The organism is Streptomyces sp. NPDC060198 (genome assembly GCF_042728415.1).
In the GTDB taxonomy this organism is placed as follows: Bacteria; Actinomycetota; Actinomycetes; order Streptomycetales; family Streptomycetaceae; genus Streptomyces.
The window spans coordinates 1-40,961 of record NZ_JBHWZJ010000023.1; the positions used below are offsets into that span (position 1 = coordinate 1).

Here is a 40,961-nt window from a genome sequence, read left to right on the forward strand (position 1 = left end):
CTCTGTTCTAATGGATCGCTTGTCCGAAGGGTGTGCGAGGCCGTGCGATCCGCGTGGCCGCCCGATCCGCGAGACCCTCCGATCGGCGTGCACGACTCGATGCGAACCGGTGGGTGAATTCATTGCGGATGGGGAAAGCGGCGCCCGGCCCGGGAGGCGACGAGCGGAGCCGTACCGGAGACAGCTGGTCCGTCCCGGCTCAGCAGACGCGCGGCACGGACCCCGGGCACCCCGGGCACTCCGGGGACGACGATCCGCAGCCGCGAACACCGGCCTCCGAAGCGCCGACACCCGAGGCACCGCCCTCCGAGGCACCGGCCTCCGAAGCGCCGGCACCCGAGGCACCGCCCTCCGAGGCACCGGCCTCCGAAACGCCGACACCCGAGGAACGGCCCGGTCGCGTCCCGCTGCGCCCGTACCTGATCATCGGCGCGGTCCTCTGCGCCCTGTACTTCCTCTACGCCTACCTCCAGTACGCCCGCTTCGACTCGCCCTCCTGGGACCTCGGCATCTTCGAGCAGGAGGTCCGGGCGTACGCCGGGTTCCACGCGCCAGTCGTCGACATCAAGGGCCCCGGCTACCTGATCCTCGGTGACCACTTCTCCCCGGCGGTGGCGCTGCTCGTCCCGCTCTACTGGATCTGGCCGTCCGCCGTCGCCCTGCTGTTCGCGCAGGCCGCCCTGTTCGCGCTCTCCGCCGTCATCGTGGGACGTACCGTCCAGCAGGTCCTCGGCGGGCGCTACGGGCCCTGGGTCACGGTCGCGTACGGCCTCTCCTGGGGGCTCCAGGAGGCGGTGAAGTCCGACTTCCACGAGATCGCCCTCGCGGTCCCGCTGATCGCCCTGGTCTGCCGGGCGCTGCTCACCGAGCGCTGGTCGGCCGCCGTCCTCTGGGCCCTGCCGCTGGTCCTGGTCAAGGAGGATCTCGGTATCACGGTGGCCGCCGTCGGGTTGGTCCTCTTCGTCCTGGGGCAGCGCTTCCAGGGCACCCTGCTCGCGGTCGCCGGAACCTGCTTCTTCGTGCTCACCGTCTTCGTCCTCATACCGGCGGCCAGCAGTGCGGGCGGTTACGACTACTGGAAGAAGATCGACACCGACGGCCAACAGCACGTCTCCACCCTCGACGTGGTGCTCGGGGCGTTCGACTCGTCCGTCAAGATCGAGATGCTGGTCTTCCTCTTCGGCATCACCGCCTTCATGGGCTTGCGTTCACCACTGGCACTGCTCGTCCTGCCCACGCTCGGCTGGCGGCTGCTCTCCCAGGACCCGAACCACTGGGGCATGGTCTGGCACTACAGCGCCGTCCTCATGCCGGTGGTCTTCCTCGCCATGGCGGACGGCGTCCGCCGCAGCCGTACGTCCCCGAGGCCCTGGCTCGTCTCCTTCGGGAACGCCGTCGTCCCGGTGACCGTGGGCATCGCCTTCGCGATGACCCAGCACCTGCCGCTGCGCGAACTGCTGCGTCCGGAGACCTACCGCGCCGACGCGGGGACGCACGCGGCGCGCGAGGCGATGGCCGCGATCCCGGTGGGCACGCGCGTCGAGACCGACATCGCGCTGATGGCGCACCTCACCGCCGACCGGACGGTCTACTGGATCGGCGGCGCGCCCGGGACGGCCCCCGACATCGTCGCCTTCGACCTGGACGCCGGCTGGGCCCGGTCGATCCAGGACCCGGCCGTGTACGCGACGCAGCTGCACCCGGAGGCGGCGTACCGGCTCAAGCTCCGCACCGGCAGCATCGTCGTGGTGGAACGGATCCCGGCGGGCTGACCTCGGTCCGGACGCGCACGAAGGCCGTGCCCCGCGGACGGCGGAGTCACGGCCTTCGTGCGTCGGCGGTCGCGCCGGGGTGTCAGTACTGCTGAGGCTGCTTGTGACGGTTGAACCAGGCGCTGCCGTCGCTGTTGGCCGCGAAGACGACGACGAGGATGGCGAGCACCGTGTAGACGAGGCCGACCACGATGAACGGGTAGATGCCGAGGATCGCCGTCAGCACGCCGAAGACGATGGTCGTGACGCGCAGGCCGCTGCCGCCCTTGCCGAACTTCGCGCCGAGGACGATGGCGAGCACCGCCCACACCACCGCGAAGACGGTGATCGCCCACAGCACGCCGCCCGAGTAGTCGGCGAGCTGCTGGAACTGGACGTCCTCCTGGAGGGAGGCGTCGTTCTTCGCGGCGCTGACGGCCCCCGCGCTGATCGCGAAGAGGATGGCGCCGATGATGCTGAGGCCGCCCATCACGAAGAGCATCACGCGGGCCGCCTTCACCCCACCCGGCATCTCGGTCGGGCCGGCCGGGAACCCGCCCTGGCCGTACGGCGCCTGGGGGTAGCCGTAGCCCTGCTGGGGCGCGCCCTGCGGGGCCTGCGGGTAGCCGTATCCGGGCTGCTGACCGCCGGGCTGCTGCTGGCCGTAAGGGTTGTTGGGGTCGCCGAAGCTCATGGCGAGATTCCTCCGTTGTGACGATGCGGGGACGGTACGGCCCGCGCGGAGGATTTGCTGCGCAAACGAACGGTTCGTCCCCCCGGCACGGTCCGCATTGCTGCGCGCCTTATCGTCGTCCTGCTGGCCGGTTCCTGTCCACCCGATTGGCGTAGTAGTTGTGCAAGTGCAACCTGGTGCGTCCGCTCACCGGACCCGAATTGGTACCCAGGTGGGTTCATCCGCGAGGATGGGGGCATGACTGCCCAGATTCTCGATGGCAAGGCCACCGCAGCCGCGATCAAGTCCGAACTGACCGTCCGCGTGGCGGCCCTCAAGGAGCGGGGCATCACGCCCGGCCTCGGAACCCTGCTCGTCGGGGACGACCCGGGCAGCCGGTGGTACGTCAACGGCAAGCACCGTGACTGCGCGCAGGTCGGCATCGGCTCGATCCAGCGCGAACTCCCCGACACCGCCACCCAGGAGGAGATCGAGGACGTCGTCCGCGAACTCAACTCCAACCCCGAGTGCACCGGTTACATCGTGCAGCTCCCGCTCCCCAAGGGCATCGACACCAACCGCGTGCTGGAGCTCATGGACCCGGCCAAGGACGCCGACGGGCTGCACCCCATGAACCTCGGCCGCCTCGTCCTGGGCGAGGCCGGTCCGCTGCCCTGCACCCCGCAGGGCGTCGTCCAGCTGCTCCGCCACCACGGCGTGGAGATCGGCGGGAAGCACGTCGTGGTCGTCGGCCGCGGTGTCACGATCGGCCGCCCGATCCCGCTGCTGCTGACCCGCAAGTCCGAGAACGCCACGGTCACCCAGTGCCACACCGGCACCCGCGACCTCTCCGCCCACCTCAAGGAGGCCGACATCATCGTCGCCGCCGCCGGGGTGGCCCACATCGTCAAGCCCGAGGACGTGAAGCCGGGCGCCGCCGTGCTGGACGTCGGCGTGAGCCGTGACGAGAACGGCAAGATCGTCGGAGACGTGCACCCGGGCGTGGCCGAGGTCGCCGCCTGGATCTCGCCGAACCCGGGCGGTGTCGGCCCGATGACCCGCGCGCAGCTGCTGGTGAACGTCGTCGAGGCCGCCGAGCGTGCCGCCGCCGAGGCCGACGCCCCGGCAGCCGGCTGACCCCGGCGCGTACGACCCCCGCCCTCGTGAGTCCGGTCGCCCGACCGTTCGCGACTCCGTTCCCGCAGACCGGAAGGAACCCGATGGCTGCTGCCATGAGCCCGGCAGACCCTGCCCGCCGCGAAACGCGGGACCCGGGCGACGCGGACCACGCCGGGACAGCGGGGGAAGCCGGGGGATCCGCCGCCGAGCCCGATGAGGCCGTGGCGCCGCAGGACGCGTCCTCGGCGACGCCCCGGCGGTCCTGGCGGTTCACGCTGACCCGCGACACCGCCCGCCCCGAGGGCGGCGGCCGGGCGGCGTCGGGCGACGCCCCCGCACCCGCCCGCCAGTGGCCGCTGCTCGCGGTGCTCGTGACGGCGGCCCTGGGACTGCTGATCGTGGCCACCGACCCGTTCGCCGAGGCCTTCCGGATCGGCTCCCTGCTGATCGGGGTGGCCCTGCTGGCCGGGGCCGTGCTGCGCTGGGCGGTCCCGTCCGTCGGCATGCTGGCGGTACGGTCCCGGTTCACCGACCTGGTCACGTACGGGGTGATGGGCGCGCTGATCGTGCTGCTCGCGCTGATGGCGCAGCCGAAGCCGTGGCTGGACGTCCCGTTCCTGGAGGACGCGGTCCACTTCACGATCCGCTGAGGGCCGGACCCCGGACGGACGGACGGTCGTTCGCGCGGAGCCCCTGGTGCGTGGCCCGCGGGGTGTCCGTCCCTTCCCCCGACAGGGACGGACACCTGGGGCGGGCGGGGCAGTGCTGCCCCGGCGGGCGGCGACGCGAGCGCCGTCCGCGACCCGCTCCAAGAGTCATGGACACGATCAGGCGGGGCAAGGAACGGTCGCTCCCTGTGGCACGGAAGTGACCATTCCGGCACTGTGTGACCGCTGTGCGACCGCCTCGTGACCACCCTGCACGGGTGGCCGCGCCCGCTCTCTTCCCGGCCGGACGTGCCGATCCCCGGGTGTCGGTACGGAGGTTCTGTGGGCCGTGACACAGGGGGGCGGGCGGTCCGCGTGGCCCGGGTCGGATAGCCTGACCGACGGATATCTCTTCACATCAAGATTCAGGAGATGTCCAGCTCCAGGGGCCATGAGCCCCCACCGCCAGCTGTCTAACGGAGATCGCCATGACCCGCACTCCCGTGAATGTCACCGTGACCGGCGCGGCCGGCCAGATCGGCTACGCGCTGCTCTTCCGCATCGCCTCCGGTCACCTGCTCGGCCCGGACGTGCCGGTCAACCTGCGTCTCCTGGAGATCCCGCAGGGTCTCAAGGCCGCCGAGGGCACCGCGATGGAGCTCGACGACTGCGCCTTCCCGCTGCTGCGCGGCATCGAGATCACGGACGACGCCAACGCCGCGTTCAACGGCGCCAACGTCGCGCTGCTCGTCGGCGCCCGCCCGCGCACCAAGGGCATGGAGCGTGGCGACCTGCTCTCCGCCAACGGTGGCATCTTCAAGCCCCAGGGCAAGGCCATCAACGACAACGCCGCGGACGACATCAAGGTCCTCGTCGTCGGCAACCCGGCCAACACCAACGCGCTCATCGCGCAGGCCGCCGCACCGGACGTCCCGGCCGAGCGCTTCACCGCGATGACCCGCCTCGACCACAACCGCGCGATCTCGCAGCTGGCCGCCAAGACCGGTGCCGCCGTCTCCGACATCAAGAAGCTGACGATCTGGGGCAACCACTCGGCCACCCAGTACCCGGACATCTTCCACGCGGAGATCGCCGGCAAGAACGCCGCCGAGGTCGTCAACGACGAGGTGTGGCTGGCCGACACCTTCATCCCGACCGTCGCCAAGCGCGGCGCGGCGATCATCGAGGCCCGTGGCGCGTCTTCCGCCGCCTCGGCCGCCAACGCCGCCATCGACCACGTGTACACCTGGGTCAACGGCACCGCCGAGGGCAACTGGACCTCGATGGGCATCCCGTCGGACGGCTCCTACGGCGTCCCCGAGGGCATCATCTCGTCCTTCCCGGTCACCACGGCGAACGGTTCGTACGAGATCGTCCAGGGCCTGGACATCAACGAGTTCTCCCGCGCGCGCATCGACGCGTCGGTCGCGGAGCTCGTCGAGGAGCGCGACGCGGTCCGCGAGCTCGGCCTGATCTGAGCCTGAGGGGCCACCCGGCTCCCACCGGCTTCCGGAACGCCCGTACGGCATCGGCCGTGCGGGCGCTCCGTGCGTCGCGGGCCGCTCCCCGTGCGTCCCGGTCCCGCCGTGGCCCGTTTCCGTCGTGTTCCGGCTCCGCGGTGGGTCTGTGGGAAAGGGCTGCGGCAAAGGGCTGCGGGGAGGGGCTGCGACGCGCGGACGTGAAGGTTGCGTGCACGGCCCTCTCGTGACGCACAATCACCTCGCACCGCCACTCCACCGCCCGCTACATTGGCGTCCTTTCCCATCTGCAACACCCGTGCCAATGACACGGGTTGCTCATCGAAGGGGTGCCGGTGTCCGTGACCTCCGTGCCGTCGCAGGAGCCCCCCGGCGGGGACGAGCCGCGCGCGAGGCCGCCGGTGCATCCGTCGGGCAGCGAAGCCTGCCGACTGCTCTGCGCCGGGGTCCACCACGACGAGGGCTTCCGCGACGCGGTGATCGACCATCTCTACGTCCAGGAGAACCGCATCGTCGCCCCGTCCGCGGGTTTCGACGCGACCCGCGTCCTGGCGCACGCCCTGTGGGCGCAGAGGACCCGGCTCCGGTGGGCGGCGGGCGTCCTGGCGTGCTGGGTGCTGGCGGTCTACGTCACCCGTGGCGTCTTCCTCCTGCCGGCCATGGCGGCCGTCTACATCGGTCTCGCCCGTGCCGTACGGGGAACCGCCGGGGAGCCGCCCTTCTACCGGGTCTTCCCGGCCCTGTTGATGCGCTGGTACGGGCGCTTCTTCCTCGTCGCGTTCCTGGTGGTCGTCGTCGGCGCCCTCTTCGGCGGCACCGTCGACTGGTTCGACGACGGCGACTCCTACTCCTACGACTCCAGTGGCTCGTACGGGTCGGACGCCGACTTCTCCGGCAGCCTCCTCGGCGTGTTCGTCCTGGGGCCCGGCCTCCTCTCCGGACTCCTGGAGGGCATGCCCACCTCGCTGCCGTGGCTCTGCCTGCTGGCCTTCGCCGGGATCGCCGCCCTCCTCGTCGTCCAACGCGACCAGTGGGCCCGGGTGATGGGCACCCATCTCGCTCCGCAGCACTTCGCCGACCTCTCCGCCGACCCGGCCGAGCGGTCCGCGGGTGGCCGGTTCCGCCGGCTGCGCGACCGCATCCGCGTCGAGCAGCACTCCCCGCTGATCATGTACAACGAGGCCGATCCGTTCTGCGGGAGTGGCGACACCCGCCGTGCGTGGAATCTCTCCGTCGAGCTCCGCTCGCGTACGGACACCGAGGCCGAACCCCTCGACAACGCGACCATCCTCCGCCGTATCGTGCCGCTGCTCGAAGGGCTGCGGGTGCCGTCCCCGCACGGATCGCCGCAGGCCGCCGAGGCCGTGCGAGACCGGCTGCGCGAACTCCAGGTCGACGAGTGCGTCTTCCTTCCGGTGCGGGGGCTGCCGAGGCGTCAGGACGCCCCGTACGGGCCCGAGGGGTTCGAGGCGCACCGGCGGGCCGCCTTGGAGGAGGGTGGCGAAGGCCGTCGCCACTTCCTGCGGATCAGGGTCGGAGGCTGGGGCGAAGAGGTCGTCGTCACCGTCTTCGTCCGGGTCCACACCCAGGGCGGGATGCTGATGCTGGAGGTCGCCCCGCACATACTGACGCCGCTGCTGCCGTACTTCCGGGACGCGGACCAGATCGCCCACCAGCACCGCAACAACAGCTGGTTCGGCAAGGCGTACTGGGCGGCCACCCGCGTGCCCGACTCCCTGGTGGCGTCCCTGACGACGCTCTTCAGGACAGCTGTCGGCGTACGGCGCCAGCTCACCGAGGGCTTCGGCGGAGCGCTTCCCGAGGGGCCCGGACTCTCGGTCCGGCAGCTCGCCTCGGACACCGGGGCCGCGCTCTTCCAGGAGATGGACGTCGACCGCTACCTCAAGAGCATCGAGGACCGGGTGACGAGCGGGGTACGGCTGGCGCTGCGCGAAGCCGGCTGGCAGACCGACGAGTTCGAGCAGAAGATCATCCAAGTGGGGGCGGGCGGCGTCTTCATCGAGTCCGCGGTCGACAGCGCCATCGGCGTCGGTGACCACAACACCGTCACCAGCAACCGGACGCGCGCGGAGCGACGCGACGCCCCCGAAGCGGCGCCGGACTCCAGGGCGGGCGGTGCGCCCCGGTCGGGACCGGATCACGACGCCGGCAGGCCGGCGTCGTCCCCCCGACCGTCCTCGCCGCTCGCCGCCGAGGGCCCGAAGAAGTGACCCGCTCCACCGGAGGGAGATGACCATGGAAAGCACGGAAGGACAGCAGGGACCGCCGGCCGGTGTACGCATCGGTTCCGTGACGGGCAGTGCGTTCGCCATCGGCGACCACAACACCGTGACGCAGAACCAGAACAGCGTGCCGGTCGCCGAGGACCAGGCGGAACTGCTGCGTACGGTCAAGGAGCTGCGCGCGGACCTCGCCCGCTTCGTCGCGACGGACACCACCGGCCGCCTGGACACCGAACTCGCCGTCGTGGCCGAGGAGATCGAGACCGGCGGCGCCGCCGAACCCGGACGGCTCGTCCGGCTCCGCGACGCCATGGAGGCGGCCGGCGCCTTCGTCGCGACGCTGGCATCGGGTGTCGCGGTCGGCCATGAGCTCGCGGCCCTGCTGGGAGGCTGACCGATGACCGGGGGCGGCGCACCGCGCTGGAACGACGAGACACAGAGGTGGGAGACCGGGGAGCACACTCCGCGGGCCGCCCCACCACCCCTGCCGGACTCCCCGCCGGTGGCCCCGAGTCCGCCGATGGGGTACCCGTCCCTACCGCCGGGCCCGCCGCCGCTCGCACCCCCGCAGGTGTCGGACGGTCCGACGCGGTCCGGGTACGTCCACGGTCCGGACGGGCGGGGCGGATTCGCGGACGGCTTCCCCGGCGGGTTCGTCGGCGAGGTCGGCCCCAGGGACGGCGGCGCTGCCGGCGAGGAGGGCGACAGCACCTGGTGGCAACGCTTCACCCCGCTGACCGCCGGTCTCACGGTCGGCGTGCTCGCCGCGTGCACGGCCGCCCTCTGGCTCACGCTCGCCCAGGAACCCGACCCCGTGACGCAGGGAGCGTCGGCCTCCGACTCCGCCCCCGTGACGGAGGCGGCCGACGGGCAGGGCACCGGTGAGGAGCCCCCCGCCGAACCGACCGGCGAGGGACCGGCCCCCACCGACGAGGAGACCTCGGCGGCGGCAGGCCCCGGGTACACGGCCGTGGACGACCCGGGCGGCTTCACCGTCACCGTGCCCGAGGAGTGGCAGGACCGCACCGAGGACGACCACGGCGTCTACTACACCTCGGCGGACGGCACCTCGCTGCTCCAGGTCTGGCAGGTCACCGGGTTCACCAGCGCCCTGGACGCGGCGCACGCCGCCTCCGAGAGCCGCAGGACCAGCCCCGGGTTCCAGGAGATCAGCGTCGGGGCGGTGGACTCCCCGGACGGCGGCGACGCGGCCGAGCTGGTCTACGCGTACGACCACGAGGCGACCGGTACCCGCCGCAAGGTGATCGACCGGGTGTTCACCGCGTCGGACGGCAGGCTGTACGCCCTGCTGGTCGCCGCACCCGACACGAAGTGGCCGCTCCACGAAGAGATCCTCGCCGAGGCGGTCGCCGGCTTCGCCCCACGGGGACCGGCGCTCTGACTCCGGGGCGGACGAAAGCGGTGGGCCCATCGGGCGTTTCCGGCGCGGCGGTGGCCCCCGCGCCCCTCGGGGCGCATGTCCGAGGGTACGGGGGCGGGCGGCGGTCACGACGGGACGGCCGGGCCGTCACCGTCGTACCGGGGGAGTGGTCGGGGCGACCGGTCGGGGGCTGCGCTCAGCCGTTGGCGGCGGTGACGTTCACCGCCGCCCACGCCTTGTTCACCGCCGCGTACTCCGTGCCGCTCTGCCCGTACAGGTCCGCCGCGGCCTGCAGGGTCGCCGTGCGGGCGTCGTGGAAGTCGGTGCTGGAGACCATGTACCGGGTCAGCGCCTGGTAGAAGATCGCCACCGCCTTGTCGCGGCCGATGCCGGTCACCGTCGAACCGTCGTAGGTCGCCGAGCTGTAGGAGACGCCACCGATGGTCTTGCTCCCGCTGCCCTCCGCCAGCAGGTAGAAGGCGTGGGAGGAGACGCCGGAGCCCGCGTGCACCTCCGTGCTGGGAGCCTTCGTGCTCCAGTAGTCGACAGCGCCCTCCAGCTTGTCCAGCGACGGGTGGTCGAGCCGGCGCAGGAACCCCTGTGCGAGGCCCAGTTGCTCGCCCATCAGGTAGTTGGGGGCGTGCGTCGGGTTGTTGGTGGTGAACTCGACGGCGGAGCCGAAGATGTCGGCCAGCGACTCGTTGAGCGAACCCGCCTCGCCGATCTGGTTGCCGGCCGAGTCGTAGTCGGTCTCCAGGCCGGCCGTGGACGCCACCACCCCGTGCGTCAGTTCGTGCCCGGTGACGTCCAGCTGGGTCAGCGGCTTGGTGAAGGTCGAGCCGTCGCCGTCGCCGTAGACCATGCACCAGCAGCCGTCGCTCCACCCGGCGTTGCCGTAATTGCGGGCGTAGTGGACGACGCCGTGCGGGCCGACACCGTCGTTCCTGACGCCGTTGCGGGCGAAGGTCTTCTTGTAGAAGTCGAAGGTCGAGGTCAGCCCGTACTGGGCGTCCACTCCGGCGGTGTTGGTGTCGGACGTGGTGCCGTTGCCCCACTTGTCGTCCGTGTCGGTCATGACGCTGGATCCGGTGAAGACGCTCGACTCCGACAGGGACTTGTTCATGGCGTTCTTGACCTGGGCGCCGCCGCGGGTCGTGTCGGTGAGGGTGTACGAGGACGCCGCGGTCTGTGTGGTGTTCAGGGTCACCGTGCCGTCGTACATCGACGCGCCGGTGCCCACCGCCGGGGCGGGGTACGAGGCGACGAACCGCCTGGCCGCGGGGGCGAACGAGGGCGCGGTCGTGGTCTTGGCGGGTCTGGCGCGCTCGCCCAGGGCCAGGAGCTTGCTCTCCAGCTTGGGCGAGATGAACTCGTCCAGGGCCGCCGCGTCGCTCACCACCCTGCCGGTCACCGCGTCGAGCAGCACGGAGCGGGCGGTCGCGGCGTCCGCGCCCACGGACACCCCCACCTGGTAGGCGAGGATGCTCGCGCCCTGATGGAAACGCACCACCAGGCGGGGAGCCGCGGCGGAGCCGTTCGACACCACCGAGGCGGCCTTGGCGCGGGCCTGACCGGTGGTGACCTTCGCCGCCACCGTCGGCACCGAGACCGCCTTGTCCGCGGCGCGGGTCACGCCGAGGTACCCGGAGGAGCTGCTGAGGTGGACAACGATGTCGGCACCCACGACCGGAATGCCCCGGAAGGTCTGCGAGAAGCGCACGTGCTGCCGGCCGTTCCGGTCTGCCATGACGTCCGTGGCGACCAGCCCGCTCAGCCCGGTCAGTCCGGTCGTGGCGGCGTGCGAGAAGGCCGCGGAGCGCGCGGCGCTCACGATCGCGCCCCGGGCCGGAACCGCCTGCGGGCCGCTCGGCGTGGGGGAGGCCATCGCGGCGGTGCCCGTGATCGAGGCCGAAGCCACCGTGGTGAGCGTCAATGCGAGGGTGAGCCTGGATATGAGAGGAGAGGGCATCTGCGGGTTCGTCCTTCCGGGACTCAACTCGGCGCGCCCCGCCGGAAACGGCGGGGCGCTGGCGAGAGCATGCCATGGAGGGTGTCACGGACGCGGATGCTTCGGGTCGGCAGGGTTGCCCTGCGGACCCCAGGAGGGCGATGACATTTCTCGCCGTTTCAGGGCCCGTTGGCTGCGGGCGGCGAGTGGCCCGCAGGGTGTGGCAGGCAATTCGGTGCCGAACTTGTGGTGGTGCTCCCTGATTGCGGCGGCTGGGGGCGTCGGCCGGTGGTGTGGGCGGGACTTTCGACGCACGCCCTGAGCCGAGGGTCCGGGCAGGGAAAGGCCCCGCGGGCCGTAGCCAGCGGGGCGTCCCGGACGTACCGGCCGGACTCACCGACCGGACGTACCGGCCGGACTCACCGACCGGGGGCGTCCCGGGGAGGTCCCCCGGAAGTCCGTGCGTGCCGGGCGGGCCGGTGCGGCGGGTGCCGGGGGTGGGTCAGTGCGCGCCCGGGGTGTAGTGGCCCGGGACCATGCGAGTGCTCACGGCGAAGCGGTTCCAGCCGTTGATCACGTTGATCGCGGCGACCAGGTGGGCCAGCTCGGTCTCGTCGAAGTGCTTGGCGGCCTTCTCCCAGACCTCGTCCGGCACGAACCCGTCGGTCACGACGGTGATCGCCTCGGTCAGTTCGATCGCCGCGATCTCCTTCTCCGTGTAGAAGTGCTTCGACTCCTCCCACGCGCTGAGCTGCACGATCCGCTGGACGGTCTCGCCCTGCGCGAGGGCGTCCTTGGTGTGCATGTCCAGGCAGAACGCGCAGTGGTTGAGCTGCGAGGAGCGGATCTTCACCAGCTCGCCGATGACGGGGTCGAGCCCCTTACGGGCCGCCGCGTCCAGCCGGACCATGGCCTTGTAGACGTCGGGGGCGAGCTCCGCCCAGTTGAGGCGCGGGGTGTGCTCGGGGGTGAACTCGGACGTGGCGTGGGTGTGGCTCCGTGTCGTCATGCCCACCACGCTACGGCTCGGGTGGCACCGGACTATGGTCCATTTCCATGACGGATTCATGGGCCACTTTCGGCGCCGACCTGCACATCGAGCCGCACGCCGGAGGCTTGCGCGACGGGCTGATGGAGGCGCTGCGGGACGCCGTCCGCACCGGGAGGCTGACCCCCGGCAGCCGACTGCCGTCCTCCCGGGCGCTCGCCGCCGACCTGGGGATCGCGCGGAACACGGTGGCCGACGCCTACGCGGAACTGGTCGCCGAGGGGTGGCTCACCGCCCGCCAGGGCTCCGGGACCCGTGTCGCGCGGCGGGCGGAGCCGCGTGGCGGGACCCCGGTCGCCCGCAGGACCCTGCCGGCCCGCAGGCTGCCCACGTACAGCCTGATGCCCGGCCAGCCGGACCTGGCCTCCTTCCCGCGCGCCGCATGGCTCCGCGCGTCCCGCCGCGCGCTCACCGAAGCGCCGGACGAAGCATTCGGATACGGCGATCCGCGCGGACGCACCGAACTGCGCACCGCCGTCGCGGAGTACGTCGGCCGGGCGCGCGGGGTGTACGCCGACCCGGAACGCGTGGTGATCTGCTCGGGCTTCATCCACGGACTGCGCCTGGTCGGCGAGGTGTTGGCGCGGCGTGAGGTGCGCGAGGTCGCCGTGGACTCGTACGGACTCGACTTCCACCGTACGGCCCTGGCGCGGGCCGGACTGCGCACGCCGTGCGTGCCGGTGGACCGACTCGGCACCGTGGTGGGCGCGTTGGCGGACAGGCCCGAGGCGGGGGCCGTACTCATGACGCCCGCGCACCAGTTCCCCACCGGGGTGCCGCTGCATCCGGACCGCCGGGTGGCGGTCGTCGACTGGGCGCGTGCGACGGGCGGGCTGATCGTCGAGGACGACTACGACGGCGAGTTCCGCTACGACCGCCAGCCGGTCGGCAGCCTCCAGGGACTCGACCCCGACCGCGTCGTCCACATCGGCACGGTGAGCAAGTCCCTCGCTCCGGGACTCCGGTTGGGCTGGATGGTGGCGCCTGCCGGCATGGTGGCGGAACTGGCCGACGCCAAGGGCTTCTCCGACTGGACGACCGGCTCCCTGGACCAGCTCACCCTCGCGGAGTTCATCGCCTCGGGCGCGTACGACCGTCATGTGCGCGCCATGCGGCTGCGCTACCGGCGCCGACGCGACCAGCTCGTCGCCGCCCTGGCCGATCGGGCCCCGGAGATCCGGATCAGCGGCATCGCGGCGGGGCTGCACGCGGTCCTCGAACTCCCCGAGGGCACCGAGCGATCCGTGATCTCGGCCGCCGCCTTCCAGGGGCTGGCGCTGGAGGGCCTCTCCTACTTCCGCCACCCGGACGCCGCTCGGGAGCGGGACGCGCTGGTCATCAGCTACGGATCGCCTTCGGACAGTGCCTGGAAGGGGACCCTGGACGCACTGTGCCGGGTACTGCCGTGACGTGAACGGCCGCAGGGCCGGACGCGCCGGAGGGCGGATCGGCTACCTTGACGGCGACGGCGGTCGCAGGGGGTGGCGCGATGGGTGCGGCGATGCTGACACTGACGGCGGCGGTGATCGGAGGCGCGGTGTCGCTGGTCTCGGTGCTGCTCGCGCAACGCCACGCGCAGCGGGTCCACCAGCGGGAGCAGGAGCGCGTCGAGCGCCACCGGCAGGAGGACCTGACACGCGCCCGGGACGACCGCCTCCTCGCCGAACGGCAGGCCGTCTACGTGCGGTTCAACGCCGCGTCCCGCTCGGTCCGGGACGCCCTCGCGGCCTGCGCGGCCGACCTGCGGCGAACGGGCGCGGTGGACGGTCCGTGCCGTGACACGCTCCACGAGAGCTGGAGGGCGTACGTCGCCCACCACGCGGAGGTGAACATCCTCGCCTCCGACGAGGTCCACGGCCTGGCCGGCCGGGTCAACGGCGCCCTGCAGAGGATCCATCGCCATGTCGTGCGGCTGGACACCGGTGCGACGGACCCGGGCGACGGTCCCGAAGCCCTGGAGGGGCAGATCGAGGAGCTGTGGGAGCGCTTGGTCGCCCTGCGCGAGGGGATGCGCCAGGATCTCGGGATGACCATGACGCGACCCGGAGCCCCGGCCGGGGAGTGACGGGAGGCCGGCGTGCTCACCAGCCGAGCAGGTCCATGGATCTCCGGTCGAGCCACTCCACGAACGACACCGGCCCGCCGTCCAGGTTCAACGGAAGAATCCGGTCGCAGGTGGCCCGGCCGTCGAACCACAGAGTGCCCCGGTGCGGACCGGTGACCACGAGAAGCGTCGAGAAGCCGCAGCCGTTGTCCTGGATGTACACCGCTCCGGCGGTCCTGTACTCCTGGAACGCCTCGTACTCGGCATCCCACCGCGCCCGAGCCGCCTCGTGGGCGCCGGGGTCCGGGAAGTCCTCCGGCCGGGGCTCACGGGCGTCCAGCTCCTCCTCGCGGGCACGGCAGGAGTCCGGATGCGGAAAGGCGGTGGAGAGCAGGGCGAGGCTGGTGTGGTGATCCCCGTCCCAGCCCCAGCCCGCAGCGGTGCACCGCAGCCGGTTCACCACGCCACCGGCGCTCTCCCGGAGCAGGTACTCCCGGTACTGCTCGGGGAACGTGATCCCCAACTCCGCCTCGGCCGAGCGGACGTCCGCCTCGGAGAGCGGTGGCGGAGAGCCATTCCGCCCGGCCGCGGGCGGTGGAACCGGATCGTGGGGACGGCGCCCCCGGCCCAGCCGCCCGGCTTCCGCCACCCAGTCCGTCGCCATGCGGGTGAGGATAGGCGAATGGCGCGAGCTGGCGCCCGGGAGGGTTTCCGAAGGCGTACGGCGAACCCCTCACCGACCCGGGGGCCGCAGGGCAGACTTGGCCGCACGCAGCCGGAGCCGTTCCCGCCCCTCCTGTACCGGGACCGGCCGTACCGACCCGGAACCGGCCGACAGCGGGGAGATCAGGCGTGACCGAGCACCACGAACCGTTCCTCTACGTCGTCGTCTGCGCCTCCGGCATCGCCGACGGCGTGGGCGAACTCATCTCCGCAGCGCAGGCCGAGGGGTGGAGGGTCGGCGTGATCGCGACCCCGAACGGGCTCGGGTTCATCGATCAGGAAGCCGTCGAGGCCCAGACCGGCTACCCGATCCGCTCCGCGTGGCGCCGTCCCGGCAGCACGCAGCCGCTGCCGCCGGCCGATGCCATCGCGGTCGCGCCCGGCACCTTCAACACCATCAACAAGTGGGCCGCCGGTATCTCCGACACCCTGGCGCTCGGCATCCTCTGCGAGGCGTACGGGCTCGGCATCCCCGTAGCCGTGCAGCCCTACGTCAACGCGGCGCAGGCCGCTCACCCCGCGTACGAGGAGAGCCTGCACCGGCTCCGCTCCATGGGTGTCCTGGTCGGCGGCTACGTACCGCATCAGCCTGAGGCGGCCGGTGGGCGCGATGCGTACGGCTGGACCGAGGTGCTCGACCTGCTCCGCCCGCGCAGGGCCCCTGCGGACGCGTAGGTGCGGCGCTCCCCCCCTCGGCGTGGCCCGTGGCGGCAGGCTCACGCCTTCGCGGGGAACCCGGAGGTGAGGTGGGCCGCGAGCTGCCCCGCCGCGTCCTCCTGGAGAAGGTGGCCCGCGCCCTCGATCCAGTGCAGTTCGGCGTGCGGCACGCGCTCGTGCAGCCATCGCGCGTACTCCGGCGGGAGGATGCGGTCCTCCCGCCCCCAGATGAGCCGTACCGGAAGGGAGATGCTGCCGAGCAGATCCTCGTACGGGGCGGTGTCCGCCTGCCTGATCTGGCTGTACTGCCGGTAGAACGCGGCCTGTCCCGCGGCACCCCGCCACGGCGCGAGGTACGCGTCGAGGACTCCCGGCCGGAAGCCGACGTGCGTGGCGTGCCGCAGATGGGCGGCGACCAGCGCCTCGTGCGCGTACTCCGGCAGCTGCTCGAACACCTCCGTGTGCTCCAGGAAGAGCCGGAAGAGCCCCCGCTCCCAGTCGCCGCCGCTCACCGCGTCGAAGAGGGTCAGGTCCCGGTAGTTCCGCCGCTCCAGCAGCAGCGTCCGCAGGGCCACGGCGCCGCCGATGTCGTGCGCGACGACGCTGGGCGAGGACAGCTCCCAGTGGTCGAGGAGAGCGGCGAACCTCCTCGCGTGGGCCGCCAGGCCGAGGTCCTGGCCCTCGCGCTGCTCCGACTGGCCGAAGCCGAGGTGGTCGAAGACGAAGACCGTGCGGGTACGGGCGAGCGCCGGTGCGATGTCCCGCCAGAGGAAGGAGGAGTACGGGGTGCCGTGCACCAGCACGACAGGGTCGCCACCGGTGGGCCCTCCGTCGCCGAAGCGCCTCCACCGCATGACGCCACCGGGCGTCCCGAACTCCTCGCGCAGTTCCCACTCCACCGTCGGCCTCCTCTTCTCCGGCACGAATCCGCACCCTTCACCAGGCATTTCCCCGGCGTTCCCTACGATGGGCCGTCTGCCCCGAGGACGCGTCGTCACCACACCGGCGAGGAGCGGAGACGGGCTCACCGGGGTCGAAGAGTGCGACGTCGGCGGGGAGCGGAGGAGGACCGGAGCCCGCCGGCGGGCGACCCGGTGCCAGGGGCCGGATCTTCACCGAACCGGTGCGGCAGCGAGCCGACTTGTTCACCGCGGGCGTCCGGCCCCGCACCTATGATGCTCCGATGCTGAAGTTCACCGACGTCATCCTCGACTGCCCCGACCCGTGGAAGCTGGCCGAGTTCTACGCCGAGGTGCTGGGCTGGGAGATCAACACCGACATCAGTCAGGAGGACTGGGTCAACCTGCGCAACGACGGCATCGAGCTGTCGTTCCAGCGGGTGGCGGACTACCGGCCGCCGAGCTGGCCGGGGCAGGACCATCCGCAGCAGTTCCACCTCGACTTCGAGGTGGACGAGTTCGAGCCAGAGCAGCGCCGGGTGACCGGGCTGGGCGCCACCTTCCGGAAGAGTTACGTCGGCGAGTCCGGTTACGGCTGGCAGGTATACACCGACCCGGCCGGGCACCCGTTCTGCCTCTGCCGCAATCGCCCGTAGAGCGCGTCCCGGCAAGCGGTGCCCGGTCTCGTCGCCCCGCAGGACGCGAGCTGAACACCACGTCGTACGAAGGCCCTGGTAGCCCGGCTACCAGGGCCTTCGTGCGCCCTGGGATCGCACGCGCCGACACCGCTCCCCATCGAGTGGGCACCGCCGTCGCGGCACCGGCCCGGAGTTCGGCCGTCGCTGCCCGTCATCCGAGAAGGGGTTGACCCCCACTCCCCCCACTCTTATCGTTTCTCGATAACATCGATATTCGATATGGGGGGGCGTTGATGTTCGCTGAGGTGCAGAGGTCCAGGCGGGCCGATTCGCAGGACCAGCCGTCGTCACGGGACGGCGACCGCGCGCAGAAGAGACTGCTGGAGCCGCTCTCCACGGTGGTCCGGGGTGTCTACCGAGTGCTTCTCGGGGGCTTCGCCGTAGGCGCCCTGGCACCCCTGATCGGCGGCCGGCCGCACCTGATGTGGGGTGGCTCATCCGTGTGCGCCGAGGACCGCGCGGAATACGGCGCGGACCCTTTCGCGAGCATCTTCGCCCCCCGGCCGGGGGTCGAGGCCATGGCGCGACCGTGGTACTGCACCGACCACGCCGACGGTGCGCAGCGGCTGTTCGACTTCCTCGGCGGCTTCCCTTCGTGGGTGCTGCTCATGGGCGTGCTGTTCCTGCTGAACCGCTTGGTGCAGGGAGCTTCCCGCGAGGGCGTCTTCACCACGCGGGTGGCCAAGCTCCTCCGCGTCGCGGGCTGGTGGCTCCTGCTCGGCTGCCTGGTCGGGGAATCGGTGGAAGCCGGCGCCCACGCCGCCCTGCTGGCGACCCTGGCCCAGGACCACCCCTTCACCGCCGACAGCTGGCTGGGAGGCTGGGAGGCGCCCTACGCACTCGTCCTCACCGCCCTGGGTATCCTCACGTTCGCCCGCGTCATGCGCGCCGGGGTGGCCATGCGGGAGGATCTGGACGGGACGGTGTGACGGTGGTGGACGACCACGAGAGCCATGGGATCGAGGTCCACCTCGACCGGCTGCTCGCCGACCGCGGCATGACCCTCGCGGAGCTCGCCTCCCGGGTCGGTGTCACCAATGTGAACCTGTCCATCCTCAAGAACGGACGGGCCCGCGCGATCCGCTTCACCACACTGACCCGCATCTGTGAGGCCCTCGACTGTCAGCCGGGTGACCTGCTGACATACGTCGGGGACGGGGACGGGGACGGGGACGGGGACGGGCGGCGGGCGGGTCTCGTCGGCCACCGGCCCCCCGCGCCCGCGTGACACGCGCGCGCCCGACCGGCGCCGACCGGCCGGTGCGTATGTGCGGAAGCGTCGGCGGGGCGGCCCGGTTCAGCCGCTCCACGCCTCGATGCGGCGGTCGACGCCCGCCGTGATGGCGGGGATCACCGCCGTCATCTGCGGGCGCCAGCCGGGGACCGCGTTGACCTCGCAGACCGTGAAGGTGTCCTCGGAGGCGAAGAGGAGGTCCACCCCGGCGATGGCGAGGCCCATCGCCCCGGCCGCCCGCACGGCCAGCGCCTCCGCTTCCGGGTACTCGCCCGGGCAGACGGTGGCGGAGCCGCCCTGGCCGATGTTCGAGGCGAGGCCGCCGTTGCGGGAGGTGCGTACGGCGGCGCCCACGGTCTCGCCGTCGACCACGATCAGCCGCAGGTCCCGGCCGTGCGAGTGCGAGACGTACTGCTGGAAGAGGTGCGGGGTCTCCTGCGCCAGAGCCCCCGCGATGCCGCGCAGCAGGTGGGTGTCGGGGGCGAGGAAGACCTGCTTGCCCTTGTGGCCGGTGACCGACTTGACCACGCACGGGGTGTCGAGACCCTGAGTGCGGACCACTCCTTCCAGGGGCGCCGTCCCGTACGAGAGGGTGTCCGGCACCGGCAGTCCGGCCAGGGCCAGTTCCTGCATCTGCCAGACCTTGTTGCGGCAGACGAGGTGCGCCGCCAGCGGGTTGAGGAGGGTGGACCCCATGCGCTCCAGGTGCCGCAGCAGGGTCACCTCGCGGTCGTGGTGCATGGAGCCCGGGGTCTGGCGCACGAGGACGACCTTCGGGGCGGGTACCTCCGCGCCGCCCAGGGTCCGCAGGAACAACCGCCCCTCGCGGACGCCGAACACGAACTCATTGGTGTGCCAGACGGCGAACCTCGGGCCGTGGAGAGCCGCGAGGGCGTCCGCCAGCCGGTGGGTCGCACCCTGCAACGGCACCGGCAGCGCCCTCACCAGCAGCCACACGTCCGTCGGGGGCAGTAACTCCGTGCGCGTCATTGTCCGTTCGCCTCTTCCGTCTCGATGTCGGAGCAGGCCGCAACGTAACGCGGGAGGCGCGGATTCCTGGCGGAATCAGGGATGTCGCACCCCAAAGAGCGTCGACGATCTCCTCGCCCGGTGCCCGGTCGGCCGATGGGTGCGTCGTCCGTCCGGTGAACGAAGCGGGCGTCCGGGCGCCGGGAGCCGCCGCGGGGCCCGCCGTCCGCCTGTGCGGTGCGGCGGACGGCGGGCCGGGACGGGTGTCAGCCGGTGGCCGGGGCGGCGGCGTACTCGGCGTCGGTGACGGGGGTCATCCAGTGCACGACGTCGTGGTCGGCGTCTGCTTCGTTGATGGCGAGGTGGACCATGAGCCGGTTCGGGGCGGCGCCGTGCCAGTGCTCCTCGTCAGCTTCGAACAGGACGCGGTCGCCGGGCCGGATGACCTCGACGGGGCCGCCGCGGCGCTGGCACAGGCCGACACCCTCGGTGACGAACACGGTCTGGCTCAGGGGGTGGCGGTGCCAGTGCGTCCGGGCCCCGGGCATGAAGTGCACGAGGTTGGCGCTGACCCGGGAAGGCTCCGGGGCCGCGGCGACGGCGTCGATGTAGACGTCGCCGGTGAACCAGTCGGCCGGGCCCTTGAGGGTGTCGACCGAGCTACGGGTGATCTGCACGAATGCTCCTCCGTACTGAGCGTGAGAAATGGTGGTACTCGGGTGTGGTGGTACGGGGCCGCGCGGGGTTCGTGGCACGGGCCCGGTCATGGGGGCGTGTCAGGGCTTGAGGAGGGCCTTGACGGCACGGCGTTCGTCCATGGCCCGGTAGCCCTCGGCGACCTGGTCGAGGGGGAGCGTGAGGTCGAAGACCTTGCCCGGGTCGATCCGGCCCGACAGGACGCGGTCGATGAGGTCGGGCAGGTAGCGGCGCACGGGGGCGGGACCGCCGCGCAGGCCGACGTGGGAGAAGAAGAGCTCCTGCCCGTCGACGGCGACGTCGTGCGGGACGCCGACGAAGCCGACGTTCCCGCCGGGGCGGGCGGAGTGCAGCGCCTGGCTCATGGACTGGGCGGTACCGACGCACTCCAGCACGCTGTCGGCGCCGATGCCGCCGGTGAGGTCCTTGATCCGGGCGACACCCTCGGCACCGCGCTCGGTGACGATGTCGGTGGCGCCGAACTCCAGGGCGAGCTTCTGCCGGGAGGCGTGCCGGGACATGGCGATGATCCGCTCCGCGCCCCTCTCCTTCGCCGCGATCACGCCGCACAGGCCGACCGCGCCGTCACCGACGACCACCGCGGTCGAGCCGGGCTTCACCTCGGCGGCGTCCGCGGCCCACCAGCCGGTGCCCATCACGTCGGACACGGCCAGCAGCCCCGGCCAGAACTCCTCACCCGGCACCCCGTCGGTGGCGACCAGAGTGCCCTGGGCGTTCGGAATACGGACGTACTCGGCCTGACAGGTGGACATGAACTCACGGTTCAGACAGTTCGACTGGAACCCGTTGCGACAGTTCGCACAGGTGTTGTCCGACGTCGCGAACGAGCCGACGACGAACTGGCCCGGCTTCACCGAGGTGACCTCGCTGCCGACCTCCTCCACGAAACCGACGTACTCGTGCCCCATGGGGTGCGCCTGCCCGGTCGGTTCCGTACCCCGCCACGCCCACAGGTCCGAGCCGCACACACACGTCACGGCCGTACGGATGACCGCGTCCGTCGGCGCGAGGATCCTCGCCTCGTCCACCGTCTCGAAACGCACGTCACCGGGGGCGTGGATCACTGCTCCGCGCATGGGATAAATCCTTTCGATCGTTGCAAGAGCCCGAACCGCCGGCACACGCGGAAGCTGCTCCTCGCGAACGGCCGGGCCCGGCCCCCGGCGGCTGCGCCGCCCGAGGTGTCCTGCTCTCCAGGGAACCGCTCATCAGGGCGGTGAGCGAGTCACCAGTGAGAGGTGTACCGGCAGTGCACCCCTCGCCCCGCGGACACGCCGTACCGTCGAAGACATGGACAACCGTGAGGAAGTCCGCGAGTTCCTGACCTCGCGGCGAGCCAAGATCACCCCGGAGCAGGCCGACCTGCCCGCCGGTACTCGACGCCGTGTGCCCGGGCTGCGCAGGAGCGAGGTCGCGGCTCTCGCCGACATGAGCGTCGAGTACTACGCGAAACTGGAGCGCGGCAACCTGGCCGGCGCGTCCCCCTCAGTCCTGGAAGCCATCGCCCGGGCCCTGCGACTGGACGACGCCGAACGCGCCCACCTCCTGCACCTGGCCCAGGCCGCCGACGGCAGCGACGTCCTCGCACGCCCCCGCCGCCGCACCACCCCGGCCCGGCAGTGGAAGGCACACCGCAGCCTGCAGTGGACGCTGGACGCGATCACCGCCGGCCCCGCGGCCGTGGCCAACGGGCGCACGGACATCCTCGCCACGAACGCCCTCGGGGCCGCCTTCTACGCCGACCTGTTCGCCAACCGCGACAACCAGGGAAATCTGGCGCGCTTCAACTTCCTCGACCCCACCTCGCGCACCTTCTACCCCGACTGGGACCTGTTCGCGGACATGGCCGTCGCCATCCTGCGCCGCGAAGCCGGCCGCGACCCCCACGACAAAGACCTCCACGACCTCATCGGAGAGCTGTCCACCCGCAGCGAGGACTTCCGCACCCGCTGGGGCGCCCACAACGTCCGCCGCCACGGCACCGGCACCAAGCGCTTCCGCCATCCGGCCGTCGGCGCACTCACCCTCGCCTACGAAACCCTGGACCTGGCCGCCGAGCCCGGCCTCACCCTGACCATCTACACCGCCGAACCCGGTTCACCCTCCGAAGAGGGACTCCGCCTGCTCGCCTCCTGGGCCGCCACCGAGAACGCCGACACCACAGCCCGGCAACCCATCGCCTGAACGAAGCCGTCGGGGCGCCCTCGTCCGCGCCGCTCCAGGAGCCGCCTCCGCCCCCCGCTCCGCAGAGTGACCGCAGAGCGGAGGCGACGCCATGGGCGACGAGCGCGCCGATGTGCCACCTTGCTGCGGCGTCACCTCAGGGGTCGTCCCGCGGCGTAGGTTGCGCTCGCGGGGCGATTCGACGAGGTCGTGGCCGGGTTCTGGGGCGACAGCGAGCACGGCGTCCAGCCGCCGCCGCTGAGTCCAGCCGCCGCCGCTGACGGAGGAGGCGGTGCGGGAGGCCGAGAGGCTGCTCGGGGTGAGGCTGCCCCCGGCCCTGCTCGTCCTGCCGGCGATCCGTAACGGCGGCGTCGTGGCCGGTGCGCACGACGCGTTCCGCGCCGACCTGTCGGCCTTGTGGGGCGAGGAGGTCCCCATCTGGTTCGAGACCGGCAGCGAAGCCGGGTGCTCCTGGCCGCCGACTTCCGGTCGTTCGTCGAGGGGCTCACCGCGAGCGGTGCGTAGCGCACGGGGGTCGTTCCGCGCGGGTCACCGGTCGCCGGTCGCCGGTCGAGGGCCCGGCCCCTGTCCGCTGTCCGCCTGGCGGGTCACAGTCTCTCGCCCCGGCTCCGCGCGTTGCACCGCGCGTTCTCGGCGCGCAGCCGCTCGGCGGGGTCCGCGAACCGCACCTGCTCCGGCTCTGCCTGCCACTCGGCCCCTCCGGTCACCGGCCGCAGCCGCCAGAAGGAGCCCGAGACGCTCCGGAACTCGCCGATCACACCGGGGTGTGACGCGTCCACCACCAGTGCTCCGACCGCGGGTTCGCTTCTCTTGGCGTTCACTCTTCTCGTCCTCTCCGTATCCGAAGGGTGATCCTCGGATACCCAGAGTGAGGCAGAAACGGGGTGGTTGGTATGGAATCCGGGACCGACCTGCGCAGGAGTCATCCGGGTGCGTGCGCCGGGGCCCTACCGGCGTCGTCGCGGCGCCTGCTCCGGACGGCAGGACCACCGGTCGGGAGCGGGGGGATGAAATCCGGGAGGCAGGTTGACGGAGGTGCGATCGGCCCGCGCGAGCCGTCCGCGCGGACTGCCGCGGCCGGGCTCGCCGAACCCGTCACCGCTGTCTCAGAGGGCCTGGCCCGGGGCGGGCTCGAAGGCCGTCGGAAGCGAGCCGGGGGAGACCGGGGTCCGCTGGCCGGAGCCGGTGACCGGCAGGCGGGCGCCGTCCTGGGCGGGGTCCACGTACCGCGCGAACCAGGCGTCCAGACGGGCGGCGAGGGCGATGCGCTCGGCGGCGCGGGACGGGTCGCCGACGAGGTTGCGCTCCTCGCCCGGGTCGGCGGCCAGGTCGTAGAACTCGTGCGGTCCGTGCGGATAGCGATGGACGTACTTGCGGTCCCGGGTGCGGATCATGCGCACCGGGCCGTACTCGTCGTAGACCACGACCCGCTCGCGGTCGGCGCCTTCCGCGAGGGCCGGTCCGGCGGCCGCGTCGGTGATCGCTTCGGTGGCCGCTCCGAGGGCTGCTCCGGCGGCAGGGGTGGCGTCCGCGCCCGCCAGGATGTCCGCGAAGGAGCGGCCCGGCAGAGCGGGGTCGTGGCCGTGGTCGATGCCGAGGTGTTCCACGAGGGTGGGCAGTACGTCGTACTGGGACAGCAGCGCCTCGCTGTGCCGGCCGGCCGGGATGCGGCCGGGCTGCGACATCAGGAAGGGGACGAGCACCGAGCTGTCGTACATGTTCTGCGGGAAGGTGCCGTTGCCCTTGCCCCAGATCCCGTGGTGACCGGCGTTGAAGCCGTTGTCGCTGGTGAAGATCACCAGGGTCGATCCGGTGAGGCCGAGCGCGTCGAGCCGGGCGAGCACCCTGCCGATGGCGGCGTCCATCGCCGTCGTGGCGGCGAAGTAGCCGATGAGGGCCTCGCGGGTGTCGCTCTCGCCGCCGACCGGGGCGCCGTTCTCGTCCAGCGGCTGCCAGGGGTGGGCGGGGCCCTGCGGGCAGCTGTCGAAGGCGCAGTCCTCGTACAGCGCCGTGTATTCGGGCGGGTGCTGACCCTTCCAGGGCTTGTGCGGGGCGGTGAAGTGCAGGGAGAGGTGAAAGGGCTCCGGGCGGTCGGACTCGGCGGCGAGGAACTCCTCGGCGTCGTCGGCGAGCGCGTCGGTGAGGTAGGAGGGCTCCTCGGTGCGGACGCCGCCGCGGTAGAGCGGGGCGCCGTAGTACGGGCCGCCGCCGCTCTCGTGCGCGTACCAGTGCACGAAGCCCTTGCGGGGGCGGTCGTTGGCGCCCAGATGCCACTTCCCGCTGAGGCCGAGGCGGTAGCCGGCGTCGGCGAAGACATCGGTGAAGAGGGTCCTGCCGGAGAGGAAGTCGACGCCCGTCCGTCCGGCGTGATGGTACGAGAGCCAGTCGTGCACCCCGTGCTGGGACGGCAGTTCACCGGTGAAGAGCGAGGCGCGGGCCGGCGAGCAGACCGGCGAGGTGCAGAAGAAGCGGCTGAAACGGATCCCGCGATCCGCCAGTGCGTCCAGGTGCGGGGTGTGGATCTCGTCGTTGCCCGCGCAGCCCATGGCCCACGGCCCTTGGTCGTCCGAGAGGATCAGCAGGACGTTGGGGCGGAGCGGGTCGCGGCTGGCCATGGGAAGTCCTCCTCGGGTGAGCCGAACGGGAGTCGAGCGGTCGGCGGATTCCAGCGGGCGGTACCGGAAGTCGAGCCGCCGGTACGGAAGTCGAGCGGGCGGTACCGGAAGTCGAGCCGCCGGTACGGAAGTCGAGCGGGCGGCACCGAAGCCGACCCGCCGGTACGGAAGCCGAGCGGGCGGCACCGAAGCCGACCCGCCGGCACCGAAGCCGACCCGCCGGTACGGAAGCCGAGCAGGTGGTAAGGGAGCCGGGCAGGCGGCGGTGGGCGCCGGGCGGCCGGGGCGGCGTCCTCGGTGTCCCGGCCGCCTCGGCGGGTTCGCCGGGCTGTGCAGAGCGTGGGCTCTGATGGCTGGATAAGTCAACTGTTTCAAGAGCATGAATTGCTGATGTCTTGTGATCGGGTTCGGCTTCCGGTTCCCTGCCCGCCACCCGCAATTACCTGCTGTTGAGCGGATTCTCCTGCGGATCGCGTCGCGGCCTCGGGAAATTCATAGGGGATTCATTCGCTCAAGAAGCGATTGACCACTCTATGAATGGCTGGAAATCATTGGGCCACTTCGCCAGCCCCGCCTCAGACCCCCGTCTCCGAGGAGAGCCATGCCTTCCGACCGATCCGCGAGCCTCTCGCGCCGCACCGTTCTCGCCGTCGCCCTGGCGGCGACCCTCGGCCTCACGGCATCCGCCTGTTCGTCCGGCGCCTCCTCGGCCGGCGGGGGCGGCGACTCGTTCACCTACTGGTCCATGTGGAAGCAGAACGAACCGCAGGCCAAGGTGCTCCAGGCGGCGATCGACACGTTCACCAAGGACACCGGTATCAAGGTCAGCGTCCAGTGGAAGGGGCGGCAGGTCGTCCAGCAGCTGGCGCCGACCCTGAACACCTCCAACGTCCCCGCCGACCTGGTCGACTCCGCGGACCGCTTCGCCTACGCACAGCTCCAGGCCACCGGCCAGGCGCTCGACCTCACCTCCGTGCTCGACCAGGAGATACCGGGTGAGACCGGCAACACCGTCGGCAGCGTCGTGCCGGCCTCCTACCGTGACCTGAACACGGACAAGGGCGCCCTCTGGCAGATCCCCTACGAGGTGCTGACCACCCAGGTCTGGTACGACGGCAAGGCCCTGCCCGACGTGGCCGCCGAGCCGCCGGCCACCTGGGACGAGTTCACCGCGCTGCTGGCGGACCGGAAGAAGGCCCGCGGCGACGGTCCGCTCGCCCTGGACTCCGACATCGCGGACTACTCCGCCTACTGGACGTACTACGCCGTTCTGCGCGCTCTCGGCCCGGGCGCCTTCGGGAAGGCCGCAGCCGACCCGACCGGAAAGGCCTTCGAAGCGCCGGAGTTCGTCGCCGCGCTGAAGAGGGTCCAGGACCTGGTCAAGGCCGGTGACTTCACCGGTGGGTACGACGGCTCCAAGTGGCCCGCCGTGCAGCAGAAGTGGGCCAAGGGCAAGTCCGACTTCCTGCTGCTGGGCACCTTCGCGCCCAGCGAGACCGCCGAGTTCGCCTCGCCCGGCTTCAGCTACCGCTCGTTCCCCGTACCGGCCGTGAACACGGACGGCGGGAAGCAGGCGCAGGACATCTCGCTCATCGGCTTCTCCATCCCGAAGAAGGCGAAGAACACCGACGCCGCGGCCAAGTTCATCGCCTACTTCCTCGCCAAGAAGCAGCTCGCCGGCATCTCCACCGAGGCCAAGAACATCACCCCGCGCGCGGACATCCCCGCCCCGGCCGAACTCGCCGACGCGCAGAAGGCCCTGGCGTCCGGCACGCCCGTGAAGACGCTCGACGGCGTGAAGGAGACCGCGGCCGAGTGGTACACCAAGGTCTTCCAGCCGCTCAACACCAGCTTCATCACGGGCAAGTTGAGCGCCGAGTCCTTCGCGGGGAAGCTCAAGTCCGCTACCGCGGACTACTGGAAGAACGCCTCGTGACGCCCACCGGGACGACGGCGACCGGGACGACGGCGAACGAGGTGGAGGCCCGCCGCGCGACGTCCGGCGGCGGGACGGCGCCCGGCGCTGCGGCGCCCGCAGTCACCGCCGGGGGACGCACCGGAAAGAAGCCGTCCGAAGCCCGCCCCAGCCCGCTGGCCGCCCGGGGCCGCAAGCTGTTCTGGCCCCTCCTCGCGCCGGCCGTCCTCGTCTACGTCGTCTTCTTCGCCGGCCCGTCGCTCTACACGGTGTGGCTCAGCTTCAACAAGTGGGGCGGCGCCGGCCCCATGAGCTTCGTCGGTATCGACAACTACCGCCGCCTGTTCGACGATCCGACCTTCCAGCAGTCCTTCACCAACACCCTGTGGATCATTCTGGGCGTCGGCGGACTGACCTTCCTGGTCTCCTTCGGGCTGACGATGGTGCTGCGGGACATGAAGGGCCGCAAGGCCGCCCGCTCCATCCTCTTCTTCCCCAACATCGTGCCCAGCGTGGTCCTGTCGATCCTCTGGGGCTTCCTCTTCCAGCACGACGGACTCGCCGACGCGCTCGTGGGCGCGCTCGGCATGGAGCACCCGCCGAACTGGCTCGGCCAGAGCAACATCTTCCGGGTCATCATGGTCGGCCTGGTCTGGACGTCCACCGGCTTCTACACCACCATCCTGATGGCCGCGGTGGACCAGATCCCGCCGGAGCTGTACGAGGACTGCGAGCTGGCCGGGGCCAACGCGCTGCAGAAGTTCCGCCATGTGACCCTGCCCCTGATGTGGGAGGTCGTCGGCGTCTGCGCGGTGCTGTGGACCATCAGCGCCGTCAAGGTCTTCGAGTTCATCTACGCCTTCGCCGGCGCGGCCGGACAGATGCCCGACGCCGGGGTGTGGAACACCGCGCTCTACACCTACGGGGAGGCCTTCGCCTCCGGCGGCGTACCCCGTTACGGCTCCGCCGCGGCGAGCGCCGTCGTGATGGTGACCCTCGTCGGCGTACTCGTCGTCCTGATCCGCCGCGTCATGCGGCGCGACACCGTGCAGTTCTGACCGCGCGGTCCACCTCGACCGGATCGCGCCCGGGGACTCCCGTCCACCGTGGCGCGGCCCGGCGTCCGAACCACCCCCCGCGGACCCGGGGACACCCCGACGATCCCGCGTACCCCAGACCACAGGAGGCCCGCCGCCATGGCCGTCACCACGTCCGGTCGTCCCCCCGGCCGCCTCGCCCGCACGAGGAGCCGGCTCACCACCACCCAGGTCCTCGGCGTCCCGCTGGTCTGGATCGTCGCAGGCTTCAACATCCTCACCGGGCTGTGGCTGCTGCTCTCCTCGCTGAAGAGCGCCGACGAGATATTCAGCTCGCCGTGGCACCTGCCGGGCGCCCTGCACTGGGACAACTACTCGCGGGCCTGGAGCGAGGGCAACCTCGGGGTGGCCGCGGTCAACACGGTCGTCGTGGTCGGCGGCACCGCCGTGATCACCCTCGTGTTCGCCGCGCCCGCCGCGTACGTCCTCAGCCGGGTCACCACCCGGTTCAACGGCGGATTCGTCCTGTTCTTCGCCCTCGGCCTCGGCATCCCGGCACAGGTCGTGATGCTGCCGCTCTTCGTGGTCATGAACAAACTGCTGCTGGTGGACAGCCTGTTCGGCCTGATCGTGGTCTACGTCGCGACCTCGCTGCCCTTCGCCGTCTTCTTCCTCACCGGCTTCTTCTCGACCCTGCCGGTCGAACTGGAGGAGGCCGCAGCCCTCGACGGGGCGTCCGCCTTCCGCACGTTCTGGCAGGTCATGCTCCCGCTGGCACGCGGCGGCCTGGTCACCGTGCTGATCCTCAACGTGATCCAGCACTGGGGCGAGACCGTGTTCGCCCTCGTCTTCATCCAGAACACCGACCACCAGACGCTCTCCCTGGCGCTCCTCGGCTTCCTCCAGCAGATGCAGTACAACGGCGCAGACTGGGGCGGCCTGTTCGCCGGCGTGGCCGTGGTCGTCCTCCCGGTCCTCGCCTGCTACGTATGGCTGGGCCGCCGGATCATCGAAGGCATGACCGTCGGCTCCGTCAAGTGACCTGCAAGGGAGACGACATGGCCGACGAGATGGCCGAAGGCGCGGCCGGTGGCATGCCCGCCGAGAAGGCCGGCGACGTGACGCACGAGACGCCCGGACGTGCGGCCGGGGACGGGTACGCGCCGGTGCGCCCGGCCGCGACGGCCTTCGCGGAGGGACCCAAGGACCTCAAGTTCCGGCTGCTCGCCCAAGAGCTGCGGCAGCAGGTGCGCGACGGCGTCTGGCCGGTCGGCGGGCGCCTGCCCACCGAGAAGCAACTCGCCCTCGGCAGCAGATCGTCGGTCTCCACCGTGCGCCGTGCGGTGGACGAACTGATCGCCGAGGGGCTCGTGGTGCGCAGGCAGGGCTCGGGAACCTTCGTCCTGGCACCCGACGCCCCCCGCACCGCCCGCGCCCTGATCGGCGTACTCGTCCCCGACACCACCTTCTACTACCCGCAGGTCCTCCAGGGCATCGAGGAGGGGCTGTCCGCCGCCGGCGCCCGTCTGCTGCTCACCTGCTCCGGATACGACCAGGAGCGCGAGGCGAGGGACGTGGCGGACCTCCTCGACGGCGGGGCGGACGGACTGCTGCTCGTCCCCACCTTCAACGGGCCCGAACACCGCGAGAGTTACCTGGCGCGGATCGCCGCCCTGCCGGTCCCGGCCGTCCTGATCGAGCGGCGCGGCACCTCACTCGGCGACACCAGCGAGTACGTCTGCACGCACCACGAGGCGGGCGCCTACGACGCCGTACGGCACCTCGCCGCACTCGGCCACCGCTCCATCGGGCTCGTCCTGCGCGCACCCGCCCCGACCGCCCCGCCGCTGATCGAGGGATACCGCCAGGCGGCGGACGAACTCGGCTGCGAGACGACGGAGTTCGAGGCGACCCGGCAGGAGTGGAGCCCCGCCACCGCCGACCGCGCCCTCGCCGCGCTCCGGGCGGGCGGCGCCACCGCAGCCGTCTGCTTCGGCGACCGGCAGGCCGCCCTCCTGGAGGGCGCCGCTCGCCGGGCCGGGCTCACCGTCCCCGGCGATCTCGCACTCGTCGCGTACGACGACGAGATCGCCGACCTCGCCGACATCCCGCTCACCGCCGTGGCGCCCCCCAAACACCTGCTGGGCCGAACCGCCGCCGAGACGCTGCTGCGACGGCTGCGCGAACCCGGATCGGCCCGCCACCGCATCCTGCTGCGCCCCAGCATCACCGTCCGCCAGTCCTGCGGTGCCCGGCCCTCCTGACCCGGAGCGGCCACCGCCCGGCGGCCACCACCTCCACCACCGCTTTCCCCTCACCCACCCCCTCACCCAAGCAACGGGAGATCACCTCGTGACGGACATACGGCTCGGTCTGATCGGCGCCGGAGCGGTCGGCGTCCTGCACGCGCAGGCCGCGGAAACCGCCTCCGGGGTGCGTGTCACGGCCGTCTGCGACCTCGTGGAAGCGACCGCGCGCGGGGTCGCCGATCCCCTGGGCGCCGCCGTGTTCACCGACCACCGCGCACTGATCGCCTCGGGCACCGTCGACGCCGTCGTGGTCAACACCCCGCACGCCCTGCACACCGCGATCGTGACCGACAGCGCGGCGGCCGGTCTGCACGTCCTCGTCGAGAAGCCCATGGCCACCAACTCCGCCGAGTGCACGGTCATGGAGCAGGCCTGCGCGGACGCCGGGGTGACCCTCTTCGTGGGGCACATCCAGCACTTCCTGCCCCCGATGGCGGCCGCCCGAGCGGCGCTCGACGCCGACGCCATCGGCGAACTGCTCGCCGTCAGCGACTGGCGCTCCACCGACTACCGGCCGGGCAGCCGTCCCGCCTGGTTCTTCGACCCGGCGGTCTCCGGCGGCGGTGTCTTCGTCAACATCGGTACGCACTGTGTGGACCGGCTCGTCTGGCTGGCCGGCCGCCGGGTCCGCGCGGTCAGCGCCCACGCCGTGCACCGGGCCGGCGCGCTCCCCGGCATCGAGACCGACATGCTGGCCCGGCTGGAGCTGGAGGGCGGCGTCGTCGGCCACATCGGCGTCACCAGCACCGGGCTGCCCTCCCGCGACGAGCTGCTGCTGATCGGCGAGCGCGGCGCGATCCGGGTGGCGCGCGGCTCCGGCGCGACCCTGCACACCGAGGACGTGCCGGGCAGCGCCCCCACCGTGCTCGCCGCCGAATCCCCCGAGGACGTGCCCCGGGCCTTCGCCGCGCAACTGGCCGCGTTCCGCGCGGCGGTACGCGGCGAGAGCGCGCCGGCCGTCCCGGCGGACCACGGGCGGCACGTCATCGAGGTCATCGAGGCGGTCTACCGCTCCAGCGCCACCGGTGCGCGCGTCGAAACCCCGGCCCCGGCCGGCGCCCCCGCCGCCTGACCCGCCCGTACCCGTACCCCCAGCACCCCCAGCACCTCCAGCACCACCGGAACGGAACACATCACCGCACCACCGCACGTGTCGAAGCTCCGCCCCCCCCGAGGAGGATTCAGTGCACGAGACCACCGCCGCACCGTTCGGCCGCCGCGGCTTCATGTCCGCGCTGGCGCTGGCCGTGGCCGGCGCCGCGGGCGGCCTCCAGCTGCTGCCCGGCGCCACCCCGGCAGCGGCCGAAGGCGACGCCTTCGACGTCCTGCGCGAGACCTGGGCCGCCCTGCTGACCGGCGGTGACATCGATGCCACCGACGCCGACTACGCCCCCGCGCTCACCGTCCTGTCCACCACCGCGACCGACCTGTGGAACACCATGGCGCCGGACACCGCGGGCAACTCCCTCTGGCCCGGCAAGCCGCTCACCGTCCCCGCCAACATCACTGCCGGATACAAGGCGCTCGCCTCGCTCGCCACCGCGTACGCCACCGAGGGCACCACCACCACCGACGGCAGCGGGCGCGCCCTGTACGGCTCCGCCGAGCTCGGCTCCGACATCGTGGCCGGGCTCGACTTCCTGCACGCCCAGGCGTACAACGCCAACGCCGTGGAGAACGGCAACTGGTGGGAGTGGGAGATCGGCTGCCCCGTCGCCCTCAACAACGCGGCGATCCTCGTCCACCCCCTGCTCACCGAGGACCGGCTCGCCGACTGGACGGCGGCGATCGACCACTTCGTGCCCGACCCCACCCAGAACCGTTACGGCGCCGACCGCACCACCTCCACCGGCGCCAACCGCGTCGACCTCTGCCAGGTCGTCGCCCTGCGCGGGATCCTCGGCCGCAGCGACGAACGCGTCGCCGCAGCCGTCGCGGGCCTCTCCGACGTGTTCCCGTACGTCACCTCCGACGACGGGCTCTACGCGGACGGCTCCTTCGTCCAGCACTCGTACATCCCCTACACCGGCACGTACGGCATGGTGCTGCTGCGCGGGCTCACCAACCTGTTCCAGTTGCTGCACGGCTCCGCGCACGAGGTCACCGACCCCGCCGCCGCGCACATCCACACCTCGGTGGACACCGCCTTCGCCCCGTGGATCTGGAACGGCCTCTGCATGGACGCGGTCCGGGGCCGGGCCGTCAGCCGCGCCGCCGAGACCGACTTCTACGACGGCAACCTCACCGCCCAGGCCGTCCTGCGCGCCGCGCTCTCCGCCCCCACCACCGAGCAGGCCACCCGCTTCAAGGGCCTGGCGAAGGGCTGGATCACCCGGGGCGAGGCCTACGCCCCCTACAGCGCCACCGCCGGCATCGCGGGGGTCGCCCTCGCCGCCCCGGTCCTGGACGACCGCCGGCTGAAGGCCCTCCCCGAACCGGTCGGGCACCTCCAGTTCCCGAACATGGACCGGGCCGTCCACCGGGGCAAGGGCTGGGCGCTCGCGCTGGCCCTCTCCTCCGCGCGCATCGCCCGGTACGAGTCCATGAACGGCGAGAACCTGCACGGCTGGCACACCGGCGACGGCATGGCCTACCTCTACCTCACCGGCGATCCGGGCCACTTCACCGACGACTTCTGGCCCACCGCCGACCCGAAGCGGATGCCCGGCACCACCACGGACACCGCGCCCCTCGCCGACGCGGCCGGTACGGGCACCCGCCCCGCCGCCACCTGGGCGGGCGGCGCGAGCCTCGACGGTACGTACGGCAGCCTCGGCCTCGACTTCCGGGCCCACGGCTCGACCCTCACCGCGAAGAAGTCGTGGTTCTGCCTGGACGACTCCGTCGTCTGCCTCGGCGCGGGCATCACCGGCGGCAGCGGCGCAGAGGTCGTCACCACCGTCGAGCACCGCAACCTCGGCGCACCGGGCGCCCGTACCGCCCCGAAGCTGACGGTCGACGGCACCGCCGAGCCGTCCACCGCCGGCTGGTCCGCCACCCTCGGCGTCACCGGCTGGGCACACCTCGCCGGAGTCGGCGGCTACCTCTTCCCCGGCGGCGCCACCGTCCGGGCCGCCCGCACCGACCGCACCGGCTCCTGGCACGACATCAACACCGGCGGCACCACCACCGCCACCACCCGGCGCTACCTCACCCTCGGCCTCTCCCACGGCACCGCCCCGGCGAACGACACGTACGCCTACGTCCTGCTGCCGGGCGCCGACGCCTCCCGCACGGCGGCCCGCGCCGCCGAGCCCACCGTGGAGATCCTGGCCAACACCCCAACCGTCCAGGCGATCCGGGAGAGCTGCTCCGGAGTCGTCGCGGCCAACTTCTTCGCGGCCGGCACGGCGGCGGGCATCACGGTCAGCGCCCCCTGCTCGGTGATCCTGCGCCGCACCCGGACCACGTTGACCGTGGCGGTATCCGACCCCACGCACACGGCGTCCTCGGTCACCGTACGGCTCGTCCACACCGGTTCGGCCCTGAGCGCCGATCCCCGGATCACCGTCGACACGGCCTCGCCCACCCTCGCCTTCACCGTGAACACGGCGGGCGCCGCCGGAGCCACCGTCGAGGCCGTCTTCACGGTCACGGGCGCCGCCCTCGCCCCCGTCGCGGACGGCTACGTCCGGGACGGCGCGTACGCCGACACCTCCTACGCCACCGCCACCACCCTCGTGGTGAAGAACGCCACCGGCAGCGGCTTCAACCGGCAGTCCTACCTCGCCTTCGACACCTCGGCGCTCACCGGCCGGATCGCCTCCGCCACCCTCTCCGTCCACGGATTCGTCTCCGACTCCGGCGGCACGGACGCCGTCGTCACCGCGTACGGGGTCGCCGACACCGCCTGGACCGAACCCGCCCTCACCTGGAACACCCGCCCCGCCCTCGGCACCGCCCGCGCGGACGCCCCGGTGACCGCCGTACCGTCCTGGCTCACCTTCGACGTCACCGCCCAGGTCGCGGCGGCGGCCCCAGGACCGGTCTCCCTCGCCCTGGCGCAGGCCGCACCAGGCCTCGCCGTCGTCCTCAACTCCCGTGAGAACAAGGCGTATCCGCCGGTGCTGACGGTGAAGCTGGGCTGAGCACGACGAACCGCCGCGTACCCGGAGCGATACGGGTACGCGGCGGTACGGTCCGGAGAGGGGGTGCGCCGCGGCGGCGCACCGCCGGGCCGGATCAGACGAGGTCGGGGTACTGGTTCCAGCCGCCGGTGCCGATCCGGACCCGGGCCTTGAACGGGGTCTTCGTCGTGCCGGTGCCCGCGTAGAAGAACAGCTCGCCCTGGGAGTTGGACGCCAGGAGGTCCGCGATGCCGTCCCCGTTGATGTCACCGGGCGCGGCGAGGTTGGTGTACTGGCTCCATCCCGCACCGCCCACCTGGACACGGGCGCCGAACGGCGTTGCCGCCTTGCCGGTACCGGGGTAGAGGAACAGCCCGGCGGAGCTGCGGGCGAGGAGGTCCGCGCGGCCGTCGAGGTTGTAGTCACCGGCGCCGACCAGCCTGTTGTACTGGCTCCAGCCGCTGCCGCCGACCTGGACCCGCCCCGGCAGTTCGAGACCGTCACCTCTGCCGGCGTAGAGGTACAGCCCGGTCGAACTTCGGGCGATGAGATCGCTCTTGCCGTCGCCGGTCAGGTCGCCGGGGCCGACGACCAGGTTGTACGACTTCGACCCGGGCGAGATGACGAAGTCCTCCTGCGCGTAGTCGGCGGTGTTGTACAGGCTGCCGTCGTACAGGTAATTCAGGATCAGGTCGGGGTACCCGTTGTCCCGCAGGGCCACGCTGTGGACGAGACGCGCCTCGGAACGGAGCCAGCCCGAGCCGATGAGGTACTTCACCGTCAGGGTCCCGAGGCCGGTTCCCTCGTAGGCGTACAGGGTGCCGCCCGCGGTCCGCGCGTAGATCTCGGACTTGCCGTACGCCTGCATCGGCCCGGCCCCCGCGAACTGGCCGACCCTGTTCCAGCCGGAGTCGAGGGTCTCCCGGGCCTGGAAGAGTCCGGTGCCCTTGCCGTCGTAGAAGTGCAGCCTGCCGTCGTAGCCGCGGGCCATCAGGTCGGCGGTGCCGTTGCCGTTGTAGTCGGTGCCGCCGACCAGCTGGTTGTACTGGAGCCAGCCCGTGCCGCCGATCTGCACCGGGGCCCGGAACGGGTATCCGTCGACTTTGCCGTTGCCGGGATAGAGGACGAGCCCGGAGGCGTTGCGGGTCACCAGGTCGGCCAGACCGTCACCGGTGAGGTCGTCCGCGCCGACCAGCTGGTCGAACTGGCTCCAGCCGGCACCCCCGACCTGGATCCCCTTGCCGAAGTTGGTGCCGGTGCCCGGGAAGAGGAACAGCCCGGCGGTGCTGCGGGCCAGCAGGTCGGGCTTTCCGTCGCCGTTCAGGTCACCCGGGACGACGAGCTTGTTGTACGCCTGCCAGCCGTTGCTGAGCGTGGTGTACGGGGTGAGACTCCCCGCCGTCGTCGGCTTCGTCGCCTTCGCGCCGTCGTGGAGCCGGAGAGCTCCGGTGGCCGTGAGGGTCAGCAGATCCGGCTTGCCGTCGCCCGTCATGTCGCCCGGCAGCATCAGGTCCTTGACCTGCGAGCTCCCGGAGGGGATGACGGGCACCTGGCCGTTGCCCCCGTCGACGTACACCTCGCCCCAGTTTTCGCGGTACGCGAGGTCGCCCCTGCCGTCACCGTCGAAGTCGGCGCGCAGGGCGGCCGCGCCCTGCGTTCCGGCGCTGTTCCCGGCCGCCTGTGCGGTGATCGTCATCGAGCCGCTGACCAGCAGCCCGGCGCAGACGATCGCCGCCGACACGGCCGGATTCCGGAACCGTCGGAGCCGGGGTATTGCGAGGTTGGGCATTCTGCCTCCTGTGGAAACGATGACCTCGCGGGAGGTGGCGTGCGGCCGGAGCCGGCCCGCACGTGTGCGGCGTCGGACGCATGACGTCGTCGTCCACGTGTCTTCGACGCCGGTCACGGCATCGGCGCACGGCATGACGGAACCAGGAAACCCCCACCAACGGTGGCGCCCCTCCCCAGGGTCGTGACGTAGATCTATCTCCGGAAGGGCCTGCCGGGCAAGTTGGCCGGCCCGGACGATCGGCTCCTGACCGGCGCGTACCACCGTCTCCGTCCCTCCGCGCCGGGAAGGACGGCGGGACCGGCTCCACTTGCCGCGAGACCCCGAGACCCCGAGACCCCGAGACCCCGAGGGCCCGAGACCCCGAGACCCCGAGACCCCGAGACCCCGAGGGCCCGGGAGCACGATGCCGTTCCGGGGCGCCGTCCTCAGACGGGGTGGGCGCCGGTGGGTACGCCGTGGGCGACCCCGTACGGAGTCAGGGCGACCACGCCTCTGCCGCGCGTGACGGTTTCCGGGCCGATGGCGAGGGGGCTGGCTCCGAACGACTCGGCGATGTCGGACGCGAGGTCGAACGCGGCCCACTTCCACTCGTCCGCGTCGTCGTCGGACTCCAGCGCCGGGTCCCACTCCGGCCGGAGGCCGAGTTCCGCCCGGCGGGCCCGCTCGAACGGCAGGGGATCGCCGAGGGTCAGCAGAGGGTTCTCGCCGTCGCCGGTCTCGCAGTAGCGCCGGACCACCGTGCCGTGTGCGGCGACGAGCCAGGCCGAGCCGTCGCCCCGGGCGCCGTAGTAGTACGCCTGAGCGCTCCCGAAGCGTGCGCTGAGCCGCGTGCAGAGCCTCAGGACGTCCTCGGCGCGTTCCGCGTCGCAGGGGTCGCACCACGCGCCCAGTACGAAGGTCCAGCCGTCGAGTTCGGGGGTGACGAAGACCCTGGCGTAACCGGACGGGTCGTCCGGGCCGGCCTCGTGGCTGTCGGCGTCCACGATGTCGTTGCCGAGCGCGAAGGTCACCTGCCTCGGACCGACGAGGCCCAGCGTCTCGATGATTCCCGCCTGGTCCCCGCCCGGCACCGCGATCCAGTGGTTCCAGCAGGTCCAGGGCGCCGTGGGTCGCTCGTCCGGGGCCTTCACACGGACGAGGCGCTCGATCGCCGCCACGTCGCGCTCGGACAGCACGCTCTCGCCGCCGAGTTGGGCGAGCACGGACAAGGCCCCGGCGCGCTGCCTCCCCGGACCGTCCCGCCGGATCCGCCGGAGGAGCGGTACGAGAATCTCCGCAGCCTCCTTGTCGCCTGCCATCAGGGTGTCCCGCGCCTGCCGGGAGACCTCGCGATCGGTGTCGCCGAGCAGGGGAAGCAGCGCGGGAAGGGCCGTGCGGCCGTCGCCGGCGCAGAGCCCGATCCCGCGTACCGACTGGCGGCGGACGAGGGGTGAGGGGTGGGACAGTGCGGCGGCGTAGCGGTCGACGACCCCGGCGCCCAACCGGATGAACGCGTGGCCGACCTCTTCGCGGGCCTCCGCCGTGGGTGCGTCGAGGAGCCCTCGTGCCAGACGGTCGAACGCCGGGTGCCCGATACGCCGGAGCACCGGCGCCGCCTCCCGCCAGGTCACGGGCGACGACGGGTCCGTCAGCGCGCGCACGAGGGCCTCCGCTGCCACGGCCCCTCCTCGGGCCGACTCGTTCGACGCGGGCCCGCGTCGGTCCGGGCGCACCAGGTCCTCGACCAGGACCCCGGGCGGTTCCAGGCCCTCGGACGGTTCGCTGTCCATGAAGTCCTCCGCCTTTCCCGTCGGCCCGGCGGCAAGGGTCTGGGCGCGGCCTGCCCGCACCGCCCGCCATGATCCCGCAGGGGTGTGACAACGCGACGTCCACGGGCTGTCCTTGCGGGGCGACCCGCTCGCCGGAGGGGGGCGGATGCGCACTGCAGCCGACAGTTGGTCCTGTCATGACCCTGGCGGAAAGAGGGGCCCGGCTCCAGAATGGCCCCCGACTGTGGGAGCGCTCCCAACCCTGGGTCGCTCCCCACGTCCGTACCCCGCCGACGCACGACGAAAGGTGTCCCGGTGAACGCCCCACCCCCACGCCTCCGTACCTCGCGCCCCCGCCCGCCGCACCGCCGCGGCGCCCGGTCCCTCGCGCGGCTGTCCGGTGCGACGGCCGCCGCCCTGCTCGCCGCGATGCTCGCCGCACCCGGTGCCGCCGCGGCCGACGAACCCGCACCCGCCGAGGGTGCCGAGCAGATCACCAACGGCGGCTTCTCCGCCGGTACCGCGCCCTGGTGGTGGACGGCGAACACCTCCGGGACGGTCGTCGACGGGCGCCTCTGCGCCGACGTCCCGGCCGGTACGGCCAACGCCTGGGACGTGATCGTCGGACAGAACGACGTCCCCCTCGAAGCCGGGGAGACGTATCTCCTCAGCTACACGGCGACCTCCACCGCACCGCTCACCGTGCAGACCCGCGTCCAGGAGGCCGTCGAGCCCTGGACCACCGAACTCGCCACCGCCGACCCGGTCTCCACCGAACCGGTCACCGTCACCCACGTGTTCACCGCCACCGCCGACCGGCCGGGCGCGCAGGTCGCCCTCCAGATCGGCGGCGGCGAGCGGGCCACCACCTTCTGCTTCGACGACGTCTCCCTGCGCGGCGGCGCCGAACCGCCCGTGTACGTCCCCGACACCGGCTCGCCGGTACGGATCGACCAGGTCGGCTACCTCCCGTACGGCACCAAGGCCGGCACCGTGGTGACGGACGCCGAGGCGCCGCTGACCTGGACGGTGAAGGCCGCCGACGGCTCCGTCGCCGCCACCGGCGCGACCGTCCCCGCGGGCGAGGACCCGACCTCCCGGCAGCGCGTCCACACCTTCGACTTCAGTGGTCTCACCACTGTCGGCGACGGCTACACCGTGGACGTCGGCGGGCAGGTCAGCGAGCCCTTCTCGGTGCGCGCCGACCTCTACGACGGCCTGCGCTCCGACGCGTTGGCGTACTTCTACCACAACCGCAGCGGCATCCCGATCGAGGCGGACCTCGTCGGCGAGGAGTACGCGCGCCCCGCCGGACACGCCGGTACGTCCCCCAACCAGGGCGACACCGACGTGCCCTGCGTCCCCGGCGTCTGCGACTACCGCCTCGACGTCCAGGGCGGCTGGTACGACGCGGGCGACCACGGCAAGTACGTGGTCAACGGCGGTATTGCGGTCGCCCAGTTGATGGACACGTACGAGCGGACCCTGACCGCCGCCGACGCCGAAGGCGACCGACTGGGCGACGGCGCCCTGCGCGTCCCGGAACGCGGCAACGACGTGCCCGACATCCTCGACGAGGCCCGCTGGGAGCTGGACTTCCTGCTCCGCATGCAGGTGCCGGCCGGTGAACCGCTCGCGGGCATGGTCCACCACAAGGTGCACGACGCCGCCTGGACCGGCATCCCCACCCGCCCGGACCAGGATCCCCAACCCCGCGAGCTGCACGCCCCGTCGACCGCCGCGACCCTCAACCTCGCCGCGACCGGCGCCCAGTGCGCCCGCCTCTTCGCCCCGTACGACCAGGAGTTCGCCGACCGCTGCCTGCGGGCCGCCACCAGTGCCTGGAAGGCCGCCTCCGCGCACCCTGCCGTGTACGCCGACCCGGCGGACGGCACCGGCGGCGGGACGTACAGCGACAACGACGTGACCGACGAGTTCTACTGGGCCGCCGCCGAACTCTTCACCACCACCGGCGACTCCGCCTACCGCACCGCCCTGCGCACCTCCCCGCTCGACGGCGACGCCGACCGGATCTTCTCCGCCGGCGGCGGCATCTCCTGGGGCTCCACCGCCGGACTCGGCGTGCTCACCCTCGCCACCGTCCCCAACGACCTGACCACCGCCGAACTCGCCGGTGTCCGCTCGGTCGTGACCGCCGGAGCCGACCGCTACGCCGCGCAGTCCCGCGCCGAGGCGTACGGGCTGCCCTACTCCCCGCCCGGTGAGGACTACGCCTGGGGATCCAACAGCCAGGTGCTCAACAACATGGTCGTCCTCGCCGTCGCCCACGACCTCACCGGCGAACCCGCGTACCAGGACGCCGTGTTGCGCGGCGCGGACTACCTCTTCGGCCGCAACCCCCTGGGCCTGTCGTACGTCACCGGTTACGGCGAGCGGTACTCCGAGAACCAGCACCACCGCTTCTGGGCCCACCAGAGCAACCCCGACCTGCCGCACCCGCCCCCCGGCACGGTGGCCGGCGGCCCCAACGCGACGGCCGTCGCCGCCGGCGACCCGGTGGCCGCCGAGAAGCTCGGCGGCTGCGCCCCGGCCATGTGCTACCTCGACGACAACGGCTCCTGGGCCACCAACGAGGTCACCATCAACTGGAACGCGCCGCTCGCCTTCATCGCCTCCTACCTGGACGACGCGGGCGACGGCCGCCCGTCGGCCGACCGCGCCGACCGGGTCTGCCGGGTGTCCTACGCCTCGCACGCCTGGACCGGCGGTTCCACCGTCACCGTGCGGGTCCGCAACACCGGCACCGCCCCGCTCCCCGCCTGGCAGCTGAGCTGGGTCTTCCCCGGCGGGCAGCGGATCGGTCAGACCTGGAGCGCGGACCTCGCCCAGAGCGGCCGTACGGTCACGGCCAAGCCGCTGGAGTGGAACCGTGAACTCGCCCCGGGCGCGGTCGCCGACTTCGGGTTCAACACCACCACCGCGAAGACCGGGGCCGACCCGGCCGTCTTCAAGCTCGGCGGACGCGCCTGCTCCACCGCGTAGCCCCAGGGGTGTCCGGCCGGGGGGGGGGCCCCCCCCGCCCCCCCCCCCCCGGGCGCCCCCCC

General features: G+C 72.1%; 33 protein-coding genes. 21 read left to right on the forward strand and 12 right to left on the reverse strand.

Annotated elements, in window-relative coordinates:
- The first annotated feature begins 128 nt into the window (after positions 1 to 128).
- Positions 129 to 1,772 carry a DUF2079 domain-containing protein gene (locus ACFWEP_RS05585; RefSeq protein WP_387365986.1) on the forward strand — a complete coding sequence of 548 codons (1,644 nt, stop codon included), beginning with the start codon at positions 129 to 131 and terminating at the stop codon, positions 1,770 to 1,772.
- Positions 1,773 to 1,854: 82 nt separating this feature from the next.
- On the opposite strand, the gene ACFWEP_RS05590 is transcribed toward ACFWEP_RS05585, so the two are convergent.
- Positions 1,855 to 2,445 (reverse strand): hypothetical protein, encoded by a 591-nt coding sequence (locus tag ACFWEP_RS05590; protein WP_387365989.1) that lies wholly within the window; start codon positions 2,443 to 2,445, stop codon positions 1,855 to 1,857.
- A gap of 237 nt (positions 2,446 to 2,682) precedes the next feature.
- Between ACFWEP_RS05590 and ACFWEP_RS05595 the strand changes: the two genes are divergently transcribed.
- The 6 genes from ACFWEP_RS05595 to ACFWEP_RS05620 all read left to right on the forward strand — a co-directional run bounded on the left by ACFWEP_RS05595 (position 2,683) and on the right by ACFWEP_RS05620 (position 9,313).
- Complete coding sequence (locus ACFWEP_RS05595; protein WP_387365992.1) at positions 2,683 to 3,561, forward strand: bifunctional methylenetetrahydrofolate dehydrogenase/methenyltetrahydrofolate cyclohydrolase; 879 nt, start codon at positions 2,683 to 2,685, stop codon at positions 3,559 to 3,561.
- Positions 3,444 to 4,193, forward strand: a complete 750-nt coding sequence (locus tag ACFWEP_RS05600; protein ID WP_387366072.1) for a DUF3017 domain-containing protein — start codon at positions 3,444 to 3,446, stop codon at positions 4,191 to 4,193. The genes ACFWEP_RS05595 and ACFWEP_RS05600 overlap by 118 nt, the downstream gene beginning before the upstream one ends.
- Positions 4,194 to 4,678: 485 nt before the next feature.
- Positions 4,679 to 5,668 carry a malate dehydrogenase gene (locus ACFWEP_RS05605; RefSeq protein WP_387365995.1) on the forward strand — a complete coding sequence of 330 codons (990 nt, stop codon included), beginning with the start codon at positions 4,679 to 4,681 and terminating at the stop codon, positions 5,666 to 5,668.
- Positions 5,669 to 6,003: 335 nt separating this feature from the next.
- Positions 6,004 to 7,899, forward strand: coding sequence for a hypothetical protein (locus ACFWEP_RS05610; protein ID WP_387365998.1), 1,896 nt, complete (start codon positions 6,004 to 6,006; stop codon positions 7,897 to 7,899).
- Positions 7,900 to 7,918: 19 nt separating this feature from the next.
- Positions 7,919 to 8,305, forward strand: a complete 387-nt coding sequence (locus ACFWEP_RS05615; protein WP_387366001.1) for a hypothetical protein — start codon at positions 7,919 to 7,921, stop codon at positions 8,303 to 8,305.
- A gap of 126 nt (positions 8,306 to 8,431) precedes the next feature.
- Positions 8,432 to 9,313 carry a serine/arginine repetitive matrix protein 2 gene (locus ACFWEP_RS05620; RefSeq protein WP_387366004.1) on the forward strand — a complete coding sequence of 294 codons (882 nt, stop codon included), beginning with the start codon at positions 8,432 to 8,434 and terminating at the stop codon, positions 9,311 to 9,313.
- A 175-nt stretch (positions 9,314 to 9,488) separates the two neighbouring features.
- Here the strand turns inward: ACFWEP_RS05620 and ACFWEP_RS05625 are convergent, their stop codons facing one another.
- Together ACFWEP_RS05625 and ACFWEP_RS05630 are read right to left on the reverse strand one after the other, a co-directional pair.
- On the reverse strand, positions 9,489 to 11,261 hold the full coding sequence (locus tag ACFWEP_RS05625) for a M4 family metallopeptidase (protein WP_387366007.1): 1,773 nt from the start codon (positions 11,259 to 11,261) through the stop codon (positions 9,489 to 9,491).
- A 481-nt stretch (positions 11,262 to 11,742) separates the two neighbouring features.
- Complete coding sequence (locus ACFWEP_RS05630) at positions 11,743 to 12,249, reverse strand: carboxymuconolactone decarboxylase family protein (protein WP_328719810.1); 507 nt, start codon at positions 12,247 to 12,249, stop codon at positions 11,743 to 11,745.
- 47 nt (positions 12,250 to 12,296) lie between these two features.
- Here ACFWEP_RS05630 and ACFWEP_RS05635 point away from each other — a divergent pair, with 47 nt between their 5' ends.
- Together ACFWEP_RS05635 and ACFWEP_RS05640 are read left to right on the forward strand one after the other, a co-directional pair.
- The gene (locus tag ACFWEP_RS05635; protein ID WP_387366011.1) at positions 12,297 to 13,697 is read left to right on the forward strand and encodes a PLP-dependent aminotransferase family protein; all 1,401 of its coding nucleotides are present in this window, start codon (positions 12,297 to 12,299) and stop codon (positions 13,695 to 13,697) included.
- 92 nt (positions 13,698 to 13,789) lie between these two features.
- Positions 13,790 to 14,353 carry a hypothetical protein gene (locus ACFWEP_RS05640; protein ID WP_387366014.1) on the forward strand — a complete coding sequence of 188 codons (564 nt, stop codon included), beginning with the start codon at positions 13,790 to 13,792 and terminating at the stop codon, positions 14,351 to 14,353.
- A 16-nt stretch (positions 14,354 to 14,369) separates the two neighbouring features.
- On the opposite strand, the gene ACFWEP_RS05645 is transcribed toward ACFWEP_RS05640, so the two are convergent.
- Positions 14,370 to 14,996, reverse strand: coding sequence for an SMI1/KNR4 family protein (locus tag ACFWEP_RS05645; RefSeq protein WP_387366017.1), 627 nt, complete (start codon positions 14,994 to 14,996; stop codon positions 14,370 to 14,372).
- Positions 14,997 to 15,184: 188 nt separating this feature from the next.
- Here ACFWEP_RS05645 and ACFWEP_RS05650 point away from each other — a divergent pair, with 188 nt between their 5' ends.
- The gene (locus ACFWEP_RS05650; RefSeq protein ID WP_387366020.1) at positions 15,185 to 15,730 is read left to right on the forward strand and encodes a flavoprotein; all 546 of its coding nucleotides are present in this window, start codon (positions 15,185 to 15,187) and stop codon (positions 15,728 to 15,730) included.
- 41 nt (positions 15,731 to 15,771) lie between these two features.
- Here the strand turns inward: ACFWEP_RS05650 and ACFWEP_RS05655 are convergent, their stop codons facing one another.
- A complete protein-coding gene (locus tag ACFWEP_RS05655; RefSeq protein ID WP_387366075.1) occupies positions 15,772 to 16,611 on the reverse strand; it encodes an alpha/beta fold hydrolase in 840 nt (279 codons plus the stop codon).
- Positions 16,612 to 16,895: 284 nt separating this feature from the next.
- On the opposite strand from ACFWEP_RS05655, the gene ACFWEP_RS05660 reads away from it, so the two are divergent.
- From ACFWEP_RS05660 to ACFWEP_RS05670, 3 genes are all read left to right on the forward strand, one after another.
- A complete protein-coding gene (locus tag ACFWEP_RS05660; protein WP_387366023.1) occupies positions 16,896 to 17,267 on the forward strand; it encodes a VOC family protein in 372 nt (123 codons plus the stop codon).
- A 287-nt stretch (positions 17,268 to 17,554) separates the two neighbouring features.
- Positions 17,555 to 18,238, forward strand: a complete 684-nt coding sequence (locus ACFWEP_RS05665; RefSeq protein WP_387366026.1) for a DUF2975 domain-containing protein — start codon at positions 17,555 to 17,557, stop codon at positions 18,236 to 18,238.
- Positions 18,239 to 18,240: 2 nt separating this feature from the next.
- Positions 18,241 to 18,537 carry a helix-turn-helix domain-containing protein gene (locus ACFWEP_RS05670; protein ID WP_387366029.1) on the forward strand — a complete coding sequence of 99 codons (297 nt, stop codon included), beginning with the start codon at positions 18,241 to 18,243 and terminating at the stop codon, positions 18,535 to 18,537.
- A 69-nt stretch (positions 18,538 to 18,606) separates the two neighbouring features.
- Here ACFWEP_RS05670 and ACFWEP_RS05675 read toward each other — a convergent pair whose 3' ends face one another.
- The 3 genes from ACFWEP_RS05675 to ACFWEP_RS05685 all read right to left on the reverse strand — a co-directional run bounded on the left by ACFWEP_RS05675 (position 18,607) and on the right by ACFWEP_RS05685 (position 21,305).
- Positions 18,607 to 19,533, reverse strand: a complete 927-nt coding sequence (locus ACFWEP_RS05675; protein WP_387366032.1) for a RimK family alpha-L-glutamate ligase — start codon at positions 19,531 to 19,533, stop codon at positions 18,607 to 18,609.
- Between the two features lie 245 nt (positions 19,534 to 19,778).
- Positions 19,779 to 20,189 (reverse strand): cupin domain-containing protein, encoded by a 411-nt coding sequence (locus ACFWEP_RS05680; RefSeq protein WP_387366035.1) that lies wholly within the window; start codon positions 20,187 to 20,189, stop codon positions 19,779 to 19,781.
- 99 nt (positions 20,190 to 20,288) lie between these two features.
- Entirely contained in the window at positions 20,289 to 21,305 is a 1,017-nt protein-coding gene (locus ACFWEP_RS05685) for a zinc-dependent alcohol dehydrogenase family protein (protein WP_387366038.1), read from the reverse strand.
- Between the two features lie 214 nt (positions 21,306 to 21,519).
- Between ACFWEP_RS05685 and ACFWEP_RS05690 the strand changes: the two genes are divergently transcribed.
- Positions 21,520 to 22,413, forward strand: coding sequence for a helix-turn-helix transcriptional regulator (locus tag ACFWEP_RS05690; protein WP_387366041.1), 894 nt, complete (start codon positions 21,520 to 21,522; stop codon positions 22,411 to 22,413).
- A gap of 587 nt (positions 22,414 to 23,000) precedes the next feature.
- Here the strand turns inward: ACFWEP_RS05690 and ACFWEP_RS05695 are convergent.
- Entirely contained in the window at positions 23,001 to 23,234 is a 234-nt protein-coding gene (locus ACFWEP_RS05695; RefSeq protein WP_387366044.1) for a hypothetical protein, read from the reverse strand.
- Between the two features lie 285 nt (positions 23,235 to 23,519).
- The gene (locus tag ACFWEP_RS05700) at positions 23,520 to 25,028 is read right to left on the reverse strand and encodes a sulfatase-like hydrolase/transferase (protein WP_387366047.1); all 1,509 of its coding nucleotides are present in this window, start codon (positions 25,026 to 25,028) and stop codon (positions 23,520 to 23,522) included.
- Positions 25,029 to 25,629: 601 nt separating this feature from the next.
- On the opposite strand from ACFWEP_RS05700, the gene ACFWEP_RS05705 reads away from it, so the two are divergent.
- The 6 genes from ACFWEP_RS05705 to ACFWEP_RS05730 all read left to right on the forward strand — a co-directional run bounded on the left by ACFWEP_RS05705 (position 25,630) and on the right by ACFWEP_RS05730 (position 34,377).
- Positions 25,630 to 26,964 carry an ABC transporter substrate-binding protein gene (locus tag ACFWEP_RS05705; RefSeq protein WP_387366050.1) on the forward strand — a complete coding sequence of 445 codons (1,335 nt, stop codon included), beginning with the start codon at positions 25,630 to 25,632 and terminating at the stop codon, positions 26,962 to 26,964.
- The gene (locus tag ACFWEP_RS05710; protein WP_387366053.1) at positions 26,961 to 28,001 is read left to right on the forward strand and encodes a carbohydrate ABC transporter permease; all 1,041 of its coding nucleotides are present in this window, start codon (positions 26,961 to 26,963) and stop codon (positions 27,999 to 28,001) included. Before ACFWEP_RS05705 ends, ACFWEP_RS05710 begins: the two co-directional genes overlap by 4 nt.
- A gap of 138 nt (positions 28,002 to 28,139) precedes the next feature.
- Positions 28,140 to 29,021, forward strand: a complete 882-nt coding sequence (locus ACFWEP_RS05715) for a carbohydrate ABC transporter permease (protein ID WP_387366056.1) — start codon at positions 28,140 to 28,142, stop codon at positions 29,019 to 29,021.
- 17 nt (positions 29,022 to 29,038) lie between these two features.
- The gene (locus tag ACFWEP_RS05720) at positions 29,039 to 30,244 is read left to right on the forward strand and encodes a substrate-binding domain-containing protein (protein ID WP_387366058.1); all 1,206 of its coding nucleotides are present in this window, start codon (positions 29,039 to 29,041) and stop codon (positions 30,242 to 30,244) included.
- Positions 30,245 to 30,332: 88 nt separating this feature from the next.
- Complete coding sequence (locus tag ACFWEP_RS05725; protein WP_387366061.1) at positions 30,333 to 31,361, forward strand: Gfo/Idh/MocA family protein; 1,029 nt, start codon at positions 30,333 to 30,335, stop codon at positions 31,359 to 31,361.
- Between the two features lie 112 nt (positions 31,362 to 31,473).
- Positions 31,474 to 34,377, forward strand: coding sequence for a polysaccharide lyase family 8 super-sandwich domain-containing protein (locus tag ACFWEP_RS05730; protein ID WP_387366063.1), 2,904 nt, complete (start codon positions 31,474 to 31,476; stop codon positions 34,375 to 34,377).
- Positions 34,378 to 34,471: 94 nt separating this feature from the next.
- Here the strand turns inward: ACFWEP_RS05730 and ACFWEP_RS05735 are convergent, their stop codons facing one another.
- Together ACFWEP_RS05735 and ACFWEP_RS05740 are read right to left on the reverse strand one after the other, a co-directional pair.
- Positions 34,472 to 36,145: an FG-GAP repeat domain-containing protein gene (locus ACFWEP_RS05735; RefSeq protein WP_387366066.1), complete on the reverse strand. Its 1,674-nt coding sequence runs from the start codon at positions 36,143 to 36,145 to the stop codon at positions 34,472 to 34,474.
- A 428-nt stretch (positions 36,146 to 36,573) separates the two neighbouring features.
- Positions 36,574 to 37,917, reverse strand: coding sequence for a HEAT repeat domain-containing protein (locus tag ACFWEP_RS05740; protein WP_387366069.1), 1,344 nt, complete (start codon positions 37,915 to 37,917; stop codon positions 36,574 to 36,576).
- 408 nt (positions 37,918 to 38,325) lie between these two features.
- On the opposite strand from ACFWEP_RS05740, the gene ACFWEP_RS05745 reads away from it, so the two are divergent.
- A complete protein-coding gene (locus ACFWEP_RS05745; RefSeq protein WP_387366078.1) occupies positions 38,326 to 40,899 on the forward strand; it encodes a glycoside hydrolase family 9 protein in 2,574 nt (857 codons plus the stop codon).
- The last annotated feature ends 62 nt before the right edge of the window (positions 40,900 to 40,961 follow it).

Coding starts and splice junctions, on each gene's coding strand:
- ACFWEP_RS05675 (WP_387366032.1), bottom strand. CDS start 19,533: ATGACGCGCACGGAGTTACTGCCCCCGACGGACGTGTGGCTGCTGGTG.
- ACFWEP_RS05690 (WP_387366041.1), top strand. CDS start 21,520: ATGGACAACCGTGAGGAAGTCCGCGAGTTCCTGACCTCGCGGCGAGCC.
- ACFWEP_RS05740 (WP_387366069.1), bottom strand. CDS start 37,917: ATGGACAGCGAACCGTCCGAGGGCCTGGAACCGCCCGGGGTCCTGGTC.
- ACFWEP_RS05635 (WP_387366011.1), top strand. CDS start 12,297: ATGACGGATTCATGGGCCACTTTCGGCGCCGACCTGCACATCGAGCCG.
- ACFWEP_RS05605 (WP_387365995.1), top strand. CDS start 4,679: ATGACCCGCACTCCCGTGAATGTCACCGTGACCGGCGCGGCCGGCCAG.
- ACFWEP_RS05720 (WP_387366058.1), top strand. CDS start 29,039: ATGGCCGACGAGATGGCCGAAGGCGCGGCCGGTGGCATGCCCGCCGAG.
- ACFWEP_RS05590 (WP_387365989.1), bottom strand. CDS start 2,445: ATGAGCTTCGGCGACCCCAACAACCCTTACGGCCAGCAGCAGCCCGGC.
- ACFWEP_RS05685 (WP_387366038.1), bottom strand. CDS start 21,305: ATGCGCGGAGCAGTGATCCACGCCCCCGGTGACGTGCGTTTCGAGACG.
- ACFWEP_RS05715 (WP_387366056.1), top strand. CDS start 28,140: ATGGCCGTCACCACGTCCGGTCGTCCCCCCGGCCGCCTCGCCCGCACG.
- ACFWEP_RS05640 (WP_387366014.1), top strand. CDS start 13,790: ATGCTGACACTGACGGCGGCGGTGATCGGAGGCGCGGTGTCGCTGGTC.
- ACFWEP_RS05585 (WP_387365986.1), top strand. CDS start 129: ATGGGGAAAGCGGCGCCCGGCCCGGGAGGCGACGAGCGGAGCCGTACC.
- ACFWEP_RS05660 (WP_387366023.1), top strand. CDS start 16,896: ATGCTGAAGTTCACCGACGTCATCCTCGACTGCCCCGACCCGTGGAAG.
- ACFWEP_RS05700 (WP_387366047.1), bottom strand. CDS start 25,028: ATGGCCAGCCGCGACCCGCTCCGCCCCAACGTCCTGCTGATCCTCTCG.
- ACFWEP_RS05745 (WP_387366078.1), top strand. CDS start 38,326: ATGCTCGCCGCACCCGGTGCCGCCGCGGCCGACGAACCCGCACCCGCC.
- ACFWEP_RS05735 (WP_387366066.1), bottom strand. CDS start 36,145: ATGCCCAACCTCGCAATACCCCGGCTCCGACGGTTCCGGAATCCGGCC.
- ACFWEP_RS05645 (WP_387366017.1), bottom strand. CDS start 14,996: ATGGCGACGGACTGGGTGGCGGAAGCCGGGCGGCTGGGCCGGGGGCGC.
- ACFWEP_RS05615 (WP_387366001.1), top strand. CDS start 7,919: ATGACCATGGAAAGCACGGAAGGACAGCAGGGACCGCCGGCCGGTGTA.
- ACFWEP_RS05620 (WP_387366004.1), top strand. CDS start 8,432: ATGGGGTACCCGTCCCTACCGCCGGGCCCGCCGCCGCTCGCACCCCCG.
- ACFWEP_RS05705 (WP_387366050.1), top strand. CDS start 25,630: ATGCCTTCCGACCGATCCGCGAGCCTCTCGCGCCGCACCGTTCTCGCC.
- ACFWEP_RS05595 (WP_387365992.1), top strand. CDS start 2,683: ATGACTGCCCAGATTCTCGATGGCAAGGCCACCGCAGCCGCGATCAAG.
- ACFWEP_RS05630 (WP_328719810.1), bottom strand. CDS start 12,249: ATGACGACACGGAGCCACACCCACGCCACGTCCGAGTTCACCCCCGAG.
- ACFWEP_RS05625 (WP_387366007.1), bottom strand. CDS start 11,261: ATGCCCTCTCCTCTCATATCCAGGCTCACCCTCGCATTGACGCTCACC.